Source organism: Paenibacillus sp. USHLN196 (assembly GCF_037144955.1).
GTDB classification, from domain to species: domain Bacteria; phylum Bacillota; class Bacilli; order Paenibacillales; family Paenibacillaceae; genus Paenibacillus; species Paenibacillus xylanexedens_C.
The window spans coordinates 57,672-110,177 of sequence record NZ_JBBCYH010000018.1 but is presented as its reverse complement, the minus strand read 5'-3'; the positions used below and the strand labels follow the sequence as shown (position 1 = coordinate 110,177).

Below are 52,506 nucleotides of genomic sequence, written 5' to 3'. Positions count from 1 at the left end.
CGACCGTTAAGCCCTCTAGCGCCGATGGTACTTGGACCGCAGGGTCCTGGGAGAGTAGGACGCCGCCAAGCAATATGAAGACACACTTGATGATATCGAGTGTGTCTTTTTGTGTTACTATTTTACACGAGGAAACAACTAACTCTACAGATAAGACGGCATCAAGACTTTCACTTATATGAAGACTCTCAGTATTAATGATTTTGGCCATGAATCAATGTTGGTACTATATATATTTCCATGTGTCGACTTTAGTTGTTTGCCTCGTTCAGCAACCTTTCAGTTGAATTTAACGTAGGTTTTAGCGAATTAGGGTATAGTGAAGCCAAGTAAAGGGGAGGAGAACCATAATGAATATATCTTCTACAGCTAGTTCCACTACATCTTACATATCGACATCTTCGAGTTCGGACCATTCAAGTAGCTTGGAGAAACAAAAGACGAAGCTTGAGGCTCAACTGGAGAAAGTGCAATCAAGCAAGGACGATGAGAAGACTAAGGAGACAAAGACCAAACAACTTGAACAGCAGATCAAGCAGATTGATGCACAGATTGCACAGCAAAGTTCTCAAGGAGTCGGTACAGCCGTTGCGAAGGAGGCGCCACCTGCCCAACCTCTGTCCAACGGAATGGGCGTAGCTACACCTAAGGAGATTGCAAACGCAACGACAGACAGTAATGGCCGATTTGATATACGTATCTAATGACATCTAAGTTAGAATAAAACAAAGCCCTGACCGATCTATATGGATCGGTCAGGGCTTCATGTATTTGTTTATTCAATTATTTATGAGGTCTACCTACATTCTACCTACGTTCTAGTTATCTTCTATCTGTTGCGGTTATATATCTGTTAACGTTATTCAGGACGCAACGCGTTTATCCGATCCGTAAGGGATCGTTTTCTATAGTATACAGCTATCGTGACGAGAACCAGCATTTCAGATAACGGAACAGCAAGCCACACACCCGTCACACCGAAGAATGAAGGGAGGACTGCAATTAACGCAATCATGATGATCATCTCACGCGCGGCTGTAATCCAGATGGCCATTTTGGCATTACCTACAGATTGGTAATAGGTGCTCATAACAAAGTTAACACCCATGAACACATAGGCAAATGTAAATATGCGTAATCCGTAAACGGCATTATCTGTTACCCCGCTACTGAAGTTTCCAAAGATTTGCACGAAATGAGGTGCACCGATTTGAACAACAATCAGTAACAGTAGACCGCATGCCAGTGCTGTTTTGGTAGCTAAACGTATCGTTTGTTGTACCCGTTTCATCTGTTTCGCACCGTGATAATAGCTGACCAGAGGCTGAGCAGCGGATGCTAGACCCAGGAACGCTAACAGTACCACACCATGAATATAGTTCAATACAGTAAAGGATGCTACACCATCCGTGCCCGCAATGCGATCCATCGAGATGTTATGAGAGACAGAGAAGACCGACATACCGAGTTCAGCCAGAAAGCTGGGGAAACCAATGAGTAACAGGGAGGCCAGCAGTTTGTTGTTCCATTTGAACCGGGTAAATGTGAGATTATTTGTTTTTTTGAAAAAGTGAGTGAACAGAACCAGCAATGCAAGGGATGCTGATACAATTGTACCGAGGGCAACACCGCGTACACCCCACTCGAGTACATACAATGTTACATAATTGATGATGATATTAGCTACAGCAAATGTAATCTGAGCGTACATGGATGTGTTGGGATTCCCATCGTTCCGAACAAAGACAGAGAGTGCATTCTCAATGGTGAAGACGAACCCGAACAACAACATGATATTCATGTAGTCTGAAGCAAACGGGAAGGTCTCAGCGTTAGCACCGAGGGAGTATACCAGCTTGTCTTTGAAGGTATATGCAGTATATCCAATAGCTATCGTGACTAGCATTATGAGCATAATGGATTTGGTGAAAATTTGTTTGGCTGTGGTTATATCTTTTCTACCCATTGCGTTGGAGTACAAGGTTGCCCCGCCCATACCAATCCACAGCGACATGGCAACAAAAAGCGTATAGACAGGTGAGGCAATGCCGATCCCGGCCATCGCGGTAGAACCCAGTTTGTGTCCAACCATAATGCCGTCGATAATAAAATTAAAAGCAACTACCAGCATCCCCAATACGGAAGGCACAAGGTAGCTAATAAAAGCTTTACCTACAGATTGCCCTTCCAATGGATGCGTCCAATTCGTATTCATAATGACCTCCGTTAGTAAACTGAATGTTCATTCTGTATTTAATTATACTGAACGTTCGTTCTGTATGATAACACGCCATGAATTCGCTTGGCAACTTTTGCGTTTAAATATCGTTTATGTGGTAGAGTAGGTGGATATTCATAAGGCGGGAGGAATCTCTAGATGAAACAAAATAAGTACGATGAAGCTGAGTTTTTCGATAACTATAGTAAGATGGCTCGTTCAATTCAAGGGCTGGAGGCGGCCGGGGAGTGGCATGAATTGCAGACCTTGTTGCCCAACTTGAAGGACAAGCGTGTGCTGGATTTGGGATGTGGTTTTGGTTGGCACTGCCGGTATGCGCGAGAGCAACAAGCGAGTTCAGTGATCGGTGTAGATCTGTCTGAAAATATGCTTCAGCGAGCCCGTGAGATGACGGACGATCGACAGATCCAGTACAAGCAGCTGGCGATTGAAGATATTGACTTTGCACCTGGACAATTTGATGTTGTGATCAGTTCGTTGGCTTTGCATTATATTGAACGGTTAGACGCGGTGTACGCTAAGATCAATGATTGTCTCGTAGAAGGGGGCACATTTGTACTATCCTCGGAACATCCTATCTTCACCGCTCGTGCTGCGCAGGATTGGCATTACGGACCCACAGGTGAGATTCTTCACTGGCCCGTGGATGATTACCACGATGAAGGGAAACGTGTGGCGAACTTTCTGAATCAGGATGTGGTCAAATATCATCGCACACTGGCAACACATCTCAATGAACTGATTAAAGGGTTTGCTATTCAAAAGGTGGCTGAATCCAAACCATCGCCGGAAATGATTGAACAGGTCCCTGGTATGCGAGATGAGAACCGGAGACCCATGTTTCTGATGATTGCTGCGGTTAAAGTATAACGATGAAAATGATTCGTTAGACTAGAGGACAGAAAGTAACTGAGGAAGTGGTGCGTTCGCCTAAAAGCTTACTGATAGAGATTTCTAAATAAGCAAACTTGAAGGAATCAGCGTGTTCAGCGATGTTGAACATGCTGGTTTTTTATTTTGCTACAATAATAAGAAATAATGTCCAAAACAGGGAACCGAACCACATTAGACTCAGTCATATTAAGTGAGGTGAACAACAGTTGGATTATCAATTTCTGGCACAGGCTCATACTATCGACAATTACACACTCGGCAGCATCATGGATGATTACGGGAACGATGTGTGGAATTATGCTTATTTTCTGACCAAAAGTGCCGAACAGGCAGACGAATTGTCACAGGAGGTATTTATTCGGGCGTTCTCGGGGATCGCTTTTTATCGTGGGGATTGCTCACTGAAAACATGGCTGTTGACGATTACTAGGAACACGACCTTTACATATCGAAAATCCAGATTCTTTCGTAGTAGCCTGTGGGGAGAGACGTTACCCATTGAGACAGAGCGTGGGGATTCGAGCCAAAGAGTCATGATTGCAGAGCAGCCTGCACATCCTTCGGCCGAGATGGAAGTGATGCGTAAGGAGCATATCCATGAAATCTGGGATATTGTTCTGGCGTTGCCGAAGAAGTTCCGGGAGATCCTTTTGCTGAATCTGAAATATGAGCTTACGACGAGTGAGATTGCTGAGATATTGAAAATCAGCTCAGGCACAGTAAAATCAAGACTATCCCGAGGTAAGGACAAGGTACGGAAACAATGGGAGGAGCGAAGCAAATGAGACACAAGGATGAGCAATGGGAGAAGGAAATCCGGAAGGGACCGTTTGCTTCGTCTCCTTTTACGGAGGATCACAAGCGAAAGGTGCTTCAACAGGTGGAGTGGATGAAGAAGTCGGAAGAGGGGAGCAAGGGAGATAGGTCAGAGGACAGTTCCAGGCCATCCAGGCCGTTTAGACTGAAAGTGAACAACGTGTCCCACAAGCGTCGCCCTAGAAAAGGACCTCTTGTTGCCGGCACAGGTGCGTTGGTTATTGCGGCTGGATTGTTCCTATGGATCTGGAATGATGGACAGCTGGTGAAACCCGTGATCGAGCAGATTTATCCGACAGCAGCGTTACAGCTATCCGATGGTTTGAGTATTAATCTGCTAACGGATAGGATGAAAAGAAATGTTGCGGTCACCATGCGGGATGATCTGGGTAAACAGCTGCGGATTACGAAAGTGGAAGACTTGCCTGTCTCCGGAAGAATATATGTAGAGGCTGGAAATGAAAGTGAGAAAGAGTACGCGCAGATATGGCTCGATTCGGCCACAGGCAATCTGCGGGAATTAGAAATGAGACGTGAGATGCATCCGAGCGAGCTGGAACACCGTTATCTGCGCCAAGTTCCATCGCTTTTGCAAAGTATAGGTAGTACTCCAACCCTGAAACCTGCATCAGCTCGACGTTATGTGAGTATGAAGCAAGGGGAAATGGAGCCAATATCACATACGACATTAACGTTAGAAAATGAGACTGGCCATGGTTATGGGGAGATTGTATGGCAGCAGGACAATGCTGTATCGATCACAGGCGACCTTAGACCTGATCAAATATCACAGGCAGCGCTGGCAGATGCCAGAAACGCGATTGAGGCTCTGTCTGGTAAAGCCAATCTTGATCTGGTAAGAGCAAGCCGAAGCAAAGATGATGAACTCGGCAAAGATACAGTCTCCTTTTCCTTTAAAGATAACTACTTTGTCCAGATGACCGAAGGAAAAGAGGGCTTGGGTTATACGGTTGGGGATGCTAATCATTATGAGCAAGACTTTGCAGACTGGGAAGAAATAGAGGCTTATTATCAGGAACTATATAACATACAGGAGTCTCTTCTTAGAGAAGGAGTAGAACCTATAATTAAAAAAATATTTAAAATGGATCTTCAAGCGTATAAACTTCACCGTAATCCTGACCATCCAGGCATGGTCACATTTGAACTGGAGTCGAGCACGGATGTTTTTCAGGTTGAATACAGGGAAGATGGACGGATCAAGATGATTACCAGAGGTGAGTTATAGGGCTTGATCTTATATGTTACAATTTACTTCAATAGATGGGATGAGTATAAGGAGATAACAATGAAATATTTGGTGAGTTCATGTCTGGCGGGGGTAGCTTGCCGTTACAATGGAACAGCGAGCCTGGATGAGAAGATTCAGGAGCTTGTGAAGCAGGACCAGGCTAAGATGGTATGCCCGGAGCTGCTTGGCGGATTCTCCACACCCCGTGAACCAGCTGAGATTATCGGTGGTACGGGCAAAGACGTACTGGCTGGCACTGCGAAAGTGATCGAGAAAAGTGGCAAGGATGTCACAGACTTGTATATCAAGGGAGCCTATCAGACATTGGAATGGGCGCGAGAATTGAATGTATCGTGTGTGGTATTAAAGGAGTTTAGTCCGTCTTGTGGTACAAAGATGATCTATGATGGGAATTTTTCCAATCACAAGGTAACTGGAGAAGGTGTCACCTCAGCATTGCTGAGACAAGAAGGATATACCGTCATTTCTGAAAATGAGTGGATGGAGCAACTATAGGTCGCACAGATATCGTTTCATATTCACAGAAAAGCCGCTGGATTATATATCCTGGCGGCTTTTCTGTTGTCTCCCATTACTTTTCTCACTAAATGAATAAAGTCGATTTTCCTGAAATGCTAACAAACAATATGGATACATACGATATAGATATAAGATATATAAGGCTATCTACTATTTAAAGTGGGGGAATAATCATGTCAATTCAGTCTAAGCCAAAATATAAGAAAGGAAATAAACTCAAAAATATGAAATTAACATCAACGATGGTCATCATGACTGTAATTAGTCTAATCGGTTTGTTTACTGTCTTTCTGATTGGGATTTTCGGAATGAACGAAGCAAAAACGGGACAAGGTATCCTCTACAATGACCGTTTCCAGCATCAAACCAATGTTCTTGAATTGAAAAGTAATTTCTATAATATGCGTGCCAATTATACAAAGGTTCTTGATAATGCAGAGTATACCGACAAACAGTACGATCAGGTTCAGAAAGGTAAGAAGAGTATCACGAATGGCTTAAATGAATTTTCAGCAAGAACATTGGATACCAAAGAAAAAGAGATATTTGAAGATTTGGTAGCAAAGATGGATACATATTATCAGGATATTGAGCAAATCATGGATACCAAAAAGATGTCGGGCACCTACGATAGTGAAGAGAGAGGAAGAATTAACAAAAGCAGTACAGCGATTGTGGAGACGATCACCCTTTTGAGTGCGCATAACGAAGAAGAGTCAGCCAAGCTCTATGCGGATACACAGGAAGTAATTCAGCAGCGAGCATTGGTGCTCGGTTCGGTTCTTTTGCTTTCACTTGCAGCACTCATTCTGATTTCATTTGTAATGATTCGCAGTATACGTCAACGAATGAAAGCAATCACCCGTTATTGTGAAGAAATAACACAAGGCAACTTAACGGCATCCTTAGATCCGTATCTAACACAGGGAAATAATGAGATAAGTGTCATCGCACGAGCTATTCGTACAATGACCGATTCCACAACAAATGTCATTCGTGGTGTAATTCAGGAATCTCATCATATCAACCAGGTTAGTGATCTTACCAACCAGAACATGGCTGGTCTGAATGAACGCATTCGTGAAGTGTCAGCTACAGTTGAAGAGCTCTCTGCTGCAATGGAAGAGGCTTCAGCCCATACGGAAAATATGAATCATTCGGCTAATGAGATGCAACAGGGAGCTGAATATATATCGGAACAGACATCTAAACAAGCAGAATCCGCCTATGTGACCAGCACGAAGGCTGAAAAGTTGAAGCAGGAAGCCCGCGAATCGAGCCGAGCAGCCATGGACATGTATGATAATACGAGTAAGAAGATGTCAGAAGCGCTGGAACGTGCAACTGCTGTAGATCAGATTGGTATATTATCTCAATCTATTTTGGATGTTACGGCGCAGACTAATCTGCTTGCACTCAATGCATCCATTGAAGCTGCAAGAGCTGGAGAAGCAGGCAGGGGTTTTGCGGTTGTTGCAAGCGAGATTCGAAAGTTGGCTGATGATTCCAGACAGGCTGCCGATCAAATTCAGCAGGTCACGGAAGAAGTTATGCAGTCTGTAACCAATCTGTCCTCTAATGCCAAAGAGTTGCTATCCTTTATGTTCAATCAGGTTGGCAAAGATTACAAATTATTGGAGGATACAGCTGAACAGTATTATGTCGATTCTCTTGATCATGCCAATGCAGTTAAAGATCTCAATGCAACCTCACAACAAGTGACTGCGAATATCAAAATACTAGTGGGCTCCATTCACGAGATTGCATCAGCCAGTGAACAATCAGCTGCATCCAGTCAGGAAATCGCAGGACATATGGTCGCCTCTGCTGCGCAATCTGTGGAAGTAGTTAAACAATCTGATCAAGTGAAAGATAGTGCATTGAATCTGAATAAGCTGGTTCAAGATTTCAAGATTTAAAAGGAAAAGAGTCATAGATAATCCACTAGGGCCATGTAAGTGCCCAGTGGATTATTGCTGTCTTTCATACAATACTTACTTTTATAAACCAAGAAACAATAATGTGCGTACTTTTAATTTATACGCATAGGTCCTAAACTAATACTTGAGATGAAACCACTTAAACATTATTGTTCAACATAAAAAAATATATAAAAAGGACGTGGAGATCCATGGAAGTTACAACACAGGCAAAGAAAAAGGAAGACATCTTGAAGGCATATCATTTCCGGCATGCTACTAAGGTATTTGACGATAATCGTAAAATTGCGGATGAGGATTTCCAATTTATATTGGAAACAGGCAGATTATCTCCCAGTTCGATTGGCTTTGAGCCGTGGAAGTTTCTGATTGTACAAAATCAGGATCTACGCAAACGTCTATCGGAAGTCTCTTCGGGTGCTCAAAAACAATTGGCAACAGCAAGTCATTTTGTTGTTATTTTGGCCCGATCAGATGCCAGTTATAATTCTCCCTATGCGGAATACATGCTGAAGGAAATGAAAGGAATGCCAGATGATGTATTTGAGCTGACAAGTGCGGCTTACGGGAATTTTCAGAATAACCAGAGAATTCTTGAGAATCCACGATCCCTATTCGATTGGGCGTCTAAACAGACGTACATTGCGCTTGGCAATATGATGACGGCTGCGGCTCAGATCGAGATTGACTCTTGTCCAATCGAAGGTTTCAACCGCGAGGCTGTCCATCATATTCTGGAAGAAGAGGGCTTGCTGGAGAATGGTGCATGGGACGTTTCGGTGATGGCAGCCTTCGGTTATCGGGCAGAGGAGCCAAAACGTGAGAAGACCCGACAACCTATTGAAAAAGTTACTCAATGGCTTAACTGAATTCAGTATGAACCAACAACGTTAATCTAACCATTTAGAATACAACAGGATCGAAACAGCCCGATATTTTCCACATGCTAGAAGAATGGAAAGGGCTGTTTTTCTTTGTATAAAAAAAGAACTTGAAAATACATAGATATCTATATATAATGAGGTCATGCCAAAATACAACGCAATTGCACTGATTGCAAGAATCAGAGATCATGTCAACAAACGGATTGTTCACGAATTGGAACAGCATGAGGTGACAGGTATTGTTCCTTCTCATGGGGATGTACTCATGTTCTTATACCGGGAAGAGACGCTGTCGATCAAGATGCTGGCGGAACGTGTTCAACGTACGCAACCAACGGTGACGGTACTTGTCAATAAGCTGGAGAAGCTCGGTTATGTTGAACGCAGCAAGAATGCTGAAGACAGCCGGGTGACGATGATTCGCCTAACCGAACAGGGGAAGCAACTCGAACCGATATTCCATCAGGTATCAGAGCAGATTAATGACATCATCTACGCTGGCCTATCTGATGAACAATCGGAGCAATTGGAGAGCTTGCTGTCCACTATTGTTCGAAGATTATAGTGAATGAATTCTTCTGTCTGCCAACCTTCCAGACTTGGATGGGGTGAGGCAGAAGAGCCCAAATATTTTTTTGCTCACATACATAGATATCTATGTATGAGGGACGTATTAACGAGAACCAATCATTGCAACCTAACTCAAACCAAACCTGGAGGGATTAACACTATGAAACATCTTATCGTATATGCTCACCCACACACAGACAGCTTCAATAACGCAATTCTCAATACTGCTGTAGAAGCTCTAGAAGCCCAAGGCCATGAAGTGGTCGTTCGTGACTTGTATAAGCTTGGATTCCAACCTGTACTGACTGAAGCCGATACAGCTTCCATGCGTGCAGGACAGACACCACAGGATATCGCTACAGAGCAACAGTTTGTTACGGATGCAGAAGCTATTACATTCATCTATCCGATCTGGTGGACAGGTCTTCCTGCTATTCTGAAAGGGTATGTTGACCGTGTATTCGCCTATGGTTTTGCTTATGTAGCGGGTGAAGCGGGAATTCAGAAATTGCTGACAGGCAAAAAAGGTCTCATCATCAACACTCATGGTACACCAAATGAAATATATGACCAGATCGGCATGACTGCTGGATTAAAAGTAACTTCAGACGTAGGTATCTTCGATTTTGTGGGTATTGAAGCCGTAGATCATCTGCTCTTTGGTAGTATTGGATATTTGGATGCACCAGCATATCAAGCGATGTTGGATCAGGTTAAACAGACGGTTACGACCAAATTCTAATGTGGAAGTAGATGTAGATTCCAGATTCGCATTCCATATGATACCAGACCGACTCAATCATGAGTCGGTTTGTTTGTTTCGTATGTTTGCAAAATGAATGAAAGGGGGTATAATCGTACCCATGGAACCTATACTAATATTCAAGGCATTATCGAACGAGACACGTAGACAAATTCTGTTGTGGCTCAAAAACCCGGAGCAACACTTTCCACCGCTGGAACTATCTCAGCATCCCGATGGTGGCAAGAACGGGATCTGTGTCGGTACGATTCAACTGAAGGCTGGACTGGCTCAGTCGGTTATATCCAGTTATCTGCTGACCATGCTCAAGGCGGGTTTGCTACTCTCAGAGCGCAGAGGACAATGGACGTATTATCGACGGAACGAAGAGACAATTCGTCAGTTTGCCGAGTACGTGCAGAACGAGTTATAAGCCGGATGCCGGAACGGAAGCTAGGATGCATAGTGCAGGCAGGGGTTCCGTCCGGATGTAAACGGCTAGTTCATTTCACATCATATCCAATTGCGGTATAATAAATCTATATATCTGGATATACAAAAATATAATCATTAAGGAGATTAAATAGTAATGACTACAGAAAATACAGCTTCATCTCATAAAGAACATATTCATGACGTTAAGCTTTCCATCCTGGATCTGGCTCCCGTCGTTGTAGGTGCAACACCTGCTGATGCACTGCGCAACAGTCTCGATCTGGCACAGCATGCAGAGCGTTGGGGATATCACCGTTACTGGGTAGCTGAACATCACAACATGCCGGGGATTGCCTCTTCCGCAACTTCGGTCGTTATTGGATATCTGGCTGGTGGAACCAAGACAATTCGTCTGGGTTCAGGAGGAATCATGCTCCCTAACCATGCGCCGCTAGTTATCGCAGAGCAGTTCGGTACACTGGAATCCCTGTATCCTGGCAGAATCGATCTGGGACTGGGTCGTGCACCCGGAAGTGACCGTCGTACATCGCTGGCACTGCGCAAAGATCTGAACAGCAGTGAAGATTTCCCAGAGCTGCTGGCAGAACTCAGAGCATACTTTGATGCTTCGGCGACATCTTATCACGCGCCTGTTCGTGCTGTACCAGGAGAAGGACTGAATATTCCGATTTACCTGCTGGGTTCCAGTGATTTCAGCGCTCGTCTGGCGGGTCAGCTGGGATTGCCATTTGCTTTTGCCAGCCACTTCTCGCCCGATTACACCCGGATTGCACTAGAAACGTATCATAACAACTTCCAACCATCTGATAGCTTGAAGGAGCCGCACGTGATTGTTGGTGTCAACGCTGTTGTTGCGGATACAGACGAGGAAGCAGCATGGCTGGGTACAACGATGCAACAACAGTTCCTGAACATTATTCGCGGCACAACGGGATTGGTACAGCCTCCCGCAGAGATGGAAGGCAAATGGACGGACCGCGAGAAGGCTGGTGTTGAGCAGACGCTGAAGGCGGCTGTTAACGGTTCGCCAGAAACGGTACGTGGACAGTTAGAATCCTTCATTCGGCAGACGCAGGCAGATGAGCTGATTATTACGTCGATGATCTATGATCATAAGGCACGTCTGCACTCCTATGAGTTGATCGCACAGTTGGCAGGCAAAGCTTAATTTTAATTTTTTAACGTAAAAGCTGGCTTAATGGTAAGCTGTAGCTTCAAATTTACGGTTCGTCTCCCTGGGAGGCGAGCCGTTTTTGAATAGGGAGATTTTGCAAATGTTTCGTGTGGGGCAGAAGACTCATTTTGGGGTAAAATGACTTTATCGGTTTAATTTGAAACGGTTAATCAGCACCATACGTATAAATCCAGAGTGTTATACATATGTTGGCTTGTACAAGGTATTTTTTTATTCGTGTGTATGGGGTATTTATCTAGTTTTACAGTTTAGTTCTGATTAATGGTCATAAGAGAGGACGACACGCCTATGGAGCAACCTGAGCAACCCCGCGTTTGGCCGGATCGGTTCAAGCGATTTTTTCTTAACAACAAGTTTGTTCTATTTCTGTTAATTCTGCTGTTGGTGGGACTGAACGTGATGGTTCTGACCAAAGTATCCTTTGTTCTTCATCCGCTCGCGGTACTCATCAAGACTATCGTGTTACCTATTATTCTGTCAGGCATACTTTACTACCTGCTGAATCCGATTGTCGATGTCATGGAAAGATGGAAGATTAAGCGTGGCTGGTCCATTCTGATTCTGTATCTTGCGATTGGAGGCATTCTGACAGTTGTAGTGCTGGCAGTCATTCCAGTGCTTCGCAATCAGATTATGGGGCTTATCGCGAATTTTCCAACGTACAGTGAGACTGTAAGACAGCAATTTGAGGAATTGACGGGTAGTCAGCTGTTTGGTCAGGTCCAGGAAACACTTAACATGAACTGGCAGGATCTGTGGAGAACAGCTTCCCAGAAGGCAGCGGAAATTCTTGACTCAACCTGGAGCACATTGGGTGGGTTCCTTGGAGCTTTCACGGAGATCGTGCTGTCCATCGTAACGGTTCCGTTCATTCTGTTCTATCTGTTGAAAGACGGCAAGAAGCTGCCGGCGAAAATTCTGTCTTTCCTGCCGCTCAAGAGCCGGACGGGTGCAATGCATGTGCTGGAAGACATCAATCACCAGATCAGTTCATTTATTCGTGGACAGATTATCGTCAGCTTCTGCATCGGTATCCTGCTCTACATTGGTTATATGATCATTGGTCTGGATTACGCACTGATTCTTGCAATTATCGCATCGTTCACGAGTGTTGTTCCGTATCTGGGGCCTGCAATTGCGATTACACCTGCGTTGATCGTGGCTCTCGTTACTTCACCGGTGATGCTGCTGAAGATGGTTGCTGTATGGACGATCGTGCAGTTAATCGAAGGTAAATTCATCTCACCACAGATCATGGGCAAAACGCTGAAGATCCATCCTATCACGATTATCTTTGTCATTCTGACTTCGGGTAATCTGTTTGGAGTCGTAGGCATTCTGCTAGCTGTCCCAGGATATGCGGTGCTGAAAGTATGTGTATCGCATATCTTCAACTGGTTCAAAGACAGATCCGGTCTGTATGATCCGAACAAGAACAATCTTCTGTAATCGAAGCGGCGAGCTCCAACTGATCGGTAATCAGAAGAAGTAGTCACTTTATATCCATCTTGGATAAACGGTACCCTTACCAAGAAGAACCCCCGTCCATCGGCATATAGCCGAGAGGCGGGGGTTCTTCTTCATGAACAAGCTTGGCTGCTGCCTAGCTGTGTTTAATATGCTGGAGCGTTTGCAGGAAAATCTGCTCAATATGAGCATCATCCAGAGAGTAGTACACGGTTTTGCCTTCCTTACGCCGCTTGACGATCCGCATGTTGCGGAGTGAACGCAGCTGGTGTGAAATGGCCGACTGCCCCATATCGAGCAGAACCGTCAGGTCATGAACACATAATTCCTTCTGTAACAGTGCATCAATAATACGTAGACGTGTTGGATCACTGAATGCCTTGAACCAATCCGCCATCTCGGAAGAGGTCTCCCGATCTATGAGTGAAGTGCGAATCGTCTGCACGTCGGCTTCAGTGCCTGAGCAGGCTGCATCACATTCGCTTGGTGCTTTAACCGGTTGTTCCATTTCCTATCACCGCCTATGTTAACAACTATAGCTCTATTATATCCAAAACCCGCCTAAAGCGAAATGATTACTATTAGCATAATCTGTATGAAAAATCAACAACGATTGTTGACACTCATGTTTAGGCGTGCATATAATAGGATTAACCAAACATATGAATGAGTGCTCATATATTGAATGTAATTGAAATATAACATCGTTTTTGTACTGCAAAGGGGAGAATTCACATGGGAACCGGACAGGAACAGGTGAAAAGGGAACTTCTGCTTGATGGACTGGATTGTGCGAACTGCGCTTTGAAGATTGAGAATGGCGTCAAAAAAATTAAAGGCATTAGCGAATGCTCTGTCAATTTCGTTACCAAAACGTTATCGATGCACACCACTTCCGATATGGATGAGCAGGTAGTGGAAGAAGCGAAGCGCAAAGTGCTGCGGCTAGAGCCGCATATACGCATCTCGGAAAAAGGAAAACATATGAACGGACATGTGCACACCCACACAGGGAGTGCAGCTGGTGCGCATAGCCACAGTCATGACTATGCCGGACATGATCATGGACATTCACATTCACATGCCAAACACTCACATACTCATGATCACGGAGAATCACAGAAACACACACATGGTCATACACATGAGCGCGGAAATCATGCTGGACATGATCACAGCCATACGCATGATGATGCCCATGCAGGCCACTCGCATGAACATGGTGCAGGACAGACAAAAGTGTTGCTTGCTCGTCTTGCTGCAGGTTCTGTGTTGCTCGCAGCCGCAATCTGGTCGCCGCTGGAGGGCTGGGCACAGTTTACTCTATATGCGCTCGCTTATCTGATTGCCGGGGGAGATATTGTGCTCCAGGCGTCCAAAAACATTATTCGTGGCCAGGTATTCGATGAATACTTCCTGATGTCCGTGGCTACCTTGGGTGCCTTTGCTATTGGAGAGTATCCGGAAGGGGTAGCGGTCATGCTCTTTTATCAGCTCGGGGAGCTGTTTCAGGGTATGGCGGTTAATCGGTCACGCAAGTCCATTCAGGCGCTCATGGACATTCGTCCGGATTACGCGAATGTCCTGACGGGTTCAGGTGACGAAACCAAACGGGTTTCTCCAGAAGATGTACGGATTGGTGATCGGATTGTAGTGAAAGCGGGCGAGCGAGTACCATTGGATGGTATCGTTAGAACTGGACGTTCCATGGTGGACACTTCGGCTCTGACAGGTGAATCGGTACCCCGTGAGCTGGAGCCCGGAAGTGATGTACTGAGTGGATTTGTGAACAAAAACGGCATGTTGACCATTGAAGTAACCAAAACGTTCGGTGAATCAACGGTATCCAAGATTTTGGATCTGGTGCAGAACGCGAGCAGTCGGAAAGCGAAAACAGAACATTTTATTAGTAAATTCGCTCGTTATTACACACCGGTTGTTGTGATCCTTGCAGCATTGATCGCATTTGTTCCGCCGTTGCTACTTAGTGGTGCAACATTTGCCGATTGGATCTATCGCGCCTTGGTCTTCCTAGTTATCTCATGTCCTTGTGCGCTGGTCGTCTCTATTCCCCTTGGGTTCTTCGGTGGTATCGGAGCGGCTTCCCGCAACGGTATTCTCGTCAAAGGCAGTAACTACCTTGAAGCGTTGAACGATGTGAAAGTCGTTGTTTTTGATAAAACGGGTACACTAACCAAAGGTGTATTTAAAGTAACAGCCATTCGTCCCGAAGGTGGACGTACGGAAGAAGAACTGATGGAGCTTGCAGCCATTGCCGAAGCAAATTCCAATCATCCAATTGCCGAATCCATTCGTGCAGCTTGGGCCAAAGAGATTCCCACGCAAGGTGTGGAAGGTTATGATGAAGTTGCCGGACACGGGATCAAGGTGAGCGTGGATGGCCGGGAAGTGCTAGCGGGCAACGCCAAATTAATGGAGCAGGCGGGTATAGCGTATAGCACTCCAGAGACGGCAGGGACAATAGTACACGTTGCTGAAGCAGGCACGTATGTTGGTCATCTGATCATTGCTGATGAAGTGAAGGATGACGCAGTCGCGGCCATTCGGGCACTGAAGAAGCTCGGCATCCGCAAAACGGTCATGCTGACAGGCGATGCCAAAGCTGTGGGTGAAGCGGTAGGACGCGAGTTGGGTGTAGATGAGGTCTATGCTGAATTGCTGCCACAGGACAAAGTCGAGCGGCTGGAGCAACTGGAAGCTGCCAAGTCTCCGAAGGAGAAAATGGTATTTGTCGGGGATGGTATCAACGACACACCAGTGCTGGCACGCGCCGATGTGGGCGTAGCCATGGGGGGACTTGGCTCGGATGCTGCCATTGAAGCGGCTGATGTGGTCATCATGACGGATGAACCGTCGAAACTAGCGAGTGCAATCCGCATTGCGAAGCGTACACGAATGATCGTATGGCAAAATATCGGGTTTGCGCTGGGTGTTAAGGCGATCTTCCTGCTACTGGGTGTGTTCGGCATTGCCACCATGTGGGAAGCGGTATTCTCCGATGTGGGGGTCACGGTGCTTGCTGTTCTGAACGCCATGCGTGTACTTCGTGTGAAGAATATCTAAGTTTACGAAACGATCCAGGCGGCTCTTCGTATATACGTAGAGCCGTTTTTATATTTTTTATGGCATTATGTAGTTAGGAAGTTATATAGAGAAGGGGAGAACGTTTTGACAGGAGCAGTAGTTGGGATCATCATCGGGGTGTGTTATTTCATTCTGGGGTTAATGGTGTTCAAAAAACCACCGAAAATGATTAACGGTATATATGGTTATCGTACCCCGCGTGCCATGAGTAATCCCGAGTTATGGGACGAAGCGCAAAAGTATAGCGCCAACCTGATGATGCAGTTTGGTGTGATCATTACAATATTCGGCATTATCGGTTTCTGGCTTACAGATGTACGAGCTTTGGTTCTGAGTCTGGTGGCTACAGGATTCTATACGTTCAGACTGTTTACCAGAGTCGAAGGTCGTTTGAAGCAAATGCAGCGTGCACAACAGCAACAGAATGAACAGAACGTATAAAGTACAATGAGTAAATAGGTTAGAACGGAAGACCCGCGTGTGAAGCGGGTCTTTTGGCGTTGAAGTTAGCGTATCGAAGGCATGTTAGTTAAACTCGCTAAGACTTCATACATAAAATCTAACGTTGACGTTAACGTTAATATTATATATAATTATGTACATAACATTATAGACATATGTAGGAGTTGAAGGAAATGAGTTTATATAAAATCGACGACGTAGCCAAAGAATGCGGTTTGACCAAGCGAACGATTCGGTATTATGAAGAGATTGGTGTCATGCCTTCACCTCAGCGGACAGATGGCGGAACGCGGCTATATACTCGGGAGGATATGGATTATCTGAAGAAGGTGGTTCGCGCCAAAGAGGTGCTGGGGTTCTCCCTTCAGGAGCTACATACCTATGTGGCTACGGCAGATGCATTGAACGAACAACGTTTTGACTACCACCAGACGACCGAAGTGAGAGAACGGATTGAGAAACTCACCACAATGGAAACAACACTGGATGGTCAGTTGCAACTGATTGAGCAAAAACTTCAGAGCATACATGCTGTACAGACCGAACTTGAAGAGCTGCGTGAACGCGTTCGGAGCGGTATTCAGAAGTTACAGGCACATGATCCACAGGGTGAAGAAGACGGCTAACCGAATTAGCATCTATAGTTATAAACAAAACTGCAAACAAATAATCGCTACATGGCGTGAGTTCCATAGTACATGTGGTGATCCTGTACAAACACCGGAAGCTCCGGTGTCATTTGTGCCGTTTTGTTACCTCTATTCATGAAAATGAACGCAATATTTTCATTGTTTTCACAGTATTTTTCACTTTCACAACAAGTTCAAGACATGCTTCACCACATAAATCATTCACAGGAGGAATTACGTATGAAAAGAGAGCCATCATTACCGGACGAATTGCCGTCATCACGTGGGGGATTGCTATCCCAACCGCGAGCGGTATGGGCGGTCGCCTTTGCTTGTATCATATCCTTTATGGGTTTGGGTCTGGTTGACCCGATTCTACCCGCAATTGCAGATCAGCTGCATGCATCCAAAAGCCAAGTGTCACTGCTATTTACCAGTTATAACGCTGTAACCGGGGTAGCGATGCTGATTACAGGTGTTGTCTCCAGCCGGATTGGTGTGAAGTGGACGTTGCTCAGCGGGATATTGTTGATTATTTTCTTCTCCTTCCTTGGCGGTACCTCAGACACGGTAGGTGCACTGGTCGGTTACCGTGGCGGTTGGGGACTCGGTAATGCCTTGTTCATCGCAACCGCGTTATCTGCAATCGTTGGACTGTCCACATCAGGGACAGCCAAGGCAATTATTTTGTACGAAGCAGCGCTTGGTCTCGGAATTGCAGTTGGTCCGCTGCTTGGTGGTGAGCTGGGTTCCATCTCCTGGCGTGGCCCGTTCTATGGGGTGGCTGTTCTGATGGCAATTGCCTTTATCAGCATTACGTTTATGCTGCCCAAGATGGCCAAACCAAAAACACGCAGTTCTCTGTCCGATCCGTTCAAAGCATTAAGTTATCCTTCACTGAAAACATTGGCGATTACCGCCTTCCTGTATAACTTTGGTTTCTTTACCTTGATGGCTTATTCACCATATGTCATGAATCTGGATGAGCACGGCTTGGGATATGTATTCTTTGGCTGGGGACTGATGCTGGCAATTACGTCGGTATTCGTCGCACCAAGACTGCAACGCCGATTCGGATCGGTGCCGTCCATGAGTGTCATGCTTACATTGTTCGCGATTGATCTGGTTGTTATGGCAGTCGGTACTGTGATGGGTTCACCAACTACGGTTATTGTGGCGGTCATTGTAGCAGGGATCTTCCTTGGGATTAATAATACGTTGATTACTACGGCTGTTATGGAAGCTGCACCTGTGGAACGTTCTGTTGCTTCCGCTGCATACAGTTTTGTTCGTTTCCTGGGTGGTGCGCTTGCTCCATGGCTTGCGGGTAAATTATCCGAATGGTTCCTGCCGGAAACGCCGTTTTATTTTGGCGCATTCATGGTCCTGATTGGTGTCGTGGTACTGCTGGTACGTCGCCATCATCTGCGGGATATCGATTCCGCCATTACATCTCATTAATTCACAGGAGGAATTGCCATGCTGAAACGTATATTGGTTGCTGTTGATGGTTCGGATCATGCGCAGGTGATCCCGTTAATGAGATCTGCCGTGTAGCGCGAGAACGAGATTGTGGAATGATTGTGATGGGCACGGCTGGGAAAGGCATGCTTGCAGAGATGATCGTGGGCAGTGTCAGCCATGGTGTGTTAAAACATGCAGAGTGCCCCGTCCTGACGATTAAGTAAGCTATGAAATTCTTATAGTGCATTGGCTAAAGATCGCCTCTATGGCTCATCAGGGAGGTTACAAGGTATGATTGCCGCATACTGTAGTGGGTTGACGGCACAAAAGTAGTATAAATAGATAAGGTAACATACCGTTATGGATTTGAAGCAATTATTGGATGGAGGGTGCAGCTCATGAAAAAACAACATCTGTTTATCGGTGGCAAACCGACCGAATCCGTAGATTATAAAGCACTTCAGGCACCATACTCAGGTGAAACACTGGCAGAAGTCTCTTCGGCTTCAGCCGAGGAAGCGGAGGCTGCTGTTGCAGCTGCGGTTCAGGCTGGGAATGCAATGCGCCAGATGCCTGCACATCAGCGTGCAGATATTCTGTACAAGGTGTCCTCCATGCTTGAAGAACGCAAAGAAGAAGCAGCGCGAATCATAGCTCTTGAAGCGGCGAAGCCAATTACCGCAGCACTGGCTGAGGTAGACCGTACGGTGGAAACCTACCGTTTTGCTGCCGAAGAAGCTAAGCGGCTGACTGGAGAGACGGTTCCGATGGATGCAGCGAAAGGTGGAGAAGGGCGCATCGGGTATACGATGCGGCAACCTCTAGGCGTCATTGGAGCAATAACGCCGTTTAATTTTCCAATGAACCTGGTAGCTCACAAGGTAGGCCCGGCTCTGGCGGCGGGCAATACGATTGTTCTCAAGCCTGCAGAGCAGACACCACTGTCTTCCTATTACATTGCTAATCTGTTTCAAGAAGCAGGGTTGCCAGATGGTGCACTGAACGTGGTGAGCGGTGAAGGTAAAACGATTGGTGATGTGCTTGTGGAGCACCCTCGTGTTGCTCACATTACGTTTACAGGCAGTCCAGCGGTGGGGACGAGCATTCGTAGCAAAGCAGGACTGAAACGCGTGACACTGGAGCTTGGATCGAATGCAGCGGTGATCGTGGATAAGGATGCAGACCTGGACAAAGTGGTTCCTCGCTGTGTTACCGGTGCTTTCACGTATCAAGGACAGGTATGTATCTCGCTACAGCGAATCTATGTACCTCGTGACATCTCAAAAGAATTTATCCGGCGTTTCGCTGAAGCGGCCAAACAAGTGGTGATCGGGGACCCGCTGAGCCCGGATACGGTAGTCTCTGCACTGATTACCTCCAAGGATGTACATCGTACGCTCGACTGGATTGAAGAAGCCAAACAGGTCGGTGCTGAAGTAGCAGCAGGCGGTCAAGCTGAAGGAGGCGTACTGCGTCCAACGGTACTCGTTAACGTTCCGCGTGATGCGAAGGTATCCTGTCAGGAAGTGTTTGCTCCCATCGTGGTGATCAATACCGTGGATTCGGTTGAAGAGGGAATTGAACATGTCAACGATTCCATCTATGGGCTTCAGGCAGGTGTATTCACGAACGATATTCGTACGGCTCTCCATGCCGTCGATCAGATTGAGGCAGGCGGAGTGATGATTAACGATATTCCAACGTTCCGGGTCGACCATATGCCCTATGGCGGGGTGAAGCAGAGTGGTGTCGGGCGTGAAGGTGTAAAATATGCGGTTGAGGAAATGACGGAATTGAAGTTTGTTATGTTCAATAAAGGGTGATTCTCTTCATTCCTCACACGATCCTGTGCCATGATAATGGTACAGGATTTTTCATATGTAGATCATGGAAAACTGTTTCAAAAATACATACGAATTCTTCACTGACTGCGGGTTCACATCTGAGGAGAGGGGTATAAATAGTTAACATACCGCAATTCATTTGAAAACGCCGCTCATATCACCTAAGCATGATGTACCTATCCAGAACGCGAGCGGAATGAAAGCGGTACAGCATTGCCGAAAGTCTTATAATCTCTCACTATTCAAATAAAATGCAGTATGAAATAAACCTGAACTTAGAAGTTGCAGGGCAGGCAGGAGGTGTATTCAAATGGCATATTCCATGGTTGACGTATCTGGAATGTCAGGCGTAAGTCTGAGCGAGCTGAGTCAGTATGCGGAGACAGGTCTTCTGAATCCGGCTTTTGGAGGCTTGGATAAGGATATCTATTATGAAAAGCAGGAATTGCTGAGACTTCAGCAAATTCTTTTTTGTAAGGAAGTAGGCATGGAGGAGACTGAGATTGAATCGATGCTTCGGGATGATCCTCAGGATGTCATTCGCATCATGCAGCAGCATCGCATAGAGATTCTGGAGGAGGCTCTCCGTCTGCATGGATTGATCCAGACACTGGACAAAACGATCTCTCATTTGCAAGGCGAACAGGAACTTGATGAAAATGAATTGTATATTGGTTTTGTGAATAAGGGACGTCATCAACTGTTGCCGGATGCTTCAAGTCAAAAGGAGAAAACAGACTTGGCACAGTCTTCCACCGCGAAGGAGACGGAGGGGCTGGAACTGAAGTCCAAGGAAGATTATCTCGATTCACAGGCAAAAATTGACCGGATTCATCTGGACTTGCAGCAGGCAATTGAGGATGAACTGGAACCTGGTAGTCCCGACGTGCAGGAGATTATTGGAAGACACCTCGAATGGATCAAAGGGTACTACACACCCACATCAGAGATTTACCGGGATTTGGCCAATCTGTATGTCGAGCATCCAGATTTCCGCAAGATGTACGATGGTTACCACCCGAGCCTGGCTGAATTTTTGCGTGAAGGGATGATGATTAAAGCGGAACAGGATTTATCCTAGATGCATAAAGTAACATGGGCGAGCAAGAACATGGGTGTGAACTATAATGGATAACAAAGAGCGCAGACCTCTGAGAGGACTGCGCTCTTTGTTATTGCGGGTTCTTCATCTTAGTAGGATGAAAACCCCCAATTACCTTATCCCAAAAGGAGTATGGTAGCTTACAATTGCTCTGTGAGCAGACTTACGGCTTTCTCCAGGAAGACACGGTCTTCATCGTCAAAACGGTTTTTGATCGGGCTGTCGATATCCAGCACCCCGTACAGTTCTCCGTCTTTGATGATCGGTACAACGATCTCACTATTGGATGCTGCATCACAGGCAATGTGGCCTGGGAAGGCATGCACATCGTCTACGACCATGGTACGTTTTTCGGCAGCAGATGTACCGCATACGCCACGTCCGAGTGGAATTCGGATGCAGGCGGGCAGTCCTTGGAATGGACCGAGGACCAGTTCTTTTCCATCATACAGATAGAAGCCGACCCAATTGGTGTCGGTCATAAATACATTGAGCAGCGCAGCAGCGTTCGCCAGATTGGCAATCGCACTAGGTTCATCGCGGATCAGAGCACTTAACTGTCCCAGGACGGCGGTGTGCTGCTCACTTCGTGTTCCTTCATAGGAAACAGCTTGAAACATGGTAAATCACCCTCCCGAGCAAAATGGTACTTATTTTCAAGATAGTGCAGAGGATGCGGTTAGTCAAGCGGAGGATTTCGGAAAGGGAAGGGAATACCTGAAGAATCCTCCTGTTTCTCAGCTTCTTACGTGGGGTAAATACTTAGCAACCACGGAGGGCTATAACCCGGGAAGGAGCTTGGCTTATGCATGCAGAGGTACAGAATCTTTTTGTACGGATTCATCTACTATATTTCGCGCAAAATCAGGATTTGAACGTTAGCGAGGCACTGCCCCTATTGGAAGAACGGGGATATCGCGTTGGAGAGCGGGAGATCAAGCAGGAGCTTGAACACCTGACACAGGAGAACTTCCTGACCGCCCACGGGGACCAATGGAGCCTAACCGGGACTGGCATTGAGGAATTCAAGGAAATCACGACTGTGCTTGGTCGGGTTAGCGATGAATTGCTGGCGAAAGGCAAGAAACCGTCCAAAGTCTAACATTCATTTGGACAAGCTGTGATGCCAACCTTGAATTGATCCATACGTACGTACAACAAGACCGGGAGCGAAATAGGCCCGGTTTTTTGACGTGTATCCATGACTGAATAGTTGCCATTCGGCGCAGGTTATGATTAGATGACTAATGAATCTTATGGTCTGCAGAGATAGATCGGATCGGAGTGTCTTATATGTATAAATGCAAAGGGAGAATTCCCGAAATGGAGACTGCGCGGCTTCGTCTGCGTAAAATGCGTCGCCGGGATGCGGCCCAGATGTTCGCATGCTGGTCGGATCGCGAGGTGACCCGCTACATGAATCTTGCACCCATGATTGGGACAAGCGAGGCGGCGGACATGATTGGGCTGCTTAATCATATGGCAGGGGAAGAGGATGCGATCCGATGGGGGATTGAACTCAAGGAGACAGGCAGGCTCATCGGAAGCTGTGGATTCAACACCTGGCAGCTTGAAGGCGCATTCAGGGGAGAGATCGGTTATGAGCTGGGACGTGACTACTGGCGTCACGGTTATATGACGGAGGCTTTCTCGGTATTATTGCCCTTCGGATATGAGACCATGGGTCTTAATCGGATCGAGGCGCTGGTTGATCCGCGCAATCTGGCATCCGGCGAGTTCTTGACAAACCGTGGCTTCACGCGAGAAGGGTTGCTGCGACAGGTGCAACATACGTCCACCGGATACAAGGATATGGTGATGTATTCAATGTTGTATGATGAGTTCCTTCGCAAGCGAGGTAAATAAAGGAGACACTAGATAATTGCTTTTAAATTACACGTAAACGAAGAAACAGAACAAAGCTGGAGAAGCGAAGCGATCGCCTTTATCACCGGATTTCTCCTTTAGAGAGGAGAAGAAAAAATCTGGGGATAACAGCGATCGGAAGCTTGTTCTGGTTCGTAGTAGATGTGTAAATTAACGTACCAATTATATAGAGAAACGAAGAGAGAAGGGTTTGTGTGAATGCAAACGGAGGTTTGAAGCGCAGTTTCATCTTGACGGGCTTGCTGCTCGCAACATTTCTATCAGCGATTGAAGGCACCGTAATTGGTCCAGCTGGACCAACCATTGTCAGTGAACTGGGGAGTGTACAGCTGCTTAGCTGGATTTTCACCGCATACCTGCTGACGATGGCTGTGAGTACGCCCATTTTCGGCAAAATCAGTGATCTGTATGGACGAAAGCCTGTATTTCTAATTGGCTGTGCCTTATTTTTACTGGGTTCACTCCTGTGCTGCCTTTCGCAGAATATGGAGCAGTTGATTATTTTTCGTGCCATTCAGGGGATTGGTGCGGGTGCGGTAGTACCTGTTACCTTTACGATTATTGGGGACATCTACGCTATTGAAGAACGTGGTAAAATCCAGGGTTGGATTAGCTCCGTGTGGGGTATTTCCTCTCTGGCTGGACCGCTGCTTGGCGGTTATTTTGTAGATAATCTGGGCTGGCAGTGGATCTTTGGTTTTAACGTGCCATTTGGTTTGCTTGCGATGTGGTTTGTATTCCGTTATTTGAAGGAAGATATCTCTCCACGTACGGCCAAAATTGATTATGTCGGTGCACTGACCTTCACGGTGGGTATTACCGCATTGTTGTTCGTCCTGTCGGCGGGTGGGCAGCATTATGCCTGGAGTTCACCGTTAATTGTCGTGCTGAGTGTGGTCGCCGCTCTGTTTATTATTTTATTTTTCGTGGTAGAAAAAAGAGCTCAGGCCCCTATGGTTCCACTACATTTGTTCCGAATTCGGGACATCCGTGTGGCGAATATCGCCGGACTACTGACCAGTACTCTGATGATCGGCTTGACCAGTTATTTGCCGCTCTGGGTGCAGGGGGTTCGGGGAGGTAATGCGACGGAATCCGGGCTGCTGCTCGCGCCGATGTCAGTGGGTTGGCTCATTGGTAGTGTGTTGGCAGGCCGTCTGTTAATGAAAATCGGATCACGTATGACCGCACTAATTGGACTAACCGGAATTGCCATCGGATCGGGTGGACTGTTCATGGTGGGCGGGACATCTCCGCAGGCTGTACTATTTATACTGACCTTTATATATGGTCTCGGTTTCGGGTTTGCTTTTACCATCTTCACCATTATTGCGCAGTCTTCCGTAGGATATAAGGAGCGTGGTTCCTCTACGGCACTGCACACGTTCATGCGTACATTGGGACAGACGATTGGTGCAGCGGCTTTTGGTACCTGGTTGAACTATCGGATCTCCACGTTATCGAGTGAGCAGAATTTGGCTGAGGCTGGAATATCGGAGAGTGATCTGAACGAACTGCTTGCACCGCATACGGATGCTGCACTATCGGATGACAAATGGGCGCTGCTGCGTAACGTGCTGGAAGGAAGCTTGCATTCCCTGTTTGTGATTATGTTTGTCATTGCACTGGTCTCGTGGGTAACGACGCTTGCATTGCGCAAACGTTTAATTGTACCCGAAGATGCAGATGCCCCACCGCAACCACAGGTCTCGAAGTAAAAAGTGGATGTATACGAAAAACCGGATTGGCCGTTGTCAGGCAAATCCGGTTATTTTTGTTGCTCCATTTTGCAAGGTCTAACTACTCGCGGATAAACGGTCTGCACTATGTGCAAGCCTTCCCAAAAGTTCGGACAACAGTTCCTTGTCTTCCTCGCTCAGTCCGCTGACCGCACGATCGATCTTCACCGCATAACCTGGATAGATATCATCCATGGTGCGCTGACCTTCTTCGGTTAGTTCCACAAAAATGATACGTCTGTCTTGCGGACAATGCTTCCGGTGTAACAGTCCCTTTTGCTCCAGCTTATCAATCACATAGGTCACATTTCCGCTTTGCAGCAGAAGCTGTGCACCAACCTGTTGAATCGGCTGAGCTCCTTTCATATATAACACTTCGAGCACCCCGTATGCGGTGGGGTTGAAGCCATGCACTTTGCTTCCGGATACAGCGTGTTCATTCACGCTCTTGAATGTCTGGGCCAAGGTGCGGTACAGATGAAGTGAACGTTCGGTTCCGATTTCTTGTAATTCCAGCATGCTGATCCCGCCTTTTCAGATTAGTTTTATAAGTTGAAATGATAAAGTTACAACCTACCACTACGAGGACAGAACAACCTTCCAATCACTGTTATCCCCAGATTTTTTGAATATTCTTCAAAGGTAAAATCCGGTGATAGCATATGCTTCCGATGGAGCTTTCTTTCAGAAAGCTTTTTGGTGAACGCTTCGCTTTTTCAAGTTTTTTCTGTCCTCTCCGTTATGCTGTTCATGTAAAAGGTATTTCAACTTATATGAGTTGGTTAGTTATGTTTGTTTGACGATTCAGGATGTCGCCATGTACTTATTGTAAACTTCTGTTTCTACGAAAAACATGCGATATGTCACAAGATCTGCATTTTTAGCATTTAAAATTTGATCATTCATCATCTTGTAAAATCATCCGTGAGATGTCGCTTCTTCTCCGCCTCTGGCAGGAGGTTGAGTCAAGCCCTGCCCGGGAGAAGCAGGATGATAATGGACTCAATCTGAACGCAACAATAGCGTGAATGACCGTGAGCGTAACGTGAACAGCAGCTATGCAAGTGAAAGCCGCGAAGCACTGGATCTCGGTCTGAACGTGGATGCAGATGCAGAGAGTGAAACTACATCTATGGTGGAGACAAATCGGTAATATGAGATTTTTATTGTAATATGAAGAAGCAGGGGCTCCGGAACCCCTGCTTCTCTTTTAGCATTCATAAGACTCAAGTGCTATCGTTCTTCTTCTGAATACTTTAATTTCACCAGTGACTCTAATAATGCTGTAGCGTTAATGGGAGATTGCCTTCAAATATGCTCAAAATGATCAAACAAACGGCACAAAACTCGTATACAATAAAATGAGATGATCTAACAAGCACGAATCAGAACAGGAGTGTTCGATATGAAGATAGAGCATGAAGGTACAACCATACAAGAGTCCATATTGGATGTACATATTACAGAAGCAGGATACGAACCCGGACAGTCGACCATACGTAACATTCGAATGAGTGTGGCGCGAGGAGAGCTGGTGGGTATTATCGGACCAAATGGTGCAGGTAAAAGTACGACGATCAAAACGCTGCTTGGTCTGCTGGAACATGCCAACTATGAAGTGACGATTGGGGGAGAGGGGCGTTATGCCTATATCCCGGAACAACCGGTTTTTTACGAATACATGACCCTGTGGGAACATCTTGATCTGGCCGCAGCGGCATATGAAATGGAGGAAGAAGCCTTTGTCGCCAGAGCGGAGGAACTGTTGGTTCGCTTCGGTATGGACCACGTTCGTAACGATCTTCCAGCCAGTTTTTCGAAGGGTATGCGGCAGAAAATGATGCTGATGATCGGATTTCTGTCTTCACCGGATATCTATATTGTGGACGAGCCGTTTATCGGACTTGATCCGCGTGCTACCAAAGATTTTCTGAAATTACTCGATGACGAACGTCGGCGTGGTGCGGGTGTACTCATGTCTACGCATGTACTGGATACCGCTGAACGAATCTGCGACCGATTTATTCTGATTGCTTCCGGCAGGTCTGCTGCCGAGGGAACATTGGATGAGATCCGTGAAACAGCGGGATTACCGGAAGCCACTTTGTTTGACTGTTTCGATATACTGACGTCTTAGATAGAGAGAGGGTGAGAGAGGATGGAAACTTCCCAGCGTTATACACCACTTCGTTTATACAGGCGAAGACGCAAAGAACATTTCAGGGAACAAATGAAAAATCTCAGACTCGTCGTGGATTGGACGGTATGGGTATATTTGCTTGTCCCGGGTCTGCTCTATCTGACTGGATGGTACACGAGTCTGTGGACCAAACCGCTGCCTGCATGGGCGACTGGATTACCGTTGCCCGTACTGACCGGGCTGATCGACGTCGTTATGCTTACCGGGGGTGTGTTGATATTTGTGGAGGAAGCCGATGTATTGTTTCTGAAATCAAGACCGTTGTGGATGCGCACGTTGATGAGGCAAGGGCTATACCGCGCCTGTCTGCAACATCTGGGCAAAATGATCGTGATTACAGCACTGACTGCCCCCATGTGGTCCCGTGTCTATGAGATGTCTAATCTCCAGATTGCACTTATGGCTGTCTGGTTCGGTGCAGTATCTATTTTCCAAGCCATAACACTACATATGACAAAGGTTCGACTTACAGGATGGCGACGCTGGATTCAGATGATTCCTCTCGTCATTGGCATAGGGTACATGACCATTCATGCGACATCATGGATGCATGGGCAGACGTGGAAAATCATGTTTGGTATTGTGGTGATCAGCCTTCTTCTGATTACCGTCGGACAGATGCGGCTATTGATGAAAGGAACGTTTGAAGGCGATGTGCGAGAAGATTTGCGAAGCAGGCTGCAGTTGACGGCTCTGATGTTAAGCCGAGCGGTGAGCAAGCCGAAAGCCCCACGAACACGGTCCATTATCTTTCGCAAACCGCGTAAACTGTTACGCAATCGTTCCATCGCGAATCGTACAGCGGAGATCGCATTCAAGGCGTTTTTCCGGAACTCAGCCACAATGAAATTGTATTTACAGCTTGGAGGACTGTCCATTGCAGCAGTCGCCTTACCGCCTTTTCCGGTCAATGTCATTGTGTGTGCGTTATTGATTATCATGTTAACGGTGATGTTTTATCGCTCCTGGGATGTGTTTGCAACGTCGGACTATGTTCAGCTCATAACGTATGACTCCGATGCTCTGCATCGTGCGGGTTCAATGATGGTTAAGATGTTGTTTGTCCCCATTGGTATTCTTATGGGATTCACGCTGGGATTGGCCTGGCTCGGTTGGATCGTCGGTATTCTGACAGCCGCAGGTGCGGTGGTCTTCGGACTCTGTGTGTTATCTATTGCCGGATGGGTTCGACTTACCCGAGCCTAAAAGAATTCCTTTGTAGTTCAGAGCATATGACGCGCTATAACTGACCATGCTATAGAAGAAGAATCTCATCTATGAATGATGAGAGATTAGCTGTAGCAAGGAGGAAGAGATGATGATGGATAATAGCGAACTACAGGTGCATTTCTCAGACGGTTCAGCGTTGAATGCAGCACGGGCAACCTTGGAGGAATTAGGGTATAAGCCTTATCAGTCTGGTCCGCTGGAATTGTACATCCCTACAGATCGCCAGGATCCTCAGTCAGCCGTAGAGATTGTACAGTCTCATGGAGGAAGTGCCGTATTTGCATCTCAAACGGAAGAGCTGGATCAGTTTCAGAATATCTCAATTCCGGCTCATCTCGTGAATGAGGACTGGAATGAGGGTTATGCGAGTGGAAACCAGGGGAGTCAGGCTGAGCAAGGTGCACATAATTATAGCGATGACCCAGCATACGATGACTCGGCTGATGGATTCTCAGGCAGCGTCAAAGCATAGAAGTATCACAAGCTAAGAGCAGTTCGAGTCATTTTTCTAAAATGGAACAATGCCCAAAAACCCCGATACTCCACAGATAGTGGATATCGGGGTTTTTGGCATCTGAGCTAATTCATTATCGGGTTAAAAGGTGTAATACCTAGTAATGAGAGTTCAAAAAGTTCGGTTTTCAGTACCGAGAAGATGGAATGAAGCTAGAAATGGAGTAGCGGAGCGTAGGAAAACTACGTGAGCAACTAAAATGTTTCTGAAGGAAACATACTTCGTAAGCATCAACCTATTTCGGCTGAATTTCATATTCGATGCTGATGATGCCATTAGGCATGATTCGTAATCAAAAGCGGACTTTTTGTACAACCTCTATTATGATGTAACGTGTTTATATTCAGCCGCATGCATGCCAGCCGTATATCCCGTTGAGAAAGCAGCAGTGATATTATACCCTCCGGTGTAGCCGTGAATATCCAGAACTTCACCGCAAAAGAATAGTCCAGGCAACAGCTTGGATTCCATTGTTTTTGGGTATATTTCCTTTAAGTTGATTCCTCCCCCAGTAACGAAGGCTTCTTTGAGCGATCTTGTTCCGTCTGCGCGGAAGGTAAAAGCCTTCATTAGCCCGCATAAGTTGCTCAACATGCCTTTGGGGAAATGGTGGTACGTAAGGTCATCGCTGATCTCGGCGCGTTTCATCATCAACGGAATCATGCGTTCAGGAACCCATGTTTTCAAGATGTTTTTGACAGCCTTGCGGGATTCTTGTTCCAATACCTGCTGAACCTGAGTTTCTAGTAGACCTGCTGACAGCTCAGGGAACAGATCAATGCTCATCATGACCTGTGGGTTTCCGGATTTCATCTGAACCTTGCGGATAAACTGGCTGCAACGCAAGGCAACCGGGCCAGACACTCCAAAATGCGTGAAGATCATATCTCCGCGATGGGAGATAACCGTTTTTCCTTTGGCATCCACTACAGATAAAGCGATATCCCTCAAAGATAAACCTTGCAGTTCTTTGGATTGAATCCAACTCTCTCCAGACACAATGGGCACTTCGGTTGGATATAACTCCGTTATCGTATGACCCGCAGCCTCAGCCCAGGGATAACCGTCTCCAGTTGATCCGGTTTGCGGTACGGACTTGCCGCCGGTCGCGATAATGACAGAGCGCCCAAGAATGGTTTTACCTGAAATCAATTTAACACCCTGTACCTGCTGACCGTTCTGAATAATTTCCTTGACCGGTTCTTTGGTGCGAATTTCGACCCCGAGGGAGACAATTTTACCTACCAGCGCATCAACGACCGTTTTGGCTTTATCCGTTACAGGGAACATTCTCCCATTGTCTTCTTCTTTCAGGGCAATTCCGAGATTCTCGAAGAAACGCATAATCCCCTGGTTGTCCAAATTCTGAAATGAACTATATAAAAAGCGTCCATTACCCGGAATATGCCGGATGAGTTCATCAGTCTCCTTGGCATTAGTTACATTGCAACGACCTCCGCCAGAGATGCCGAGTTTACGACCCAGTTGATCTCCTTTATCCAGCAGAATGACGGAAGCTCCATGCTCGGCAGCTGCAACACAAGCCATCAGGCCCGCAGATCCACCACCAATTACAATCACATCATACATACGTTATTACCCTCTTTTTTCATTGATTTTGTCTGTTTTACGTAAACCGTGTCTACTCCTGGCTTTTTCTGAAATATAATGGAGTTACGAGTAGTTCTATTATGGAGTCTCAAGGGATATATTGTAATATACTGTCGCCTATGTTTTAATCAGAAATACATGAGGGAATGTGCAGGCAGAGGAGGAGATGGCATTGTGGTTGCGTTAAAGGACATTCTTTTACAAGTACTGCTGGCGGGGTCGGCGGTATACCTGATTCCCTTATTCCATCTGGGTCTCTCCAAGCGGGCTCTGGCTAAGTTGGAACATGTTGGAATGATGCAGACCGTTTTTGCTGTGACGAGTGTCGCGAGCATGCTACTGTGTTTGCTGTTCGCGCTTCACGGGAGTCCAGCGGCTGTACCCATATCACTAAGCATCGTACCTGTAGTACTTGTTATTTTGTATTGTAAGTCCGTTATAGGCTTAACGTTGTCCATACTACATATTCTCTTCTATTTCCTTTTTGCGCATTCCTATGATCTGTTCGGATTTTTCCTTCATACGGGCATTCTTCTCTATCCTATTGTATGGTTGTCTGCCAAACGATTCAAGCATAATACACCTTCGCGCAAAATGACGATCCTGATCACCCTGATTGCAATGGAAAGGGGTGTAACGAGTCTGTTGTGGATCGCATCCCTTCAGAATGACTCCACATACTCTGCCACTTATATGGTAATTACAGCACTTGGATATACCACCGGAGCCATAGTTGCGGGCAGTCTGAGTCTATTATGGCTGGAACGGATGAAGCACTATCACGGGCTGGAGCATCATCTCTCGGAAGTTCACCACCGATACATAGCCGAGATGGAGAAGCTTCATCAGATTCTGAATGCGGTTCCTCTCTCCATTGCCACTGTAGATAAAGAAGGCACAGTCATGTTCGTCAATGAGATGATGGAACAAACAGCAAGAAATCAGTTACCCTGTAACACCACGCCTGATCTCATCGGCCGGCCAGCCAGTCAATTTGTTGAACAAGGCCAGGCGGACAAGATGGATAATAGCATTCGCAGAGCTGTCGTTCATGGTGAGATTAATGGATTGACCGTTCGTTACGGTGCTCACGTATTTCAGTCCCGAACCGTGCCCATCTATGCCTTTTCAACAGAGCCTGCAAGAGAGGTCACAGGAGCCATGCTGATTATTCAGGATATCACGGAACTTGAGATGTTGCGAAGTGAACTGGATAATGTGGATCGTCTCAGTCTGGTGGGGCAGATGGCTGCAAGCATTACGCATGAGGTGCGTAATCCTATGGCGGTTGTACGTGGTTTTCTTCAACTCATGCAGGAGAAGAGTCCGGATTCCCTTGATCATTACTACCGGATCGTCCTGGAAGAATTGGATCGGGCGAATAGTATCATTAATGATTTTCTATCGCTGGCCCAGGATCGGATTGCGGAAAAAGAGGAATCCCAGCTGCATGATATCATTCATGAACTGAGTCCATTGTTATGGGCGGACGCGAACCTGCGTGGTCAGAGTATTGAGCTCATGCTGGACCATAATTTACCGAAGCTGCACCTCAATTCAAAGGAAATCAAACAGGTGGTGCTCAATCTGGCCCGTAACGGGATGGAGGCCATGAATGAGAAAGGCGTGCTTACGCTGGAGACGCGCATAGTTGATGACAAGGTGGAACTGTGTGTACGTGACACAGGGCCTGGTATACCTAGGGTGAAGAAAGAAAAGCTGTTCGAACCCTTTTTCACGACAAAAGCCAAGGGGACCGGACTTGGATTATCCATGTGTTTAAGTATTGTGGAACGACATAATGGAACCATTACCGTGGAATCAGAGGAAGGTCGGGGGACTACCTTCAAAGTGGCATTTGAACGTTAGGTAATCAGCATATTTTCCCAGACAATGAGACATAATATTTTAGCAGAAGCCTTTCTGCAGGCACTGTCTGAATCTTGCTTTCATTGCTTATGGATGTATAATAGGAATAGCACATCATTACATCCATAATATTCGATATGAATGTAACGTTGTTTGGAAGCTAATCGCCTTTAATTCTATCGAGATCATAGAACAACCATTTATAAGGAGTGAAACCGAATGTCGATGTCATTTGATCAATACATGAAAGATATGGTTCAACCCATGCGGGATGAGCTAACTCGTCTGGGCATTCAGGAGTTGCGTACTCCTGAAGAAGTGGAAGCAAGTCTGCCGGATGCAAAAGGAACAGCGCTGGTCGTAATCAACTCTGTCTGCGGATGTGCCGCAGGTCAATGTCGCCCAGGTGTGTCTCAAGCACTTCAGAACGATATCACACCGGATCACCTGTACACTGTATTTGCTGGTCAGGACAAAGAAGCAACTGCTAAAGCACGTGAATTCTTTGCACCGTATCCGCCATCTTCACCGTCCATCGCCCTGATGAAAGACGGAGAACTCGTTCACTTTATCGAGCGTCATCAAGTGGAAGACCGTTCTGCAGAGGAAATTGCGGCTGATCTAAAAAGTGCATTTGAACGTTATTGCCGTTAATTCGCTCCATAGAACGCCCCGCTCTTCGGATAACCGATGCCGGGGCGTTTCATTTTGGATAGATAAGGTTATTGAACCATTCGGACCTTTCAAGCATCAAATTTCATTCATTTAGAAACGGGGTGTATTAACGATGAGTTTGCAACAACAGATCATCGCTGAATTGAAGGTTAAACCAAGCATTAATGAAGCAGAGGAAGTACGCAAGCGTGTTGATTTTCTGAAGACATATGTGAAAAATGCGGGTGCCAAAGGCCTGCTGATTGCAATCAGTGGCGGTATTGACAGTGCTGTGGCTACGGCGCTTTGCAAAAAAGCAACGGACGAGCTCACGGAAGAGAACAAACAAGAGTACAAAACTCTGGGTGTGTTCCAACCGTATGGTGAGCAATCCGATATTGACCATAGCTATGCTGTAGCAAAAGCATACGATCTGAAGTATGTCGTGGAAACGAATATCGAAGATGCGGTTAACGAGATTGCGCTGGAAGTGGAGCAAGGCTTCAAGTCACTGGGCAGCCCACGCCATATGACTCACCAAGGTAAAGGTAACGTTAAAGCGAGAACCCGTATGGTGATGCAATATGCACTTTCGTTTGAAGAAAACCTGCTCGTCGTTGGTACGGATCACGCATCCGAAGCCATCACGGGTTTCTATACCAAATGGGGTGATGGCGCTGTAGATATCACGCCACTGAGCACCCTGAACAAACGTCAGGTGCGCCAGCTGGCAGCTTATCTGAATGTGCCACAGGCCATTTTGGACAAAGCACCATCGGCAGGATTGTGGGAAGGTCAGACGGATGAGGAGGAGCTGGGGATTTCGTATGAAGCCAACAGCGACTACCTTGAAGGCAAACAGATCGATCCAGCCGCACAAGAGCGCCTCGAAGCATTCTATACGCGTACCCATCACAAACGTAATGCCATTCCAGGTATCTAATACGATTGGATGTGCATGGATTAGATTTAGGAAATACAAAAAGAGTCACTGCCTGAGCAGCGACTCTTTTTGTTGTGTAGTTTAGTGGAATGAGAAACCGCAAAAATCCAGGTGACTATTGTATTAAAGATGAGTTAGCTATTCCAGTCTTTGATCTGTTGCAGGGTCAGGGTGATGGCTTGCTCCAGTTGCGGAGTTGTTTCTTTGAATGGATGTAGGGTATTAAAGGTATGGTTCCCTTCAGGTATCTGGTGCCATGGGATATCAGGGCGTGCTTGCACAAGTGCGGCAGAACCGTCCCTCAGACGCTGTGGATCTTCTGTTCCTTGAATGAGTGCAACTCGCAAATTTGAAGAACCCAAGCGGTCAATGATAGCGTAACGTTCGCTATGCTTGTCCAGGTCTTCCAGAATAGCCACGTCTAGTGGCATCTGCTGGCCTGTACGTCCGTTAACGACATAGCTGCGGCCATGTGTGCGCATTTCTTCTTTTTGCTCTGCTGTAAAGAGATCCAGGTTGGTTACACCATTCCAGGAGATGACACCTTCCACCTGTTCGGGATGATCCAGTGCATAGACGACACTTACCCCTGCACCTCGGCTATGTCCAACCAGATATACAGGAAATCCAGCGAGTTCAGATTGTGTAGTCACATACTCCAGTACCAGAGCCAAATCAGCAAGTTCCCGGCTGTAGGTATTCACTGCGAACTTTTCAAGTTCAGAGAATTGCTCCAGATATTCGCCAATACCGTTGTGAGAGAAATTGAAAGTCAGCACATGATGCGTCTGGCTTAGCTGTGAAGCAGCGTAGGGGAACATGCCCCAGTCTTTGAATCCTTTGTATCCGTGAGACAGAATGATGACACCTTGAGCGGATTGTTGTGCAGGGAAAAAGTCTCCGCGAATGATCGCATCTACGTCAGTGGGCAATTCAAAAGTTATGGGCATGATTCAGACCTCCTAAGAGTTTCAGACGATTCCTGATTCATATTTTAGCATATATGGTAATGCGGATAGGTACTCGCTTCTGAGCGCCCCTCCTGCTACAATAGAATACGTGTTCGGATAGTTACGGATCATGTGATTGAATGGAGATCTTTTACAATGAAGGTTCAAAAAGAGCGGTTTTCAGTACCGAGAAGATGGGACTTTTTGAATAACCTCTTACAGTATAAAAGATTAAGCGGGTGAACGTTGATGATATATGGCATAGGCAATGATGTGCTGGAGATTGGACGTATGCGTAAGCTGCTGTCCGGGCGCCATGCGGAAGCTTTTATGAAACGAATCTTAACGCCAGCAGAGCGGGAGATCGCGGTCCATCGCGGGAAGCGGATGACGGAGTTTGTATCCGGCCGATTCGCTGCAAAAGAAGCGGTGTCCAAGGCATTTGGTTGCGGGATCGGTGGCATTATGGGGTTCACTGACATTGAAGTGCTGCCTGATGGGACAGGACGTCCAGTGGCCTCGCTGTCCAGTCAAGCTTGGGAACGCCTGCAGCTGCCATATGACAAGCAATATGACATCCATTTGAGTATTACGCATCAGACGGAACTGGCAGCGGCTTTTGCCATCGTGGAACAGATGGAGAAGTAGTTAGCTTGGCAATAGGAGAGGACGGAAAAATGGGTTTAATGGAACAGAAACGACATTTCAGCGTGAATTTGCTGGATTGGTATATGATTAACCGACGGGATTTACCGTGGCGACGGCACAACAATCCGTATTTTACATGGGTATCAGAGATTATGCTTCAGCAGACGCGGGTCGATACGGTGATTCCGTATTTCAATCGTTTTATCGGGAACTTCCCGACGGTGCAGGCGCTGGCGGAAGCACCGGAGGAAGATGTTCTGAAAAATTGGGAGGGACTCGGTTATTACTCCCGGGCACGTAATCTTCAGGCAGCTGCGAGACAAGTCATGGAGCTGCATGGAGGCGAGATGCCGCAAGACAAACAGGGCGTCTTCGCATTAAAAGGGGTTGGCCCCTACACTGCCGGGGCCATTCTCAGCATTGCCTTCAACCAGCCGCAGCCTGCGGTAGATGGCAATGTCATGCGGGTCCTGTCCCGATACTTCCTCATCGATGAGGATATTATGAAGGGCAGCACCCGGGTGTTGATGGAAGAGCTCGCAGGAGAGCTCATTCCGGAAGGGCGGGCGCGTGATTTCAATCAGGCGCTGATGGAGCTTGGTGCGCTGGTGTGTACACCCAAAGCGCCGCACTGCCTGACTTGCCCGGTCATGGAGCAATGTTCCGGCCGCATCGCCGGAAGAGAGCTTACACTGCCGGTCAAGACCAAGGCGAAGCCGCCGCGCCCTGAGCAACGGCTGGTCGCGATAGTGGAAGGCCGTGGTGATCATCACGGCCAAGTGCTTGTGCGCCAGCGCCCCGATACGGGCCTGCTCGCCCGCATGTGGGAGCTGCCGCATGTGCTCGCGGCGCCCGCCGCAGCAGGCAAGAAAGCGGCGCCGCTGGCGGATGAGCCGGCCATGGCATTGCTGGCCGGCAGTCTGTGGGCGGAAGGCTTCGCTGCCCGCCCTGAAGGGCTGGCTACCCATGCGGAGCATGTGTTCAGCCACATTGTCTGGAGCCTGCAGGTGTACAAGTGTACCGAGCAGGACGAGACTGGTGAGCTTCCGCTGATCGCAGCGGAAGCGAGAGCCGCCTACGATGCACAGGCGGCAGCAGGCGCGGCCACAGCCTTATCATCAGCTGTGTTACCTGAGTCAGCCGCAATGCGTTCATCGGAGCCGAGCGCTCCTGAAGGACAGAATGTACGGACAGGTAAGGGCGATGGCCTGACCTACCGTTGGATCGGTCCAGAAGATATGGAGAAGATGGCATTTCCCAACATATTCTTGAAGCTAATCAGCAGTTATTTTGCTGGAGCTTATGAAGATGTTAGGGAATAATGAAGATATGAAAGCAAAAGAGCCTGGATTGGTCATAATGACCAATTCAGGCTCTTTTTTAATATGTTAACCGTTTAAGGTCAACCGTCTTATTTTGCAGAAGCGTAACGTTTGTTCACTTCATCCCAGTTGATTACATTCCAGAAAGCGGCGATGTAGTCAGGGCGTTTGTTTTGGTAGTTCAGGTAGTAAGCGTGCTCCCATACATCCAGACCCAAAACCGGAGTCAGACCTTCGAAGAGAGGGCTATCTTGGTTAGGTGTGCTAGTGATGGACAGTTTGCCATCTTTACCAACTACAAGCCAAGCCCAGCCGGAACCGAAACGAGTTGTAGCTGCTTTAGCGAAATCTTCTTTGAATTTGTCAAAGCCACCCAGTTCGCTATCGATTGCTGCTGCGATGTCGCCAGTAGGAGCGCCGCCGCCGTTAGGTCCGATGATTTCCCAGAACAAGCTGTGGTTAGCATGTCCGCCACCATTGTTGCGAACCGCTGTGCGGATGCCTTCAGGTACGCTGTCAAGGTTAGCAATCAGATCTTCCAAGCTTTTTTCTTGCAGTTCAGGAGCGCTTTCCAGAGCTGCGTTCAAGTTAGTTACATAAGTATTGTGATGGCGATCGTGGTGAATTTCCATCGTTTTTGCATCGATATGTGGTTCGAGTGCGTCGTTAGCGTAAGGAAGTGCCGGTAATTGAAAAGCCATAATGAAATACCTCCTGAGATTTTAGGTTTTTTGAATAGGTACATATGTAATAATACCCTTGCCACTAATATTAAACCGCATTCGGGCTAATTAAGCAACATTTTTGTTTATTAAGTACCCCAAGGTGTTGATCTAATGATGGGCCAGAGATAACAAACATATTTTACCCTTTATGAATATATTTATGTGATTTTAGTAGAAATAAAAACAAAAATATGAAGAGACGTATTGTAAACGGTTACAATTAAGCGCTTTCAAAAGAAAATGCGTGTTTTATGGAGTAAAGTATGGTTTAATTGACGAAGAAGCGGTATTTTCTCGTTTTTTGTCATTATATGAACATTGGGTTTTTGGTAAAAAGGGAATCCTTTTTGTAAAAAACCTCATCTAAGCTAACGAAAAGGGAGATTTAAGACATGCACGTTCGTTCCTTTCAGTTGAGTGATGCAAGCCAGATGACGGAGCTTCTCCAGGTTGCACTATCGGAAGAGTGTTATGAGAACACGATGGGCCCGTTTGCCCGTCAATTGTCATGGGATTCTGACCTGATCATGGTTGCGGAAGAAGAGGGAGACCTCGTCGGCGCTTTGATCGGTACGATTGATCACAACCAGGGTTGTATCTACCGTATTGCGGTACATCCAGACTATCGTCGCCGTGGAGTCGGCAAAACACTTGTCGAGGCTATGGAACAAAGGTTCCAGCAGCGTAAAGTCAGCCAAGTATGGGTGGCGGGTGATGAGCACAACAAAGTAGCTATGCCTCTATATGAAGCGATGGGTTACGGTGCCAATCAGATTATGAGCGCTTTCCAGAATCTTAGTATTTTGTCAAAAGCTTAGTTTGCATGTTTAAAAAGAAATAAAAAAAGATTTTCATTTCATATTAGGCATATCTTTAGCGTGTAATAACGTGAGGGATGTGCCTTTCTATTTATATGAGTGTTCTTCAGGTATTATTCCTCTGTTTTCGTATCCTTCTCAATACTCCTCCGGTGTCTTCGAGTTCTGTTAAATCCATACGGTTGTTCCGGGTAAGCTCGTGATACCTAAGGTATTGGTGCTCATAACCAATTGTTTCACTCTCCCAAATGAAGTAGACTGAAAGGGAGCATGATCATTCATTTTAGACGTTTTATTCAACTAATTGATAAACGAGGTGTCCCTTTGAATTCCAATAACCTTTCAATGGAACATGTGACTTCCGAGCAACGTAATGAACCGCCTAAGCCTGAACAACCGGGGAAATCCTGGGTTGCTGAGCTGTGGGATTGGGTCAAAACGATAGTTGTAGCTTTTGTAATCATGATGCTGCTGAACCTGTTTGTGTTTAACCTGTCGATGGTCAAGGGACAGTCCATGCAGCCGACACTGGTTGAGCGAGATCGTCTGTTCGTCAACAAAATCGTATATCATCTGGGTACACCTTCCCGATCAGATGTGATTGTACTTCGTGATCCAAGCGAAGGCGTGGAGAAGAAGGATTTTCTGGTGAAACGGATTGTTGGACTGCCGGGAGATACGATTGAGGTCAGGGATCACCATCTATATGTGAACGGCGAGCAGCAAGCGGAAACGTATACTGATATTGAGGTACAAGACCCGGATTTTGGCCCAATTACACTGGAGCCGGATCATTTCTTCGTGATGGGGGATAATCGTCATGAAGGTAAAAGTAAGGATAGCCGAGTGTTTGGCAGTATTACATCCGATGAAATTGTAGGCAAGGCTGAATTTATTTTTTGGCCGTTTTCTGAATTGAAAAAATTGTAAAGTGCTGGCGAGACAACAACTTCAGAGCGCATTTTGCGTTAAATTATATAGACTCGTTCCGTTTGACTTCAAGTATGCAAGGCATATACAGAAATGAACGCCTGTCCTCTCTTATCGTGAGGCGGGCGTTCACTATTTACGGAATAAGTGTCGGAAGAAAAGAGGAAAGAGAAATGACGAGCGTACAGACCGGGGCGGCACAGGCAGCCTCCGTATGGGAGAAGTTAAAACAGGAGATCAAGGAAGCTGGCCCCGGACTGGGCATTGATGATATTGGATTTGCTTCGGCTGATCCCTTTGTTTCCCTGAAGTCGCTGCTGGAGCAGTCGCGGGATAAGGGGTATGCTTCAGGATTTGAAGAGCCGGATATTGAAAAAAGGGTGCACCCCGCCTTAAAAGATGGCGAGCCCGCTTCACTTATTGCGATAGCCGTGGCATACCCATCGAAGATGGTGAATCCACCGAAGTCGGAGCCGGGAGCCTATCGGGGGATCTTTGCACGTTCCGCATGGGGGCAGGATTATCACCAGGTTCTGCGTACAGCCATGGACAAGCTGGTTAATTTCATACGGGAGCGCGTACCTGAAGCCATGATCGAAAGTATGGTTGACACCGGAGCACTGGTAGATCGTGCGGTATCCCAGCGTGCGGGGATTGGTTTTAGTGCCAAGAACTGTGCCATTATATCACCCAAATTCGGTTCATGGATTTTCCTCGGGGAACTGGTGACGAATATTCCATTCCAGCCGGATACACCTGTAACTGAGGATTGTGGTGAATGTACAAAATGTATCGATGCCTGTCCAACAGGAGCATTAGTAGGTCCCGGACAGTTAAATTCATCACGGTGTATTTCTTTTGTAACCCAAACCAAAGGGTTCGTGGATGAAGAGTTTATGCTAAAAATCGGTAATCGTCTGTACGGTTGTGATACTTGTCAGATTGTCTGTCCGAAGAACCGGGGTAAGAACTGGGACCACCATCCCGAGTTTCATCCCGATCCGGAGATTGTGAAGCCGCTGCTGCTACCGCTACTGGATATTGGCAACCGGGAGTTCAAGGAACGGTTCGGTCAGAGTTCCGCCGCTTGGCGGGGCAAGAAGCCGATTCAACGCAACGCCGTTATTGCCCTGGGCAATTTCAAAGACAAAAGTGCTGTACCCAAACTTACAGAAGTACTAAAACGTGATCCGCGCCCTGAGCTACGGGGAACCGCAGCTTGGGCGTTAAGCAGAATTGGAGGAGAAGACGCCATGAGAGCAATTGGGGAAGCTGCCGCTAACGAACAAGATGGGAACGTACTAAGCATGCTGAAGAAGGCCGAGGAGCGACTGAGTTCGTCCGAGACCTTACCCAAACAGCCACAGGCTGGACAAGTGAGTGAGAAGCAGCCAGAGGAACAGAAGAATAATGAGCGCAACACATTACAGGCATTACAACAGGAGTTAAAAATGGAAGCTGCGACTGAACCGGGTAGTGAGCAATCTACACAGCCTGCCAAACCGGAAGCCGCAGCGTGGAAGCCTTCAGCAGTTACGGGGCTTCATGGCAAGCCTGTATACTACGATGAGGTACTGACACCGATTGGTACACTAACGTTATGTGCTACGGATGAAGGACTGTGTCACATCGACTTTGGCGCCTTTCACGTACGTGAAGCTCACCTGCAGCAATGGGCCCGTACATGGATTGGCGAATATCGATATGAGAAAAATGAAGAGAAGCTCAGCGAAGCTGCAAAGCAGTTACAACAGTATTTTGCGGGTGAAAGAAAGACGTTCGAATTGCAGCTTGATCGGCTTGGAACACCATTCCAGCTACAAGTATGGCAAGTTCTGTCCGATATATCTTATGGAGAGGCCTCATCACACCAACAGGTTGCGGAAATCATCGGCAGGCCCAAGGCTGTTCGTGCAGTTCTGGACGCCATTAGCAAGAATCCGATTCCGATTATAATTCCCTGTCACCGCATCAGCGGTAAAGACGGCACACTGGTGGGTTATGTAGGCGGTCTGCAAACCAAGGAGCAATTGCTCGCTTTGGAGCAGCGATCGTAAGAGCGGGGGTCGTTCATGAAGTATGTAAACGTGGAGAGCGTGGAAGCGGGGGAGCTTCTGGGTAAGACGGTATATTCCAGTAACGGTACGGTACTGCTGTCTGCCGGAGTCCAGCTCACCGTATATATGGTTAATACGCTGAAACGTATTGGCGTGACCATGCTGTACATCCAGGATGAAGCTTACAAAGATGTGGATTCAGAAGACATTCTGGATGAAACCACGAAACGAGCAATAATTAACGAAATGAGTGTCACACTTGAAGCGGTGCGTTCCGGGAAGGATTGGAGTCCAAGAAAGGTAGCTCTCAGTATAGACAAGCTGCTGAATGATGTTCTGAACGGGCGTGAGATGCTGGTGCAGCTCACCGATATTCGCACCAAAGACAATGCGCAGTATGTTCACGCGATGAATGTATGTTTGTTGTCTTCGGTCATCGGAATGAATATGGGACTCAACTATAACCAACTGAAGGATCTTGCTGTGGGGGCATTATTGCATGATATTGGCAAAGTGGGGGAACCCCCTGGCAGTGGTTCTGCTGCCAATTCTTCGCTGCATCATACGTGGCGCGGATTCGAAGTGATTAAGAACAAGCGGGAGTTCAGTCTGCTGGTCGCCCATACAGCCTTACAACATCATGAGCATATAGATGGCACAGGCGTGCCGAGAGGCATAAAGGGAAATGATATCCATCTGTTTGCAAAAATCGTTAGTGCGGCTAACATCTATGATAATCTGATTAATGGATTATCGCAGGACAGCCTGTTGCCACATGAAGCCTGTGAAGAGATGATGGCAATGTCTAACACCAGGCTGGATCGAGACATTCTGATTGAATTCAACAAAAGTGTATCTGTATATCCCAATGGTACAGCCGTGAGGTTGTCTACCAAAGAGACGGGAGTCATTGTACGTCAGCATCGGGGATTGCCAGGCAGACCTGTAATCCGGGTGGCACGTGGCAGTACACGTTATTCTCTGGATGTGGTCGAAATCGATCTGGCCCAGCATACAACCGTTTTCATTGAAGCCGTCATGAGTTAGCTTGCGGTCTGTTCAACTGGAAAATCCGTTTGCTCAAGGCGTGCGGAAATGCTATGATACTTTCAGGAAATCCGGTCTGTGTCAGGTTTGCAACATGTGTGTTTAACATCATGAAGTGACACGGATTATCAGGCTTTTTAGAATGCATACAGAGGTGTCTAAGAGATGGATATTGTTATACCGATTATTACATTGATTGTTGGTCTGGTCGGGGGATTTTTCATCGGGGTGTTCTACTTGCGTAAACAACTTGAGAAAATGCAAAGCAATCCGGACATGCTTCAGAAAATGGCGAAGCAAATGGGCTACAACCTGAACGGCAAGCAAATGCAGCGTGCCCAGCAGATGATGAAGAACCAGCAGCCAGGAGCAAAAATGCCCCAGCCGCAACAACATCCTGCGCGTAAAAATTCGGGCCGCCGAAAATAATAGCAGTGAAGTGAATAACTGCTTAAAGTGCGTGTTCAAAAAGTTGGGTTTTCAGTACCGAGAAGATGGGATGAAGCTAGAAATGGAGTAGCGGAGCGTAGGGAAAACTACGTGAGCAACGGACATTTCGGCTGAATTCCATATTCGACGCTGATGATGCCGCCAGGCATCCTTCGTAATCAAAAGCGGACTTTTTGAACAACCTCTTAAAGTATGTGGTTCGAAAGGAGGCGTTCGGCAGTGGCTGGCGTTAAAGATTATTTGAATTCAAAAGTGTCCGACAATCGGGAGAAGATCGAGTATCATGTAGAACAGATCCTGAAATTGATCGGAGAAGATAGTACACGTGAAGGGCTGCTTGAAACGCCTGCACGTGTGACCCGAATGTATGAAGAAATTTTTGGCGGATATGAAGTAGACCCGCGCGATGTGCTCGGTGTTACTTTTGACGAGAATCATGAAGAGCTGGTTATCGTTAAAGATATTGTCTACTACAGTCAATGTGAGCACCATATGGCGCCGTTCTTTGGCAAGGTGCACATTGGGTATGTACCAAGCGGCAAAATCGTCGGTTTGAGCAAAATGGCTCGTCTGGTCGAAGCAGTAACACGTCGCCTGCAGGTTCAGGAACGTATTACTTCACAGATCGCTGACATTTTGACAGAGGCCGTAGAGCCACACGGTGTTATGGTCGTTGTGGAGGGCGAGCACTTGTGTATGTGTTCCCGCGGTGTGAAGAAACCGGGAAGCAAGACGGTAACGTCTGCTGTACGTGGTTCCTTCCGTGAGAATCCGGCTCAACGTGCCGAGTTCTTGTCTTTGGTAAAAGATTAAGATCGGGTATGTCCACTTGCTGGACAAGCCAGATGATTAGATCCTTTTGGTTTTGAAAGCAGAAGTTTCGAGTTTCTGAAGCCACAGGATGTGTATAAATAAGCCGTGTTCCCTGGGGAACCGGCTTATTTATATATGGCGTTTTTTTCATTCATATAATGCATACAACCGAATTCGTTAGCCGGAGGTAATGGAACGATGAGTGTACCTTCCCATTCAGATCAACCGGTTCAGCCGGAAAAGGGACCACAAGCGGATAAACATACCATGCGTTTGCAAATCTGGGAGACACCACTCAAGCGACACGGCAGCAGCGTGCTCGAAGCTTTTGCATGGGAAGAAGTCATGTGCAGACGGGTCGGGGCAGGGCATCTGCCTGTTGCGCATATATGGCGACATCCAGATGCCTTTGTAGCGGGTTTGCGTGACCGCAGGCTGCCACAGGCTGTAGAATCGATGGAACGGATAAGAAGCCGGGGTACAGCGGTCTGTGTTCGGCCTTCTGGTGGAGCGGCGGTTCCTCTAAATCCAGGGATCGTCAATGTGTCACTGATTCTGCCTAATCCCGGGCATGCCATTAATATTCATGATGATTTCCGGGAGATGGCTTCGATTATTGCCGAGTCGCTAGCGCCGTGGTCGAATCAGGTGCAGACAGGCGAAGTGCAGGGTGCTTTTTGCCCGGGGGATTATGATGTCAGTGTAGGTGGGCTGAAATTCTGTGGTATTGCCCAGCGCAGGCAAGCCAAGGCGTATATCATTACTGCTTTTATCATCGTGGAAGGCCAGGGAGATCAATTGGCAGCAGACGTACGTAAATTCTATCAGCACGCAGCGGGTGGGGCGAGTGAAGGATATCCTGATGTTCAGCCGGGCACGATGGCCAGTCTGAAAGAATTGGCAGGTGTGCCTTCTGCGGCGGCATATACTGCCTCATTGGTTCGGACACTGCGCGATCGCTATCCCAAGGCGGAAACAAGCCGCGTGTTAAACGTCGGCATTGAAGAGGTGCGATTGACAGCTGAGCAGATGAAACTGCGCTATGATTAAGTTCTTTTTACTTGGACTTGGAATTGGGTAATAGAGATGATATGATGTGATTTCGGAAGGAGAGTGTTAGGATGGAAACGTTGAGATATACGTACTTATATGAGGTTGTATCTACAGGCGAAAAGTCTGAGTTCAGCCAAATGGCAACAAGCAAGGAAGAGGCTGCTGCACTAATCGTTGCGCGTATTGCCGATCTGGAGTTTACAGATGAAGCTGATATCAAGTTGGGCGATCTGATCGCCATTAGCAAACAGGTTGGCGACAACTATGTGGCGTGCGAGGGCTGTGCTTCTTAAGTGAGCACTTTGCAATAGGAAGTCTCTCAAAATACAAGCAAGTCTCTTTTGCAGGAGACTTGCTTTTTTGTATGAAATTTAGAAGAGATATCTTTCAGTCATTCGCCTGAAGGATATCTCTTTTTTACATACATTCTTATCCCGATCTCAGTAAGGTGGCCACAACAACTTGCGTGCCGTTTCGTAACGTTCGGCCACAGCCGGCCAGTAGACGACATTCCACCAGTCCTCGATATACTTTTTACGTTCGTTCTGATGCTTCAGATAGTAGGCGTGTTCCCAGACATCCAGGGGCAGGAGTGGAACGATGTCGGACTGGGACAGGTTCTGGTGTTTCTCTGCCTGCAAAATCTCCAGACGGTGTGCTCGCGGACTCCAGACAAGCATCGCCCAGCCACTGCCTTCTACTTTGTTCGCGGCTTCCGTGAATTGGTTCTTGAATGCTTCGTAGCTGCCGAAATCCCGTTTGATCTGCTCAGCGAGCATGCCGGAAGGTTTGCCGCCGCCAGCAGGATTCATAATCGTCCAGAAGATCGTATGCAGGTAGTGGCCTGCCCCATTGAAGGCTAGTTCACGTTCCCAGTGCTTGATGAGTTCAAAGTTATTCTTTTTCCGCGACTCAGCCAGCTTCTTCTCCGCTACATTCAGTCCATCCACGTAGGATTGATGGTGTTTATCGTGATGGATACGCATCGTCAGCTCATCAATATGCGGCTCCAGCGCATTGTACGCATAGGGAAGTGGTGGCAGTGTGTGCCCACCAATGGGAACTGGCTTTTCTTTTACTGGAGGTGAGGTAGAGACAGGCTGGCTCGCAGCACTTCCGCTGGGTGAAGGCTGAACTGCTGCGGATTGGATCTGAGCTGAAGCAGCAGGTGCATTTACATTCCCCTCTGGAGAAGTTGGAGCCTCTGAAGCTTGGCGATGGACACTTCCCGGTCCTGAGGCATGCAACGCATTTTCCAGCAAAAGTGACGGCTCGGAATCCGTTTCTCGCAAGATGCCAGGTTGACCGAGTGTATCCAGTACACCCAGAAAATACTCCGATTCGCGGATAACATGCAAAATGAGTGCTTTGGCAAGCGGAACAGCATGAACAGCAGCGCTTTGCTCCAGAAGAACATATAGCTGTTTGATGAACTCCCTGGATTGCTGGCGGGCAGCCGATACGAGTTGATCAACACAACCAATCATGTAGGGCGCGGGTGGATGGGTTCCCGGTAATAGTTGCTTTAATAGCTGATTCGCTACTCTCTCACTGTGCTCAAAAGTAGCCTCCCATTCCTCCAGGAGCTTAACGTATGGGGGCTCCAGTTCAGGGACCAGTGCACGAATGACTAGCGTATGTTCTTTCTCCTGCTCTTTCCAGAAACGCATTTCCTCCAATGTCCGCAGAGGCAGCAGGTGACCATATCCATACCAGTTCATATCTGGTGGACCTCCTTCAGATGAATTCCATTGCATGCTCATACCGTCGCTTAATGCGTCCCAAGAGTATATTCCGCTGGCCTGTTGTCCTATGTACACAAAAAAAGAGCCCCGAAGGGCTCAAGGATCAACGAGAAACTCAATTGTTAAAATACGGTCATTCTCCATTATTCGTGTTCTGCACATCGTCACTGCTTGTCTTCGTAACATGACTCAGGAACGTAGAGACACGGCGAAGATATTCCTTCGGGTGTTCCCGGAAAATAAGTTCATGATGCGCGTCCTGGACAATCCATTCATCCGAGTACGGATTGGTTTGGTTGGCGGCGAGTTGCTCTGCAATCGGGTAAGGTGCCTTCTCGTCCTCCGTACCGTGGATAAAGAAGATCGGAAACGGATAGTCCTCTTTTTTAACTTCCTGATACGGAATCTGCTGTAATCCGGTTCCATTCAGAACGGGGAACAACAGTTTCATAATCTCCAGTGTCGGTTGACGCGGGAGGTCAATCTGGTTGTGAATGTTGTGGTACAGCGTATCCGGCTCAAGCAGGAACGCACTGTCCAGAATCATCGCATCGACTTCCTTCGTAATAAGTCCGGTTTGTAACGCTGTACCGGCACCCATCGAGAAGCCCCAGACAACCAATTCCTGCGCACCACGCTGCTTGGCAAACTGGATTGCACCGAGCAACTGCTGTGACTCAGCTTTGCCACCTGTGGCTACAGCTTTGTTTACTTGGGAGGCAAAACCGTAATCGAACATCACCACGTTGAACCCGAGTTGATGGGCATAGTGGGCCAGATCGTACATAGGTACCCATGTTTCTTCGCGGTTGGCACCATACCCGTGACTGAAGATGATCGTTTTGCTCGCAGTGTTGTCAGCAGGGATATACCATCCCTGCATCGTCCGGCTGCCATCTGCTGCCGGAAATGTGATGTCTTCGTACTTCATGTTCTTGGCCTGCATCGGATTCGAGAAGACAGGCGCTACTGTTGGATTGGATAATACCCATGCGATATAACCATGCAGTGCAATAAAACAAAACAGCAGGAAAAATACAACGGAGAGCAGCAACGCTACGATAATATGTTTGAATCGAATCAGCCTCGGTGATAACGAAGAGGGCAGATCGGATACTTTTGTTTGCAGCGGGGCTTCGCTCTGGGATGTTGGATACATGAATGCCCCTCCTTTGAAGTTCAGTTGAAGATAACAACGACATGAAAAGAGAATTACGTCTATTTCAGAACCTGCTTCAGAGCGATATCTTAAAGTAATATATCTTTATCGTATGTTCCAATATAGTCAAAGTCAATTGATTGAGGGCATTTGTTACGCAATTGTTATATAGTTCTTAAGATATATGGGTAACATTCCCTTAGCGAGTAAATTACAGGGGATTTAGTCTTATAAAAAGGAAAAATTTATAACTTGGCCTATTCAGATCTTGACTCTTTTTGGTTTACAGATGAGACCGTTTCTCATATAATTTATGTAACCAAGTTTCATGTGATGAAACATGAGGAGGGCATCATGCCATGGAAGATCGTAAGTTAACCGTCCGGGCTGTAGAACGGGCGCTGGATATATTATTATGTTTTACCACGCGCAGTGATCTGGGACTCACCGAAATTGCCAGTCAGATTGGTTTGCACAAAAGTACAGTGCATCGCCTGATGGCTACGCTGGAGGATCGAGGCTTTGTCATCCGGGATGCGGCAACGGAGAAGTACCGACTTGGCATACGAATCTGGGAGCTATCAGCCCATATGTCACGCAGTGATGATCCGGCGATTTTGCTGCTGCCTGCAATGGAGCGGCTGAGAGACCGGTTGGGAGAGACCGTAAGTCTGTACCTGCGTGATGGCAGTGAACGGATTCGGATTCAGGCTGTACAAAGTGATCAGGCCATTCGCCGTGTTGCCCCCGTCGGCGTTAGACTCCCGCTATCTGTCGGGGCTTCCAGCAAAGTCTTGATGGCGTTTGCGACGGACGAGGACCGTGAAGAACTGATGAATGGGCCTGAATGGCCGGTATTTATCGATCCAGCGGTGTATTTGGCGCAGATGGGAGACATCCGGGATAACGGATATGCGACGAGTTACGAGGAACGTGAGCCGGGAGCTGCGGCGGTATCGGTGCCGATTATGGATCGTAGAGGCAATATTGCAGCTGCGCTCTCGGTCTCAGGTCCTGTCAGCCGACTTTCGCAGGAGACTTTGCACGAATACGCACCTGTGCTAAAGGAAGCGGCTACGCAGATGGGGCTCATGTTATCCTGATGTTGATGTAAGGTCTGTCACCAATCAAGTTAGTAATCTGGAATATAAAGGTTGTTTTTATGTTCCGGTTGCGCTACTCTGTAATGGACGGCCCAACGGGGCCAGCTTCATTGAATATGAACAGCGGCTTGTGTAAGCCGCAACTTGTTAACGTTACTGGGGGAGTCCGAACTGTCCGGACTGAGACGGAATCGCATGAGATTCCGGACCCTTTGCACCTGATCTGGATCATACCAGCGTAGGGAAGTAATCGGCGATATGACCACAGCCACCACATGATGTGAACCTTGCAGTGCTCCGTTAAGGAGCTGATTGAAGGTGCATTATTGGTGATGGACATCAAAGTCGGTTCCTTCGGGGACCGGCTTTTTTATATACAGGGAACAGGCGATAGCGCGAACTCCATGGGCCTCTTTTTCAATAACCTGCGAAAGTGGGCTTGGATAAGGAGAGAAAATTGCGTAGATCCATGATCTGCGGCAGTCTTCGGTCTGTTTTGAACTGTACATGATGATGTCTCCTCTGGTCTGGCGTAGGATCGCTCTTTCTTCTCTGCATTGCGCATGATTTGGGACAGGTACGTAAGCGAGCTATGCCAACCCAAAACCAAGCGAACGAACAATGAGGAGGAGACAAGCGACATGAGTACAGGAAATCAAACGGGACAACAAGCAATGGAACAGGAACATACGGGTCAGCAGGTGGAAAAGAAAACAGAGGCGGCCGGACGGGTTCAACCCTTTCCGGGCAGCCGCAAAGTCTACATTCAGGGCTCACGGCCGGACATTGCTGTTCCTGAACGTGAAATAGCCCTTCATGACACGAATACTCCCCAAGGGGTGGAGCATAACGAACCGCTGCGTGTCTACGATACGAGCGGCCCCATGACTGATCCCGGATTTCATGCCGATATCCGTGCAGGTCTACCAGCCCTGCGTACCCGCTGGATCACAGAGCGTGGCGATGTCGAGGCTTACCAAGGCCGTACAGTAAAACCCGAGGATAACGGACTAAAGCCCGGAGGGAAGAGAGCTGGAGCCGAAGAGTACCCTGGATTGCGTGGTAAACCGCTGCGAGCACAGTCCGGACGCTGTGTGACTCAGATGCATTATGCGAGGCAGGGAGTCATTACGGCAGAGATGGAGTTTGCCGCCATTCGTGAAGGCGTGGAGCCGGAATTCGTGCGCCAGGAGCTGGCGAGTGGAAGAGCCATCCTGCCGTCTAACATCAATCACCCGGAGAGTGAGCCGATGTTGATCGGTCGTCATTTTCATGTGAAGATCAATGCCAACATTGGCAACTCTGCTGTATCTTCTTCCATCGAGGAAGAGGTCGAGAAGATGACCTGGGCGGTACGCTGGGGATCGGATACCGTAATGGATCTGTCCACAGGCAAAGACATTCATACCACCCGGGAATGGATTATCCGCAATTCACCTGTGCCAATCGGTACAGTGCCGCTGTATCAGGCGTTGGAGAAGGTGAATGGCGAAGCGGAAGCGCTGACCTGGGAGTTATACCGTGACACGCTAATTGAGCAGGCAGAGCAGGGCGTGGACTACTTTACGATTCATGCAGGTGTACTGCTGCGTTATATCCCGATGACGGCCAAGCGGATGACAGGCATCGTGTCTCGTGGTGGGTCCATTATGGCAGCATGGTGCCTTGCGCATCATCAGGAGAATTTTTTGTACACCCATTTTGAAGAAATCTGCGAGATTATGAAAAGGTATGATGTTGCGTTCTCGCTGGGAGATGGACTTCGTCCAGGCAGTATCTACGATGCCAACGATGAAGCTCAGATGGCGGAACTCGCGACGCTTGGAGAACTGACACAGATCGCGTGGAAGCACGACGTGCAGGTGATGATTGAAGGCCCGGGTCACGTGCCGATGCACAAGATCAAGGAGAATGTGGACTTGCAGATGGAGATCTGTCAGGAAGCACCGTTCTATACGCTGGGGCCGCTGACGACCGATATTGCCCCGGGATACGATCACATTACGTCTGCCATTGGGGCGGCCATGATTGGCTGGTTCGGCACATCCATGCTCTGTTACGTTACGCCAAAAGAACATCTGGGCTTGCCTAATAAGGATGATGTACGAGAAGGGGTTATTGCCTACAAGATTGCAGCCCATGCAGCTGATCTGGCAAAAGGCCATCCACGTGCTCAGCGTCGGGATGACGCATTGTCCAAAGCGCGGTTCGAGTTCCGCTGGCGGGACCAGTTCAACCTGTCGCTGGACCCGGAACGTGCGCTTTCGTACCATGATGAGACGCTGCCAGCCGAAGGGGCCAAGGAAGCTCATTTCTGCTCCATGTGCGGACCGAAGTTCTGTAGCATGCGCATTACGCAGGACATCCGTGCCTTTGCCGCGGACAAAGGATTGTCCGAGAATGAGGCTGTAGCAGCGGGTATGCAAGAAAAGGCAGAGGAATATCGGACACGCTCCTAGGCGCTAGTACAGCGTAAACTGGGCAGTCTGTAATAGAGATAAAGCCGTTCTTCTCTGTTATTGCAGAGAAGAACGGCTTTCTTTAGGAATATGGCTGGTATATATTCTGCACGTACTCAGCCTTTATCAGAATCAGCTTTGCGACGGTTCGTGGTCCATATCTTATACGAATTCCTGCGATAACGAATTAAAGAGCATCACTGAATTTTGGTGCTCCTCCGTATGTGCTAGTTCATTGACGAGCTAACCCCAAATTCTTTTCCAAATACGTCGCAAGCAATGCCAATGGGCTATGGATCTCAATGCCTGTGTCTGTTGCGACCTGTGCGGCTGCAGGAGCCATGGAGAGCTGGGCTGCAATTACGCTTTTACCAGGATACTGCTCAGCAATCTGCTGTAATCCTTCACGTACTGCTTCGAGATATCCTTGCTTATCTCCGCGCATGATCATCTCGAATGTCCCCGGGATGCACACCGCTTCCGTCTGAGCTGTCTGGGAAACGTGTAGCTGCCCACTTCCATCCTCTTGCTGTAACGCCTGATTCACCCGTGCCATCGTTCCTTCAATGGTTGCGGGGTTGGTGAAAACGATGATGTATTCTCCGGATACTCGCCGCATCTCCTGCAATAGCGGATCATCTATGCCGATCACACGCACAGGGACCTGTTTGGCTTCCTGCTCTAGTACTGTCGCAAAGAGGGTACACGTGACCATAATGGCATCTGCATGACACTCAGCGATCCAGTGGAGCGTCTGGGCTACTTTCTCGTGGATAATTACATCGTTAAAGTCAGCGTCATGTTTAAGACGATCCAGTCCTGGATCCACGTAATGGACCAATTCAACTTCATAAGGAGCAAGCGTCTCTTCAATTAAGGCGATGTTAGAATAGTGGGCGTGAAAACAACCAATGGTGATCATAGGCTAAGTCCCCTTTTACAATTCGTATATGTCATGGATCTTGAAGATATTTAAACT

General features: G+C 47.3%; 51 protein-coding genes, 1 pseudogene and 1 riboswitch. Of the genes and pseudogenes, 41 read left to right on the top strand and 11 right to left on the bottom strand.

All coding sequences use genetic code 11. The features are described 5' to 3' along the window. Positions 1-350: 350 nt before the first annotated feature. Complete coding sequence (locus WFI24_RS29995) at positions 351-704, top strand: FlxA-like family protein (RefSeq protein ID WP_336765523.1); 354 nt, start codon at positions 351-353, stop codon at positions 702-704. A gap of 155 nt (positions 705-859) precedes the next feature. Here the strand turns inward: WFI24_RS29995 and WFI24_RS29990 are convergent, their stop codons facing one another. Next, positions 860-2,215: an MATE family efflux transporter gene (locus WFI24_RS29990; RefSeq protein WP_336765522.1), complete on the bottom strand. Its 1,356-nt coding sequence runs from the start codon at positions 2,213-2,215 to the stop codon at positions 860-862. Positions 2,216-2,377: 162 nt separating this feature from the next. On the opposite strand from WFI24_RS29990, the gene WFI24_RS29985 reads away from it, so the two are divergent. The 11 genes from WFI24_RS29985 to WFI24_RS29935 all read left to right on the top strand — a co-directional run bounded on the left by WFI24_RS29985 (position 2,378) and on the right by WFI24_RS29935 (position 12,977). Then, positions 2,378-3,109 carry a class I SAM-dependent methyltransferase gene (locus tag WFI24_RS29985; RefSeq protein ID WP_336765521.1) on the top strand — a complete coding sequence of 244 codons (732 nt, stop codon included), beginning with the start codon at positions 2,378-2,380 and terminating at the stop codon, positions 3,107-3,109. 230 nt (positions 3,110-3,339) lie between these two features. Then, positions 3,340-3,918, top strand: a complete 579-nt coding sequence (locus tag WFI24_RS29980) for an RNA polymerase sigma factor (RefSeq protein ID WP_336765520.1) — start codon at positions 3,340-3,342, stop codon at positions 3,916-3,918. Then, positions 3,915-5,198, top strand: coding sequence for a hypothetical protein (locus tag WFI24_RS29975; protein ID WP_336765519.1), 1,284 nt, complete (start codon positions 3,915-3,917; stop codon positions 5,196-5,198). Before WFI24_RS29980 ends, WFI24_RS29975 begins: the two co-directional genes overlap by 4 nt. Before the next feature lie 60 nt (positions 5,199-5,258). Next, positions 5,259-5,717, top strand: coding sequence for a DUF523 domain-containing protein (locus tag WFI24_RS29970; protein WP_336765518.1), 459 nt, complete (start codon positions 5,259-5,261; stop codon positions 5,715-5,717). Between the two features lie 197 nt (positions 5,718-5,914). Continuing rightward, positions 5,915-7,660: a methyl-accepting chemotaxis protein gene (locus WFI24_RS29965; RefSeq protein WP_336765517.1), complete on the top strand. Its 1,746-nt coding sequence runs from the start codon at positions 5,915-5,917 to the stop codon at positions 7,658-7,660. A 212-nt stretch (positions 7,661-7,872) separates the two neighbouring features. Further along, positions 7,873-8,550: an NAD(P)H-dependent oxidoreductase gene (locus WFI24_RS29960; RefSeq protein WP_336765516.1), complete on the top strand. Its 678-nt coding sequence runs from the start codon at positions 7,873-7,875 to the stop codon at positions 8,548-8,550. A gap of 157 nt (positions 8,551-8,707) precedes the next feature. Continuing rightward, entirely contained in the window at positions 8,708-9,130 is a 423-nt protein-coding gene (locus WFI24_RS29955) for a MarR family winged helix-turn-helix transcriptional regulator (protein WP_336765515.1), read from the top strand. Positions 9,131-9,295: 165 nt separating this feature from the next. Continuing rightward, positions 9,296-9,877: an NAD(P)H-dependent oxidoreductase gene (locus WFI24_RS29950; RefSeq protein WP_336765514.1), complete on the top strand. Its 582-nt coding sequence runs from the start codon at positions 9,296-9,298 to the stop codon at positions 9,875-9,877. 121 nt (positions 9,878-9,998) lie between these two features. Continuing rightward, on the top strand, positions 9,999-10,310 hold the full coding sequence (locus tag WFI24_RS29945; RefSeq protein WP_017690814.1) for an ArsR/SmtB family transcription factor: 312 nt from the start codon (positions 9,999-10,001) through the stop codon (positions 10,308-10,310). Between the two features lie 156 nt (positions 10,311-10,466). Beyond that, positions 10,467-11,501, top strand: coding sequence for an LLM class flavin-dependent oxidoreductase (locus WFI24_RS29940; RefSeq protein ID WP_336765513.1), 1,035 nt, complete (start codon positions 10,467-10,469; stop codon positions 11,499-11,501). Between the two features lie 315 nt (positions 11,502-11,816). Further along, positions 11,817-12,977, top strand: coding sequence for an AI-2E family transporter (locus WFI24_RS29935; protein ID WP_336765512.1), 1,161 nt, complete (start codon positions 11,817-11,819; stop codon positions 12,975-12,977). Positions 12,978-13,131: 154 nt separating this feature from the next. Here WFI24_RS29935 and WFI24_RS29930 read toward each other — a convergent pair whose 3' ends face one another. Beyond that, positions 13,132-13,503, bottom strand: coding sequence for an ArsR/SmtB family transcription factor (locus WFI24_RS29930; RefSeq protein ID WP_036614212.1), 372 nt, complete (start codon positions 13,501-13,503; stop codon positions 13,132-13,134). A 227-nt stretch (positions 13,504-13,730) separates the two neighbouring features. Here WFI24_RS29930 and WFI24_RS29925 point away from each other — a divergent pair, with 227 nt between their 5' ends. From WFI24_RS29925 to WFI24_RS29895, 7 genes and pseudogenes are all read left to right on the top strand, one after another. After that, on the top strand, positions 13,731-16,079 hold the full coding sequence (locus WFI24_RS29925) for a heavy metal translocating P-type ATPase (protein WP_336765511.1): 2,349 nt from the start codon (positions 13,731-13,733) through the stop codon (positions 16,077-16,079). A 105-nt stretch (positions 16,080-16,184) separates the two neighbouring features. Further along, entirely contained in the window at positions 16,185-16,541 is a 357-nt protein-coding gene (locus tag WFI24_RS29920) for an SdpI family protein (RefSeq protein WP_169482780.1), read from the top strand. Between the two features lie 194 nt (positions 16,542-16,735). Beyond that, positions 16,736-17,188, top strand: a complete 453-nt coding sequence (locus tag WFI24_RS29915) for a MerR family transcriptional regulator (RefSeq protein WP_336765510.1) — start codon at positions 16,736-16,738, stop codon at positions 17,186-17,188. A gap of 243 nt (positions 17,189-17,431) precedes the next feature. Continuing rightward, positions 17,432-18,652 carry an MFS transporter gene (locus tag WFI24_RS29910; protein WP_336765509.1) on the top strand — a complete coding sequence of 407 codons (1,221 nt, stop codon included), beginning with the start codon at positions 17,432-17,434 and terminating at the stop codon, positions 18,650-18,652. Between the two features lie 74 nt (positions 18,653-18,726). Next, positions 18,727-18,879 (top strand): annotated as a pseudogene (locus WFI24_RS29905) (universal stress protein); the annotation flags it as partial. A 174-nt stretch (positions 18,880-19,053) separates the two neighbouring features. Continuing rightward, positions 19,054-20,478, top strand: coding sequence for an aldehyde dehydrogenase family protein (locus WFI24_RS29900; protein ID WP_336765508.1), 1,425 nt, complete (start codon positions 19,054-19,056; stop codon positions 20,476-20,478). 331 nt (positions 20,479-20,809) lie between these two features. Then, the gene (locus tag WFI24_RS29895; RefSeq protein WP_336765507.1) at positions 20,810-21,580 is read left to right on the top strand and encodes a MerR family transcriptional regulator; all 771 of its coding nucleotides are present in this window, start codon (positions 20,810-20,812) and stop codon (positions 21,578-21,580) included. Positions 21,581-21,741: 161 nt separating this feature from the next. Here the strand turns inward: WFI24_RS29895 and WFI24_RS29890 are convergent, their stop codons facing one another. Then, complete coding sequence (locus tag WFI24_RS29890; RefSeq protein ID WP_336765506.1) at positions 21,742-22,221, bottom strand: GAF domain-containing protein; 480 nt, start codon at positions 22,219-22,221, stop codon at positions 21,742-21,744. 185 nt (positions 22,222-22,406) lie between these two features. Here WFI24_RS29890 and WFI24_RS29885 point away from each other — a divergent pair, with 185 nt between their 5' ends. From WFI24_RS29885 to WFI24_RS29875, 3 genes are all read left to right on the top strand, one after another. After that, positions 22,407-22,703: a hypothetical protein gene (locus tag WFI24_RS29885; RefSeq protein WP_336765505.1), complete on the top strand. Its 297-nt coding sequence runs from the start codon at positions 22,407-22,409 to the stop codon at positions 22,701-22,703. Between the two features lie 221 nt (positions 22,704-22,924). Further along, entirely contained in the window at positions 22,925-23,467 is a 543-nt protein-coding gene (locus WFI24_RS29880) for a GNAT family N-acetyltransferase (RefSeq protein ID WP_336765504.1), read from the top strand. Between the two features lie 233 nt (positions 23,468-23,700). Further along, positions 23,701-25,206 carry an MDR family MFS transporter gene (locus WFI24_RS29875; protein ID WP_336765526.1) on the top strand — a complete coding sequence of 502 codons (1,506 nt, stop codon included), beginning with the start codon at positions 23,701-23,703 and terminating at the stop codon, positions 25,204-25,206. A gap of 78 nt (positions 25,207-25,284) precedes the next feature. Here WFI24_RS29875 and WFI24_RS29870 read toward each other — a convergent pair whose 3' ends face one another. Further along, a complete protein-coding gene (locus WFI24_RS29870; protein ID WP_145326483.1) occupies positions 25,285-25,746 on the bottom strand; it encodes a MarR family winged helix-turn-helix transcriptional regulator in 462 nt (153 codons plus the stop codon). Between the two features lie 505 nt (positions 25,747-26,251). On the opposite strand from WFI24_RS29870, the gene WFI24_RS29865 reads away from it, so the two are divergent. The 4 genes from WFI24_RS29865 to WFI24_RS29850 all read left to right on the top strand — a co-directional run bounded on the left by WFI24_RS29865 (position 26,252) and on the right by WFI24_RS29850 (position 29,129). Continuing rightward, the gene (locus WFI24_RS29865) at positions 26,252-26,380 is read left to right on the top strand and encodes a hypothetical protein (protein ID WP_336765503.1); all 129 of its coding nucleotides are present in this window, start codon (positions 26,252-26,254) and stop codon (positions 26,378-26,380) included. A gap of 252 nt (positions 26,381-26,632) precedes the next feature. Continuing rightward, positions 26,633-27,364: an ABC transporter ATP-binding protein gene (locus tag WFI24_RS29860; protein ID WP_336765502.1), complete on the top strand. Its 732-nt coding sequence runs from the start codon at positions 26,633-26,635 to the stop codon at positions 27,362-27,364. 21 nt (positions 27,365-27,385) lie between these two features. Then, the gene (locus tag WFI24_RS29855; RefSeq protein WP_336765501.1) at positions 27,386-28,633 is read left to right on the top strand and encodes an ABC transporter permease; all 1,248 of its coding nucleotides are present in this window, start codon (positions 27,386-27,388) and stop codon (positions 28,631-28,633) included. Positions 28,634-28,742: 109 nt separating this feature from the next. Next, the gene (locus tag WFI24_RS29850) at positions 28,743-29,129 is read left to right on the top strand and encodes a hypothetical protein (protein ID WP_221818672.1); all 387 of its coding nucleotides are present in this window, start codon (positions 28,743-28,745) and stop codon (positions 29,127-29,129) included. Between the two features lie 363 nt (positions 29,130-29,492). Here WFI24_RS29850 and WFI24_RS29845 read toward each other — a convergent pair whose 3' ends face one another. Beyond that, positions 29,493-30,761: an NAD(P)/FAD-dependent oxidoreductase gene (locus tag WFI24_RS29845; protein WP_336765500.1), complete on the bottom strand. Its 1,269-nt coding sequence runs from the start codon at positions 30,759-30,761 to the stop codon at positions 29,493-29,495. 195 nt (positions 30,762-30,956) lie between these two features. Here WFI24_RS29845 and WFI24_RS29840 point away from each other — a divergent pair, with 195 nt between their 5' ends. The 3 genes from WFI24_RS29840 to nadE all read left to right on the top strand — a co-directional run bounded on the left by WFI24_RS29840 (position 30,957) and on the right by nadE (position 34,248). Beyond that, on the top strand, positions 30,957-32,651 hold the full coding sequence (locus WFI24_RS29840) for a two-component system sensor histidine kinase NtrB (protein ID WP_336765499.1): 1,695 nt from the start codon (positions 30,957-30,959) through the stop codon (positions 32,649-32,651). A 219-nt stretch (positions 32,652-32,870) separates the two neighbouring features. Continuing rightward, positions 32,871-33,305 carry a BrxA/BrxB family bacilliredoxin gene (locus WFI24_RS29835; RefSeq protein WP_145326477.1) on the top strand — a complete coding sequence of 145 codons (435 nt, stop codon included), beginning with the start codon at positions 32,871-32,873 and terminating at the stop codon, positions 33,303-33,305. A 133-nt stretch (positions 33,306-33,438) separates the two neighbouring features. Further along, entirely contained in the window at positions 33,439-34,248 is an 810-nt protein-coding gene (gene nadE / locus WFI24_RS29830) for an ammonia-dependent NAD(+) synthetase (RefSeq protein WP_145326476.1), read from the top strand. 134 nt (positions 34,249-34,382) lie between these two features. Here the strand turns inward: nadE and WFI24_RS29825 are convergent, their stop codons facing one another. Continuing rightward, a complete protein-coding gene (locus WFI24_RS29825) occupies positions 34,383-35,198 on the bottom strand; it encodes an alpha/beta hydrolase family protein (protein ID WP_336765498.1) in 816 nt (271 codons plus the stop codon). 249 nt (positions 35,199-35,447) lie between these two features. Here WFI24_RS29825 and acpS point away from each other — a divergent pair, with 249 nt between their 5' ends. Together acpS and mutY are read left to right on the top strand one after the other, a co-directional pair. Then, the gene (acpS, locus tag WFI24_RS29820; RefSeq protein WP_145326474.1) at positions 35,448-35,846 is read left to right on the top strand and encodes a holo-ACP synthase; all 399 of its coding nucleotides are present in this window, start codon (positions 35,448-35,450) and stop codon (positions 35,844-35,846) included. Between the two features lie 29 nt (positions 35,847-35,875). Next, positions 35,876-37,168, top strand: coding sequence for an A/G-specific adenine glycosylase (gene mutY, locus WFI24_RS29815; protein ID WP_336765525.1), 1,293 nt, complete (start codon positions 35,876-35,878; stop codon positions 37,166-37,168). Between the two features lie 89 nt (positions 37,169-37,257). Here the strand turns inward: mutY and WFI24_RS29810 are convergent, their stop codons facing one another. Further along, positions 37,258-37,869 (bottom strand): superoxide dismutase, encoded by a 612-nt coding sequence (locus WFI24_RS29810; RefSeq protein ID WP_145326472.1) that lies wholly within the window; start codon positions 37,867-37,869, stop codon positions 37,258-37,260. Between the two features lie 416 nt (positions 37,870-38,285). On the opposite strand from WFI24_RS29810, the gene WFI24_RS29805 reads away from it, so the two are divergent. From WFI24_RS29805 to WFI24_RS29770, 8 genes are all read left to right on the top strand, one after another. Continuing rightward, the gene (locus WFI24_RS29805; RefSeq protein ID WP_145326471.1) at positions 38,286-38,711 is read left to right on the top strand and encodes a GNAT family N-acetyltransferase; all 426 of its coding nucleotides are present in this window, start codon (positions 38,286-38,288) and stop codon (positions 38,709-38,711) included. A 345-nt stretch (positions 38,712-39,056) separates the two neighbouring features. Continuing rightward, the gene (gene lepB / locus WFI24_RS29800) at positions 39,057-39,641 is read left to right on the top strand and encodes a signal peptidase I (RefSeq protein WP_145326509.1); all 585 of its coding nucleotides are present in this window, start codon (positions 39,057-39,059) and stop codon (positions 39,639-39,641) included. 173 nt (positions 39,642-39,814) lie between these two features. Beyond that, complete coding sequence (queG, locus tag WFI24_RS29795; protein WP_336765497.1) at positions 39,815-41,698, top strand: tRNA epoxyqueuosine(34) reductase QueG; 1,884 nt, start codon at positions 39,815-39,817, stop codon at positions 41,696-41,698. A gap of 15 nt (positions 41,699-41,713) precedes the next feature. After that, positions 41,714-42,745, top strand: coding sequence for an HD domain-containing phosphohydrolase (locus tag WFI24_RS29790; protein ID WP_336765496.1), 1,032 nt, complete (start codon positions 41,714-41,716; stop codon positions 42,743-42,745). A 165-nt stretch (positions 42,746-42,910) separates the two neighbouring features. Continuing rightward, on the top strand, positions 42,911-43,174 hold the full coding sequence (locus WFI24_RS29785) for a YneF family protein (RefSeq protein ID WP_145326468.1): 264 nt from the start codon (positions 42,911-42,913) through the stop codon (positions 43,172-43,174). Positions 43,175-43,414: 240 nt separating this feature from the next. Continuing rightward, complete coding sequence (folE, locus tag WFI24_RS29780) at positions 43,415-44,008, top strand: GTP cyclohydrolase I FolE (RefSeq protein ID WP_036668229.1); 594 nt, start codon at positions 43,415-43,417, stop codon at positions 44,006-44,008. Between the two features lie 198 nt (positions 44,009-44,206). Then, positions 44,207-45,058 carry a lipoate--protein ligase family protein gene (locus WFI24_RS29775; RefSeq protein WP_336765495.1) on the top strand — a complete coding sequence of 284 codons (852 nt, stop codon included), beginning with the start codon at positions 44,207-44,209 and terminating at the stop codon, positions 45,056-45,058. A gap of 71 nt (positions 45,059-45,129) precedes the next feature. After that, positions 45,130-45,354, top strand: a complete 225-nt coding sequence (locus tag WFI24_RS29770) for a hypothetical protein (protein ID WP_091039003.1) — start codon at positions 45,130-45,132, stop codon at positions 45,352-45,354. Between the two features lie 147 nt (positions 45,355-45,501). On the opposite strand, the gene WFI24_RS29765 is transcribed toward WFI24_RS29770, so the two are convergent. Both WFI24_RS29765 and WFI24_RS29760 read right to left on the bottom strand, forming a co-directional pair. Continuing rightward, positions 45,502-46,782 carry a Fe-Mn family superoxide dismutase gene (locus WFI24_RS29765; RefSeq protein WP_336765494.1) on the bottom strand — a complete coding sequence of 427 codons (1,281 nt, stop codon included), beginning with the start codon at positions 46,780-46,782 and terminating at the stop codon, positions 45,502-45,504. 157 nt (positions 46,783-46,939) lie between these two features. Further along, positions 46,940-47,965 (bottom strand): alpha/beta hydrolase, encoded by a 1,026-nt coding sequence (locus WFI24_RS29760; protein ID WP_145326464.1) that lies wholly within the window; start codon positions 47,963-47,965, stop codon positions 46,940-46,942. Positions 47,966-48,324: 359 nt separating this feature from the next. On the opposite strand from WFI24_RS29760, the gene WFI24_RS29755 reads away from it, so the two are divergent. Continuing rightward, entirely contained in the window at positions 48,325-49,068 is a 744-nt protein-coding gene (locus WFI24_RS29755) for an IclR family transcriptional regulator (protein ID WP_076216717.1), read from the top strand. Positions 49,069-49,216: 148 nt separating this feature from the next. Next, positions 49,217-49,330: riboswitch (TPP riboswitch) on the top strand. A gap of 61 nt (positions 49,331-49,391) precedes the next feature. On the opposite strand, the gene WFI24_RS29750 is transcribed toward WFI24_RS29755, so the two are convergent. Next, positions 49,392-49,577 carry a hypothetical protein gene (locus WFI24_RS29750; protein WP_336765493.1) on the bottom strand — a complete coding sequence of 62 codons (186 nt, stop codon included), beginning with the start codon at positions 49,575-49,577 and terminating at the stop codon, positions 49,392-49,394. 165 nt (positions 49,578-49,742) lie between these two features. Here WFI24_RS29750 and thiC point away from each other — a divergent pair, with 165 nt between their 5' ends. Continuing rightward, positions 49,743-51,527 carry a phosphomethylpyrimidine synthase ThiC gene (thiC, locus tag WFI24_RS29745; RefSeq protein WP_336765524.1) on the top strand — a complete coding sequence of 595 codons (1,785 nt, stop codon included), beginning with the start codon at positions 49,743-49,745 and terminating at the stop codon, positions 51,525-51,527. Positions 51,528-51,759: 232 nt separating this feature from the next. Here the strand turns inward: thiC and WFI24_RS29740 are convergent, their stop codons facing one another. After that, positions 51,760-52,449: an aspartate/glutamate racemase family protein gene (locus tag WFI24_RS29740; RefSeq protein WP_336765492.1), complete on the bottom strand. Its 690-nt coding sequence runs from the start codon at positions 52,447-52,449 to the stop codon at positions 51,760-51,762. Positions 52,450-52,506: the final 57 nt, after the last annotated feature.

Bases quoted from the DNA above. Each gene is read 5' to 3' on its own strand.
- WFI24_RS29995 (WP_336765523.1), top strand. From the start codon at position 351: ATGAATATATCTTCTACAGCTAGTTCCACTACATCTTACATATCGACA.
- WFI24_RS29990 (WP_336765522.1), bottom strand. From the start codon at position 2,215: ATGAATACGAATTGGACGCATCCATTGGAAGGGCAATCTGTAGGTAAA.
- WFI24_RS29985 (WP_336765521.1), top strand. From the start codon at position 2,378: ATGAAACAAAATAAGTACGATGAAGCTGAGTTTTTCGATAACTATAGT.
- WFI24_RS29975 (WP_336765519.1), top strand. From the start codon at position 3,915: ATGAGACACAAGGATGAGCAATGGGAGAAGGAAATCCGGAAGGGACCG.
- WFI24_RS29970 (WP_336765518.1), top strand. From the start codon at position 5,259: ATGAAATATTTGGTGAGTTCATGTCTGGCGGGGGTAGCTTGCCGTTAC.
- WFI24_RS29965 (WP_336765517.1), top strand. From the start codon at position 5,915: ATGTCAATTCAGTCTAAGCCAAAATATAAGAAAGGAAATAAACTCAAA.
- WFI24_RS29960 (WP_336765516.1), top strand. From the start codon at position 7,873: ATGGAAGTTACAACACAGGCAAAGAAAAAGGAAGACATCTTGAAGGCA.
- WFI24_RS29955 (WP_336765515.1), top strand. From the start codon at position 8,708: ATGCCAAAATACAACGCAATTGCACTGATTGCAAGAATCAGAGATCAT.
- WFI24_RS29950 (WP_336765514.1), top strand. From the start codon at position 9,296: ATGAAACATCTTATCGTATATGCTCACCCACACACAGACAGCTTCAAT.
- WFI24_RS29945 (WP_017690814.1), top strand. From the start codon at position 9,999: ATGGAACCTATACTAATATTCAAGGCATTATCGAACGAGACACGTAGA.
- WFI24_RS29940 (WP_336765513.1), top strand. From the start codon at position 10,467: ATGACTACAGAAAATACAGCTTCATCTCATAAAGAACATATTCATGAC.
- WFI24_RS29935 (WP_336765512.1), top strand. From the start codon at position 11,817: ATGGAGCAACCTGAGCAACCCCGCGTTTGGCCGGATCGGTTCAAGCGA.
- WFI24_RS29930 (WP_036614212.1), bottom strand. From the start codon at position 13,503: ATGGAACAACCGGTTAAAGCACCAAGCGAATGTGATGCAGCCTGCTCA.
- WFI24_RS29925 (WP_336765511.1), top strand. From the start codon at position 13,731: ATGGGAACCGGACAGGAACAGGTGAAAAGGGAACTTCTGCTTGATGGA.
- WFI24_RS29915 (WP_336765510.1), top strand. From the start codon at position 16,736: ATGAGTTTATATAAAATCGACGACGTAGCCAAAGAATGCGGTTTGACC.
- WFI24_RS29910 (WP_336765509.1), top strand. From the start codon at position 17,432: ATGAAAAGAGAGCCATCATTACCGGACGAATTGCCGTCATCACGTGGG.
- WFI24_RS29900 (WP_336765508.1), top strand. From the start codon at position 19,054: ATGAAAAAACAACATCTGTTTATCGGTGGCAAACCGACCGAATCCGTA.
- WFI24_RS29895 (WP_336765507.1), top strand. From the start codon at position 20,810: ATGGCATATTCCATGGTTGACGTATCTGGAATGTCAGGCGTAAGTCTG.
- WFI24_RS29890 (WP_336765506.1), bottom strand. From the start codon at position 22,221: ATGTTTCAAGCTGTTTCCTATGAAGGAACACGAAGTGAGCAGCACACC.
- WFI24_RS29885 (WP_336765505.1), top strand. From the start codon at position 22,407: ATGCATGCAGAGGTACAGAATCTTTTTGTACGGATTCATCTACTATAT.
- WFI24_RS29880 (WP_336765504.1), top strand. From the start codon at position 22,925: ATGGAGACTGCGCGGCTTCGTCTGCGTAAAATGCGTCGCCGGGATGCG.
- WFI24_RS29870 (WP_145326483.1), bottom strand. From the start codon at position 25,746: ATGCTGGAATTACAAGAAATCGGAACCGAACGTTCACTTCATCTGTAC.
- WFI24_RS29860 (WP_336765502.1), top strand. From the start codon at position 26,633: ATGAAGATAGAGCATGAAGGTACAACCATACAAGAGTCCATATTGGAT.
- WFI24_RS29855 (WP_336765501.1), top strand. From the start codon at position 27,386: ATGGAAACTTCCCAGCGTTATACACCACTTCGTTTATACAGGCGAAGA.
- WFI24_RS29850 (WP_221818672.1), top strand. From the start codon at position 28,743: ATGATGATGGATAATAGCGAACTACAGGTGCATTTCTCAGACGGTTCA.
- WFI24_RS29845 (WP_336765500.1), bottom strand. From the start codon at position 30,761: ATGTATGATGTGATTGTAATTGGTGGTGGATCTGCGGGCCTGATGGCT.
- WFI24_RS29835 (WP_145326477.1), top strand. From the start codon at position 32,871: ATGTCGATGTCATTTGATCAATACATGAAAGATATGGTTCAACCCATG.
- nadE (WP_145326476.1), top strand. From the start codon at position 33,439: ATGAGTTTGCAACAACAGATCATCGCTGAATTGAAGGTTAAACCAAGC.
- WFI24_RS29825 (WP_336765498.1), bottom strand. From the start codon at position 35,198: ATGCCCATAACTTTTGAATTGCCCACTGACGTAGATGCGATCATTCGC.
- acpS (WP_145326474.1), top strand. From the start codon at position 35,448: ATGATATATGGCATAGGCAATGATGTGCTGGAGATTGGACGTATGCGT.
- mutY (WP_336765525.1), top strand. From the start codon at position 35,876: ATGGGTTTAATGGAACAGAAACGACATTTCAGCGTGAATTTGCTGGAT.
- WFI24_RS29810 (WP_145326472.1), bottom strand. From the start codon at position 37,869: ATGGCTTTTCAATTACCGGCACTTCCTTACGCTAACGACGCACTCGAA.
- WFI24_RS29805 (WP_145326471.1), top strand. From the start codon at position 38,286: ATGCACGTTCGTTCCTTTCAGTTGAGTGATGCAAGCCAGATGACGGAG.
- lepB (WP_145326509.1), top strand. From the start codon at position 39,057: ATGGAACATGTGACTTCCGAGCAACGTAATGAACCGCCTAAGCCTGAA.
- queG (WP_336765497.1), top strand. From the start codon at position 39,815: ATGACGAGCGTACAGACCGGGGCGGCACAGGCAGCCTCCGTATGGGAG.
- WFI24_RS29790 (WP_336765496.1), top strand. From the start codon at position 41,714: ATGAAGTATGTAAACGTGGAGAGCGTGGAAGCGGGGGAGCTTCTGGGT.
- WFI24_RS29785 (WP_145326468.1), top strand. From the start codon at position 42,911: ATGGATATTGTTATACCGATTATTACATTGATTGTTGGTCTGGTCGGG.
- WFI24_RS29775 (WP_336765495.1), top strand. From the start codon at position 44,207: ATGAGTGTACCTTCCCATTCAGATCAACCGGTTCAGCCGGAAAAGGGA.
- WFI24_RS29770 (WP_091039003.1), top strand. From the start codon at position 45,130: ATGGAAACGTTGAGATATACGTACTTATATGAGGTTGTATCTACAGGC.
- WFI24_RS29765 (WP_336765494.1), bottom strand. From the start codon at position 46,782: ATGAACTGGTATGGATATGGTCACCTGCTGCCTCTGCGGACATTGGAG.
- WFI24_RS29760 (WP_145326464.1), bottom strand. From the start codon at position 47,965: ATGTATCCAACATCCCAGAGCGAAGCCCCGCTGCAAACAAAAGTATCC.
- WFI24_RS29755 (WP_076216717.1), top strand. From the start codon at position 48,325: ATGGAAGATCGTAAGTTAACCGTCCGGGCTGTAGAACGGGCGCTGGAT.
- WFI24_RS29750 (WP_336765493.1), bottom strand. From the start codon at position 49,577: ATGTACAGTTCAAAACAGACCGAAGACTGCCGCAGATCATGGATCTAC.
- thiC (WP_336765524.1), top strand. From the start codon at position 49,743: ATGGAACAGGAACATACGGGTCAGCAGGTGGAAAAGAAAACAGAGGCG.
- WFI24_RS29740 (WP_336765492.1), bottom strand. From the start codon at position 52,449: ATGATCACCATTGGTTGTTTTCACGCCCACTATTCTAACATCGCCTTA.